Genomic DNA, 54,512 nt, shown 5'->3' on the forward strand with positions numbered 1-54,512 from the left:
TCGGCGAGGAGGAGTATGCCGCCCAGGTCCAGGGCGTGCGCGACGTGCTGTCCGGCCGCAGCGCCGAGGTCCAGGCGGACTTCGCCCGCCACATGCAGGACAGCTCCGACCGGCTGGAGTATGAGGACGCCGCCCGCTGGCGCGACCGCATCCGCGCGCTGACGGCGCTCCAGAGCCGCCAGGACATCAACCTGGAGGACACGCTGGGCGACGCCGACGTGCTGGCCCTGCACCGCGAGGGCGGGGCGGCCTGCGTCCAGGCCTTCTTCTTCCGCGGCGGGCGCAACCAGGGCACCCGCGCCTTCTTCCCCCGCATCGACGCCGAGGAGGAGCCGGGCGACATCCTGGCGGCCTTCGCCGCCCAGCTCTATGCCGACACCCCGCCGCCCGCCCTGCTGCTGCTGAGCCACCCGGTCGCCGCCCCGGACCTGCTGGCCGAGGCGCTGGGCCTGACCGCCGGCCGCCGCGTCGCGGTGGAAACCCCCAGGCGCGGCCCCAAGCGCCGCACCGTCGAGCATGCGCTGACCAACGCCCGCGACGCGCTGGGTCGGCGGCTGGCCGACCGCTCGACCCAGGCGGCGCTGCTGGAGGGGGTGGCGCGCGTCTTCGCCCTGCCCGCCCCGCCGCGCCGCATCGAGATCTACGACACCTCGCACATCCAGGGCGCCTTCCCGGTCGGCGCCATGGTGGTGGCGGGGCCGGAGGGGTTCCAGCGCAACGCCTACCGCCGCTTCCACATCCGCGATCCCGAGGCGGCCGGCGACGATTACGCCATGCTGCGCGAGACCTTCACCCGCCGCTTCGCCCGGGCGCGCACCGACGATCCAAGCCGCGACGAACAGGGCCGCAGCGCCGGCCTGTGGCCCGACCTGATCCTGATCGACGGCGGGCTGGGCCAGCTCAACGCGGTCCGCGACGAGCTGGCAATGCTGGGGATCACCGACATCCCGCTGGTCGCCATCGCCAAGGGGCCGGACCGCAATGCCGGGCGCGAGCGCTTCTTCCGACCCGGCCAGCCGCCGCTCAGCCTCGCCGCCAACGACCCGGTGCTGCATTTCCTGCAAAGGCTGCGCGACGAGGCCCACCGGACCGCCATCGACAGCCACCGCGCCCGCCGCATGAAGGCGATGTCGCACAGCCGCATCGACGGCATTCCCGGCATCGGCCCGACCCGCAGGAAGGCGCTGCTCCACCATTTCGGCAGCGCCACCGCCGTCGCGTCGGCCGGGCTGAAGGATCTGGAGGCCGCCCCCGGCATCAGCGCCGCCATCGCCCGCAAACTCTACGAGCATTTCCATGGGTAAAGCCGGGGGGAACGCTCCCCTACGGCACAAGCTTGCCGGTGAACGGGTTCCAGCCCAGCGCCGCCAGCGCCGCCCAGGCGGTGGCGCCCAGATGGGGACGGCGGTAATAGAGGAAATCGTCGGTCTTGCTGTCGGGGCCGATGGCCAGCCCGGTGGTCAGAACCTGCGGCCGGGTGGCGTAGAGATAGCCGCCGGGGCTGAACTCCTTGAGGATCTCGCCGAACAACCGGTCGGCATCGCCGCGCCGCCCGACCATGCGGTAGGCAAGCGCCGCCTGCGCCGTGCCCTCCACCCACATGCCGTCGCGGTCGTCGTTGAAGTCGAAGCCGCCGTCGGCGCCATGCGCGCGCTCGGCATAGGACAGCGCGGCCCGCCACGCGTCGGGCGCATCCGGCAGCAGCAGCGGCCAGAGCTGGGCGTCCAGCCCGGAGGTGGCGTTGCTGACCGTCACGCCGTCCGGCGCGGTGCCGATGGGGAAATGGCCGCCGCCGGCCGCCCACAGGGCGTCGAGGAAGCCGCGCGCCTCGCGCTCCGGCCCGGCGAAATCGCCGCCCAGCCAGCCGAACAGGGCGACGAGGTCGGTGTTGTGCTCGGTCGATTTCCACGGCAGCGGCTGCGGCGAATCGTCGAAGCCCTGGAGGCCGCCGTTGAAGCCGCCGGGGCCGCGCGGGTCGCGGGTGTGGTCGACGGTCCAGCGCGCCAGCTCCGCCGCGCCGTCGCGGAAGCGGGCCTCGCCGGTGCGGTCGGCAAGCGTCATCAGCGCCAGCCCGGCCCAGGCGACGTTGCCGGTGGCGGTGCCGACCTGATAGGGATCCTCGCCCCACTGGTTGCCGACCGCGTCCCACCAACCGTTGGGCGGGATCGGCCGCTGTTTCTGCGCGCCGCCGCGGTAGGCGTTGCGCAGCCGCCCCTTCCTGCCGGCGCGGTCGAGCGACACCGCGTCCAGCAGCGCCTCGCCGATGCGCAGCGCCCGGTCCTGCCGGCCGCAGGCGGTCAGCGCCATGATCGCCAGCGCGTTGTCGTAGGTGAAGGCGGCATTCGACAGCGCCGGTTCCGAGGTCGGGCCGGGGGCATAGGAATTGTCGTAGCTGCGCAGGAACAGCGGCCCGCGGCCCGACACCTCGTCGACGCGGGCCGTCAGCGTCGCGCAGGTCTTCTGCGCCAGTTCCTTCGCCGGGGCCGCCGGGGCCGCCGGAGCGGCGGCGGATGCGGGAGCGGACACGGTCATGGCGGCGGACAGCCCGAGCAGGACGGCCGCCAGCGCGGCGCGGCGGAACCGTGCCAGCCCTTGCCCGGACTCTCGCTTTTCGCTGACACGCTTGGACATATCGCTGACCGCCGGCCTGATCTGGAGGGCTCCCAGATATGGCCCCTTTCCCGGCCGGCGGCAACCGCAAGGCGGTCAGCGGCGCCCCGCAAGCCAGCCATCCACGCTGAACCGGCCGCCGCCCGCAGCGGCCAGCCCCAGGAAACCGCCGATGATGGCGAGGTTCTTCATGAACTGGATCTGCTGCATCTTCATCGCCTCCGGCGCGGCATCCCAATAGCGGTGGGCGATCAGTGTCGCGGCGACGGTGAAGGCGGCGACCAGCAGCGCCGCCAGCCGGGTCCAGGCGCCCAGCACCACCGCCAGCCCGCCGAACGCCTCGACCAGCGCGCCGACGGTGCCGAGCACCGCCGCCATCGGCACGCCCTGGCTTTCCAGCCCGCCGATGAAGCCGCCGAGCGCCATCAGCTTGCCGAAGCCGCTCTGCACGAAGATCGCCCCCAGCAGCACGCGCGCCGCCAGCAGCAGCGCATCCTGTCCGGCGGTCGTCACGCCGGCCATGCCGGCACCGGTCGAAGTGGTCGAACTGGTCATCATCGCCGTCATCCCCCTGCTGCGCGCCGGCCAGGCTTGCCGGGCGCTTCTCTCAGGAGATGGGACGGCGGCGGGCCGACGGTTATTCCGCCGATGGCAGAGGAAAGCAGGCAGAGGAAAACAGGGCCTTGCGCTCAGGCAGTCTTCCACAGCGTGATGATCAGGACGCCGGCCACCGTCAGGGCGGCACCGGCCAGTTGCAGCCAGCCCAGCGGCTCCGCCAGCACCAGATAGCCGAACAGCGCGGCGGCGACCGGACCGATGGCGCCGCTCAGCGCCACCATGTTGGCGCCGACCCGCCGCAGCGCCTCCGCCGTCATCAGGACGGGCAGCACGGTGCAGACCACCGCCATCGCCGCCGACAGCCCATAGACCGGCAGCGGCAGGTCGAGCGCCGACAGCGGCCGCAACACGGCGAACTGCGCGATGCAGCACAGCGAGGCCGCCGTCATCGCATAGGCGGTGAAGCGCATGGAGCCGATCCGCTGCACCACCCGGCTGCTGCCGACCAGATAGATCGAATAGAGGAAGGCCCCCATGAAGACCAGCCCGGCCCCGGTGAGGAAATCGGGATGGCCGGTGCCGATCTCCGACCACACCACCAGGGCGACGCCGGCATAGGAGACGACCAGCGCCACCACCTCGCGCAGGCCGATCCGCTTGCCGAGGAACAGTGCCGACAGCAGCACCACGATGGTCGGATAGAGGAACAGCAGCAGCCGCCCCATCCCGGCCGAGACATAGCGGAGCCCGAGGAAATCGCAGAAGCTGGCGGCGTAATAGCCGGTGATGCCGAGCCCGATGGTCAGCGCCAGATCGCGGCCGGAAACCGCAGCCCGCTCGCCCGGCTTCCCCGCCCCCCGCCGCCCCGACCACAAGGCCATGCCCAGGAAGAAGGGCAGCGCGAAGACCATGCGCAGCATGATCAGCGTCACCGGATCGACGTCGTAGCGGTAGGCCAGCTTGATGATGACCGGCCGCATCGAGAAGGCCACCACCCCCGCCACCGCCAGCCCCAGCCCGATGAGCAGATGGACCGGCGGAAGCAGGGAGGTCTCGACGGCGGGGCCGGACGGCAAGCTGGAAGACGGCAGACTGGAAGACGGCAGACTGGACTGGGACAAGGGGGGCACTCGGGATCGGGAGGGGGAGGCCATTCAAGCATCCCCGCGCCGGTTTGGCTCCCCCCAAGGCCGCGGGCGGCCATGCCCGCAGCCACACCCTGGAATGCACCGTCCGCGCTGCTGACGGTGAAGAGCCTCGACGATCAGCCGGCGGGAGCCGCGGCGACGGCGGTGCCGGTCATCGGCGCCAGGCCGGTGAAGCAGATGCGGGCCTCCTGCCCGATGGCGATGGAATGCACGCCGGTGAGGGCGCCGGTCGACACCCATTGCCCGGCCTTCAGCGGCCGGCCCAGCCGCGCGGCCATGCCCAGCGCCACCGCAACCGCGGCGGGGATGCCGCCCGGCAGCTTGGCGGCGCTGCCGACGCCGACGCTCTGCCCGTCGATCAGAACCTCGGCGCGCAGGACGTCGGCGCCCTCGACAGCGCCGACGATCTCCTCGCCGACGATCAGGCCGGTGTTGTTGCCGAACACCGCGGTCGAGGCGGTCGGCCCCAGATCGTTGACCGGGGCCAGCGGGCCGCCCGCCACCTCGATGGCGGCATGGACGGCGGCGATGAAGGCGGCGGCCTCCGCCGGGCTGTAGTCCAGCTTGTCGACGGGCGCGTCGGCGGCGATGCGCACCGCGAACTCGGCCTCCACCGCGCCGAAGCCGCCGGCGATCACCGGGAAGCTCAGCGGACCGTCTCCACCCTGCACCACCGTGCCGGCGAAGACCGGGCCGATGAAGCGGATGGCGCCCAGCGCCTCCTCCAGCGCCGGGGGCACGCGCGCCACCTTCCAGCCGGCCACCTCGTCGGGCCAGGACGCGGTCGCGGTGGCCTGGATGGCATAGGCGGTCGCCAGGTCGGCCGGCAGCGGGCCGGGGAACCCGGCAAGGCCGGTCGCGCCGCGGCGGGCGGCGACGAAGCGGGCGGCGGCCTCGGCGATCACCGGGTCGGCCAGGGTCGGGGCGCTCAGCCCGATGGGATGCGTGACGGTCATGACGGGGTCTCCACTGCCTTCTCCACTGTGGAGGGCGCGGCGACTGTAGCCGCCCGGCGCGCCGCGGGAAAGTGCGCTGCACAAACGAAGCCCCCGACAACGCGACGCCCGAAAGGCAGGGTGGACGGACCGTGGGGATGGCGCGACACTGGACCGGAGCTTGCCAGGGGAGAGGCCATGCAATCCGCCGCCAATCCACGCGCTACCGACCCGCTGTTCCGCCGGATCGAGGCGCGGCGTGACGATCTCGTCGCGCTGACGCAGGCGCTGATCCGCATCCCGACCGTCAATCCGCCCGGCGACGCCTACACCGCCTGTGCCGAACTGATCGGCCGGCGGCTGGCGGCGCGCGGCTTCGCGGTCGAGTATGTGCGGGCGGAGGGGGCGGCCGGCGACAGCGACCGCTATCCGCGCACCAACGTCATCGCCCGCATCGAAGCCCCGCGGCCGGGGCCCTGCGTCCATTTCAACGGCCATATCGACGTGGTGCCGGCCGGAGAGGGCTGGACCGTCGACCCCTTCGCCGGGGTGGTGAAGGACGGCCGGGTCTATGGCCGCGGCGCCTGCGACATGAAGGGCGGCATCGCCGCGTCCATCGTCGCGGTGGAGTCGCTGCTGGACGAAGGGCTGCTGACCGCGGGGGCCCTGGAGATCTCCGGCACGGTGGACGAGGAATCCGGCGGCTATGGCGGGGTCGGCCATCTGGCGAAGCTCGGCTATTTCTCACGGCCCAGGGTCGACCACGTCATCATCCCGGAGCCGCTGAACGTCGACCGCGTGTGCGTCGGCCACCGCGGCGTCTGGTGGGCGGAGATCGAGACCAAGGGCCGCGTCGCCCACGGCTCCATGCCCTTCCTCGGCAACTGCGCGGTGCGCCACATGGGCGCGGTGCTGCACCGGATCGAGACCGAACTGCTCCCCCGCCTCGCCGCCAAGCGCACCGACATGCCGGTGGTGCCGGAGGGCGCGCGCCAGTCCACCATCAACATCAACGCCATCCATGGCGGCCAGCGCGACGACCATGACGGGCTGCCCAGCCCGATGGTGCCCGACCGCTGCCGCATGGTGATCGACCGCCGCTACCTGATCGAGGAGGATCCGGCGGCGGTGCGCGGCGAGATCGTCGCCATCCTGGAGGATCTGCGCCGCAGCCGCCCCGGCTTCGACTACGAACTGCGCGAGGTGCTGGCCTTCCTGCCGACGATGACCGACGCCGACGCCCCCGTCGTCCGGGCGGTGGCCGCCGCCATCGAGACGGTGCTCGGCCGCCCGGCGCAGCGCGTGGTGTCGCCCGGCACCTACGACCAGAAGCATGTCGTGCGCATCGGCAATCTGAAGGACTGCATCGCCTATGGCCCCGGCGTGCTCGACCTCGCCCACCAGCCCGACGAATGGGTCGGCATCGACGACATGGTGCATGCGGCGCAGGTGATGGCGCTGGCGACGCTGGGGCTGTTGGCGCCGGGCGGCGCAGGGCCGGACTTGCCCTTCTGAAAGGCCGTCCGCGACCGGCGGAGGCGCCGCGCGCGGATCAGCGCAGTTTGCGCGCGTGGACTTCGATCAGGCAGTCACGGAAGGCCTTGGCCACCCGCGACAGCACGCTCTGCGGCAGATGGGCGACGCACAGCGCGATCTTGAAGCTCAGGAGATCGGGGCGCAATGCCCGCATCTCCCCGCCATCGACCCAGCGCTGGGCATAGTGGCGCGGCAGGAAGCTGACGAACCGGCCGCTCAGGACCAGATGCGCCTGCCCCTCCATGTTGTAGGCGGTGGCGCTGGGCGCATGCTTGAACAGCGTGTTGAAGCCAGTCGCCACGGCATAGCCGCGGCGGGCATAGGCCTGTTCGGCGATGCGTTCCAGCGACACCCGCGCGGCGTCCGCCGCGTACAAAGGATGGCGGGCGCCGCAGAACAGGTTCTGCTCCTCGTGGAACAGCTGCTGCAGCTGAACCGCGCCGTTCATCGGCTGGTTCGGCACGATGGCGATCTCCATCTGCCGGCTGAGCAGCTCGGTCTCGATCTGGTTGGGCGAGACGATCATCAGCGTCAGATGGACGTCCGGAACCCGTTCGTTGAAGGCGGCGACCGCCCGGTCCAGGGCGCAGGCTGGATTTTCGACCACGGCATCGACGACGCCGATCCGCAGCTCCCCGACCAGCCGGCCGCGCATCGCGCCCACCTCGGTGCGGAAATTGTCCATCGCCGCGAAGAACTTGATGGTTTCCGCGTAGATCTTCTGCCCATGTTCGGTCAGCGAGAATCCCGACCGCCCGCGCCGGCACAGCGTCAGCCCGAGGCGGGTTTCGAGCGCGGCCATCTGCGCGCTGATGGTGGAGCGCGAGATGCCGAGCTCGCCCTGCGCCTGGGTGAAGCCGTTGTTCTCCACCACGGTCCGGAAGATCCGGAGCTGGCGCAGGTCGACGTCGCTCAGCGGCGGCAGGCTGGGCTGCATGATAGGTTGGCTTTGTCGGACGTGAAGGTTTGAACTTCGATATTATTGGACGTTTCATCCTATGGCAACGTTGCGGTCATCGACCCCCGTGGAGACCGCGATGCCCCTGAAATCCGACGGCGGACAGCCTCTGCCGGATGCCGCGCCGATGCCTGCGCCGCCTTCTGCGCCGACATCCTTCCAACCCGTGTCGGCATTCGACCTGCCGCGCTATGCCGGACTGCCCAGCTTCATGCGCCTGCCCTATCTCGGGCTGGACGACGCGGCCACCGCGGAGGTGGACATCGCCATCGTCGGCGTGCCGTGGGACGGCGGCACCACCAACCGGCCCGGAACGCGCCATGGCCCGCGGCAGCTGCGCGACCTCTCCACCATGATCCGGCCGGTCCATCCGGTGAGCGGCGTCAACCCGTTCACCCTGCGCAACGTCGCCGACCTGGGCGACTCACCGGTCAATCCGGCCGACGTCGCCGACGCGCTCGACCGCATCGCCGGCTTCTACGGCAAGCTCACGAGCCGCGGCATCACGCCGCTCAGCGCCGGCGGCGACCATCTGGTCTCCTACCCCATCCTGAAGGCGCTGGGTGCCGACGCGCCGCTCGCGATGATCCATTTCGACGCGCACACCGACCTGTTCGACAGCTATTTCGGCGGATTCAAATACACCCACGGCACGCCGTTCCGCCGCGCCATCGAGGACGGCTATCTCGACCCCCGCCGCGTCGTCCAGATCGGCATCCGGGGAACGATGTATGACGGTGCCGACGTCGCCTGGGGCCTGGAACAGGGGGTGCGGATCATCCGCATCGAGGAGGTCGAGGATCGCGGCATCGACTCCGTCATGGCGGAGGCGCGCTCCATCGTCGGCGACCATCCCACATATCTCAGCTTCGACATCGACGCCATCGATCCGGCCTTCGCGCCGGGCACCGGAACCCCGGAAGTCGGCGGCCTGACCACGCGCGAGGCGCAGCGGATGGTACGGCTGCTGTCGGGCCTGAACCTCGTCGGCGCCGACCTCGTCGAGGTCTCGCCGCCCTTCGACCCGTCTGGCGGCACCGCCTGGGTCGGCATCTCGATGATGTTCGAGCTGCTGTGCCTGCTCGCCACCTCGCCCGCCACGCTGCGCCGCAAGGCCTGATCCGCAGGCTCCGCCCCGCCCGGCCATTGCGGCCGCGGGATCGCGGCCTCCCTTATCGCCCCCTCAAAAACCAGAGAGCCCGAAGCATGAAGCAGTTTCTTTCGCGTCTTCGCGCACCGGCCCTTGCCTTCCTCGCCGCCCTGGGCGGCTTTGCGACCGGCGCCGCGGCCGACCCGCTGACCGTCGCCCTTTCGACCTGGGTCGGCTACGGCCCGCTCTACATCGCCAAGGAGAAGGGGTTCTTCAAGGACGAGGGCCTGGACGTCAAGCTGGTGCTGATGGAGGACGTCAAGACCCGCATGCCGGCCCTGACTGCCGGGCGCATCGACGTGGCGGTGACCACGGTGGACGCGGTGCTCGCCTTCACCTCGGCCGACCGCCCGCTGACCTATCTGTTCGCGGTCGACGACAGCCGCGGCGGCGACGGCATCGTCGCGAACAAGGCGATCAAGGACGTCGCCGGCCTGAAGGGCAAGAAGATCGCCTTCACCGAAGGGTCGGTGTCGCAGTTCTTCCTCGGCGTGCTGCTGAAGGATGCCGGGCTGACGGTCAAGGACGTCGAGGCCCTCAACATGACGGCCGGCGATGCCGGCGCCGCCTTCGTCGCCGGCAAGGTCGACGCCGCCGTGACGTGGGAGCCCTGGCTGAGCCGCGGCAAGGCCACGCCGCACGGCGCGCTGCTGGTGGACAGCTCCGCCAAGCCGGGGCTGATCACCGACGTGATGGTGACGACCAAGGCCAAGCTGGAGGCCCGCCGGCCGGAGATGACGGCGCTCTACCGGGCCTGGAGCAAGGCGGTCGACTGGCAGAAGACCCACGCCGACGAAGCGGACGCCATCATGGCGAAGGGCGTCGGCGGCTGGCTGGAGGATCCGAAGGTGTTCGCCGAGACCCGGGCCGGCATCGTCTTCTACGATTCCGCGATGAACGCGACCTTCATGGACCCGGCCAAGCCCGACGGGATCGTCGCCACCATCGCCAACGCCAAGGCGCTCGGCGAGGCCGCGGGCCTGTTCAAGCTCGACGCCGACCCGGCCGGCATGGTCGCCGCCGGCATCGTGAAGTGACGTGACGGAGCAGGCACCATGTCGACCCGTTCCCTTTTCGCACCGAAAGTCGATATCCCGCGCGGCGCCGCGCTGGCGCTCGGCGCCGGCTCCGTCGGCACATTGCTCGGCATCTGGTGCCTGCTCACCTACGGCGGCTTCACGCCCCCCGACTTCCTGGCCGCGCCCGACCGGGTGCTGGCCGCCGGGATCAAGCGGATCGGCGACCTGTCGCTGTTCCGCCATATCGGGTCCAGCCTGACCGTCATCCTGTCCGGCTTCCTGCTGGCGTCGATCCCGGCGGTGCCGCTCGGCATCCTGATGGGCAGCTTCCGGGCGGTCCAGGCGGCGGTCGAGCCGATCACCGGCTTCATGCGCTACATCCCCGTCTCCGCGCTCATCCCGCTGCTGATCCTGTGGGTCGGCATCGGCATCGAACAGAAGATCATGGTGATCTTCCTCGGCACCTTCTTCCAGCAGCTGATCCTGATCTCCGACGTGTCGGCACGGGTGTCCAAGGATCTGATCGACTGCGCCTACACGCTGGGCGCCAGCCGCCGGCAGGTGGTGCAGCGCATCCTGTTTCCCGCCTGCCTGCCGGGCGTGATGGACAATCTGCGCGTCACCATGGGATGGGCCTGGACCTATCTGGTGGTGGCGGAGCTGGTCGCCGCCGACAGCGGCCTCGGCTACATGATCCTCAACGCGATGCGCGGCCTGTTCACCGACGTGATCCTGCTCGGCGTCTTCACCATCGGCTTCCTTGGGCTGGTCACCGATTCCCTCTTCAAACTGCTGCGCCAGCGCCTGCTGTCCTGGTCCGCCGATCTGTAAGGAACGCCCGATGAGCCTGCTCGCCCTCGACGACGTCACCGTACGCTTCAAGCCCAAGGGCAAGCCCACGGTGACCGCGCTCGACACCGTTTCGCTGCGCGTCGCCCACGACACCTTCGCGGTGATCGTCGGGCCCTCCGGATGCGGCAAATCCACCCTGCTCCGGCTCGTCGCCGGGCTGGAGACGCCGACGTCCGGCAGCATGACGCTCGACGGCAAGCCGATTTCCGGTCCCTCGGCCGACCGCGGCATGGTGTTCCAGAGCTACACCCTGTTCCCCTGGCTGACGGTGCGCGACAATGTGATGTTCGGCCCGAAGCTGAAGAAGCTGCCGAAGGCGGAGTGCGAGGACATCGCCGACGACCTGATCCGCGCAGTCGGCCTCGCCGGTTTCGAGCGCTCCTTCCCCAAGGAACTGTCGGGCGGCATGCGCCAGCGCGTGGCGCTGGCACGCGCGCTGGCCAACGACCCGCGGATCCTGCTGATGGACGAGCCGTTCGGCGCGCTCGACAGCCAGACCAGGCAGCTGATGCAGGAACTGCTTCTCGACGTCTGGCAGGCGCGGCGCAAGACGGTCCTGTTCATCACCCACGACATCGACGAGGCGATCTTCCTCGGCGATGCCGTGCATGTGATGACCGCGCGTCCCGGACGGATAAAACGCTCGCTGACCATCGACATTCCCCGCCCGCGCGACCTCGACGCCCTGACCTCGCCGGACTTCATGCGCTACAAGAAGGAGGTGCTGCATCTCATGCATGACGAGGCGGTGCTCGCCGCCCGGGTCTGACCGCAATGCGGAGCACCGCCGCCATCCTAGCCGACCGGCACCGCATCCCGCGCATCCAGCCGGCCCAGCAGCCGTTCCACCTCCTCCACCGGGATCGGGCGGCTGAACAGATAGCCCTGGTAGCTTTCGCAGGACAGATCGCGCAAAAGTTGCAGCTGCTCCTGAGTTTCCACCCCTTCGGCGATGACCGACAGGCCCAGGCTGCGGCCGAGCCCGACGATGGCGCGCGGCACCGACGTGTTGCCGGCGCCGGTCGACAGGTCATGGATGAAGGAGCGGTCGATCTTAAGCTTGTCGATCGGCAGCCGGTGCAGATAGCTCAGGCTGGAATAGCCGGTGCCGAAATCGTCCAGCGCGATCAGCACGCCGCGCCGCTTCAGCGCCGCCAGCGTCGCAGCCGCCGCTTCGACATCGTCGATCAGGCTGCTTTCGGTCACCTCGATCTCCAGTTCCGGTCCGCCCAGCCCGTTGGCGTCGAGCGCGCGGGCGACCTTCGCCGGCAGATGGCCGTCGCGGAACTGCGCGCCGGAGACGTTGACCGCCACCGGCACCGACAGGTTGAAGCGCGTCCGCCAGCGCCGGATCTGGGCGCAGGCCTCGAACAGCACCCAGTCGCCCATCGCCAGCACCAGCCCGGTTTCCTCCGCCACCGGCAGGAAACGGCCGGGCAGGACCGTCCCCTCTTCCGGATGGCGCCAGCGGACCAGCGCCTCCAGCCCGACGATGCGGCCGGTCAGGGTGTCGACCTGCGGCTGATAGACCAGGAACAGCTCGTTCTCGCGGATGGCGCGGCGCAGGCTGGCTTCCAGGTCCATGCGCTCGCGCGACCTGGCCCCCATCTCCCTGGTGACGAAACGGAAGCCGTTCCGGCCCTGCTCCTTGGCATTGTACATGGCGATGTCGGCGCAGCGGATCAGCCCTTCCGGGTCGTCGGCATCGTCGGGATAGAGGCTGATGCCGATGCTCGGCGTCACCACGAAATTCTGGCCGCCGACCGTGAAGGGGCTGGCGAGATGGGCCACCACCTTTTCCGCCACGCGGGCCGCACTGCCCGGCTCCGTCACCCGGCGGGCGACGATCAGGAACTCGTCGCCGCCCAACCGCCCGACCGTGTCGGATTCGCGCAGGCCGGCCTGCAGCCGCCGCGCCACCGACCGCAGCACCTCGTCGCCGAAGCTGTGGCCCAGGCTGTCGTTGATCACCTTGAAGCGGTCGAGATCGATGAACAGGACCGCCACCTTGCTGCCGTCGCGCCGCGCCTCGCGCAGGGCCTGGGCGATGCGGTCGTACAGCAGCACCCGGTTGGGCAGGCCGGTCAACGCGTCGAAATGGGCGAGATACTGGATGTGCTGCTCGGCCCGGCGCTTCTCGCCGATGTCCTCGGCGAAGGCGACGACGAATTTCAGCTCGCCGTCGGCGGTGACCGGCTGGAAATGCAGGCTGAAATGGCTGCGCCGCCCGCCAAGCAGCAGCGGCTGGTCGGATTCCAGCTTGCCGCTCTCGCCCTGCAGCGCCGCCTCCAGCGCGAAGACGGCCGCCTGGTCGCCGAAGCGCAGCCGGACGTCGGTGCCGACCAGCGCCTCCCGCGGCAGCCCGGAGGCGGCGGCGAAGGACGGGTTGCAGTCCGCCACCAGACCGTCGGGGCCGACCAGCGCGATCCCCAGCGGCGCCTGGGTGAACAGCTGCCGCCGTTCCGCCTCCTGCAGGCGCAGCGAGGCGGTCATCTTCCCCGCCAGCTCCAGCGCGCGGGAGTGGGTCGCCAGCATCATGCGCAGGATCAGCGACAGCGCGACGCTGAGCGCGATGCCGCCCGCCAGCAGCGCTCCCGGCACCCAGTCATGCGCGGTCAGCAGCGTATCGGGAAGGCTGTGGTAGCGCACGGTCCAGGCCCGGCCGCCGACCGGCAGCTCCCGCGTCACGCTCAGCGTGCCGTCTCCCGGGCCATCTCCCTGGCCGTCATCCCCCTGGGCCGGGCGGTGGTTGCGATAGAGCGGCACCTCGGCCTCCGCCAGCGGCGCGTCGAAGATCTCGATGCCGGCATCGGGCCGCAACGCGTCGGTCAACCCGTCCACCAGCGGACCGATCCGCACCGGCGTCAGCACCACGCCGGTGAAGGCGGCGCGCCGGGCCTCCGGCGAGGGCGGCAGCGGATCGCCGCGGTAGGTCGCCTGATAGAGGATGAAGGCCGGCTTCGCTCCGGACGCCTCGTCGATCTTCAGCGTGATCGCCCGGGTCGCGGCGGGCTGTCCGCTGTCGCGCGCCCGTTCGATGGCCGACCGCCGCACCGCCTCCGACATCATGTCGAAGCCGAGGGCACGGGCATTCGCCTCGTCGGCCGGGGCGGCGAAGACGTTGACCACCCGCTCCGCCCCCGCGGTCTCCGGCCAGATGCGGAAACCCGACAGGCCGGCCGCGCGCATCGACGCCACAAGGTCGCCGGCCTGCGCGGCGGCCACGGCACGGGCATAGGCGATGGAGATGATGCCGGGATAGCGCCGCGGGACGTCCAGCGCCTCCACGAAACGGTTCCACTCGGTCCAGCGCAGGTCGGGAAAGGTCATCGCCAGCGACGCCGCGGCCTGGGCGACCTGTTCGTACACCCGTATCCGGTCGGCCAGCTTGCTGTGCAGTTCCTCCACCCGCAGGGCGAAGCGATGCTCCTCCTCGTTGCGCAGCAGGCGGTCCGATTGGACCAGGGCCAGCACCGACACGCCGACGCCGGCAATCAAAGCCAGAACAGGGACGGTGGCCGATAATGGCAGGCTGCGGAGAAGGCGGCGAAGAACCGGTTCCGGGCAAGGGTCCGGATGTGGGGCCGGCGGGCTGTCGATGATGGGATCGGCTGCCGGCTCCGCCATCAGAACTCCTCTAGGATCTTGGGGCTGGTCAGGAGGAGCTGTTCGATCATGCCCAGGATCTGCTCGATCTTGGTGCGGGTGGCGTCGAGTTCGTCGGCGGTCTTGTCGTCGATGCCGGCTTCCATCAGCATCGTGTCGAAGGTGTGCAGTGTCTCGTTGAAGGCCTTCTGTTCGGCCACCAGCACGTCGAAGGCGCCGAGCGAGGCGGTCAGCGCCAGCGGCGGATCGCTGACGAAGGAATGGCTGATGTCGGTGAAGATCGCGATGGCGCTCAGCTTCTGCCGCAGCACCCATTGCGGGAAGTTGGACGGCAACTCCCTGCCCGCCGCCTCCAGCCTTTCCTGGATCGAGAAGATCAGCCCCTGGATGTCCAGGTAGGCGGCGCGGATTTCGCGGAACCGGGGGAAGGTCCTGGGCTTTCCCGCGGCGCGCAGCCTGCCCAGTGCGGCGATGTCCTCGGTCAGCTTGCGGGCCATCCGCAGCACGACGTCCGTCACCTTCGACATCATACGCCTCCGCTCAACGCCCGCCCCCGCCTCTCTCCCATGCCGGCCATCGTCTCAAGAACGGTTTCACGGACGGCCGGCATATGTCGGCGAGCCTACATCAGAATCCACCCCGATCGTTAGTATTACAAATCGGCGTGCGGCGCGGCGATGTGCCGCCCGCCGGCACTGCCCCGTCGAGCTCGTCGAGCAGCGCGATCTCCAGATGACGCGATCGACCTTGGCGGTCCTGATGATCTTGCCGGGAATGTCCTGCTCGAACAGCAGCGACCGCTGGTTGCCAAGCATGCTCTCGACGCCGCATGTCGCCTGGACGCTGCGCAGGATCGAAGCGCTGCCGGCCGCGCTGCTCTCGGCGATGCGGGCGGTGCCGGATTGCTGCGCCAACAGGCGCCGATTCCTTGCGAACCCACCGCTTGCGTCCTTAAAAAGCCCAAAGGGACCGGATGGCGTCGGCGATCAGGCCGCTCAGCGGCATGGCGTTGGACGGATGCGGCACGCCGTCACAGGACAGGGGACGGTCCAGCCCTTCCGCGGCGAACCGCCCGGCGACGGTTTCGCCGTACAGCGCATGGACGCCATAGACCCGCAGCGTGTCCGCCCCCAGCATCCGCGCCGCCCGCGCACAGGAGAAGATCGTCTCGCCGGAACTGATGACGTCGTCGACGATCACCACCGGGCGGCCATGGATGGGAGCGTCCGGCGGCAGCGCCACCGTCACGTCCCGGTCGCCGCGCCGCTCCTTGCGCCCGACGATGCCGGTCAGCCCCAGCGGCCCGGCCACCGCCTCGACCAGCGGGGCGGATTCCTCGTCCGGCCCGACGACGATGGTTCCGGGCGCCACGCCCGTTGCCCGCAGATGCGCGGCGATGGGCGCCGCCCCGCTCAACGCGACGGAGGGGCGGCCGACGAAGACCTCGTCCAGCGTATGGGTGCGGTGCAGATGCGGCTCGACGCAGACGAAGCTGTCGAAGCAGCGGCCGAGCCATTCGCCGACCACCGCCTGGCTGACCGGTTCGCCCGGCCTGAAGATCGCATCCTGGCGCATATAGGCCATGTAGGGCGCCACCAGGCAGAGGTCGGCCACGCCCTGGCGCCGCAGCACCGAGGCGGCAAGGGTCAACTCCACCAGCTTGTCGTTCGGCCGGTCGAGCGACCGGTAGACGATGGCCCGTTCCACCGGTTCGTTCGGGGCCGGTTCGGGCAGGCGGACCAGGCTCTCGCCGTCGGGGAAGCGGTGCAGGTCGGCGATGTGGCAGGGTATCGCCAATGCCTGGGCCAGCCGGCGCGCCGCGTCGGCCGAGTCCGGGAAGCCGTAGACGGCCGTATGGCCATCGGTGCGATTGCCCGTATTGCGGGCCATGCCCCATCTCCTCCTGCCACTTTCGACGGCGGCAAGCTTGGCGCAGGCGGCACGCGCGGGTCAATGATGGCAAAAGGCCGACGTCCCGCGGGCGGCGGCCCGCCGGGACGGCCTATGCCCCGCGGTTGCGTTCGCCGTTCTCCGGCTTGCCGCTCCCCCGCTTGTCGTCCTCCGCCTCGTCGTCGTCGGAGGCCTGCGGATCGACATGGATGCTCTCGGCCTTGCGGGCCAGCCACTGGAAGACGCCGAGCCCGACCACCAGCAGCGTGACCACGCCGAGCAGCATGGTGGGATAGACCATGGCGGAGATCTCGCTGGTCCGCGCCTCGAACACCAGAACCAGCCCTTCCAGGCTGGTGGCGATGATGATGGTGGTCAGGAACTTGGTCAGGGTGCGGCGGGCCTCGTCGGCGCGGCGCAGTTCGCGCTCGCGGACGATCTCCTCCTCGTAGAGGTATTTGGCGATCTCGAACACGGCGATGGCCAGCACGATCATGCCCACACCGTCCAGCATGGCCGAGGTCAGCGCCGCGCCGTCGAGCGACGCCACCCCTTCCGCCACCGTAACGGCCGACAGGCCGATGAACAGCAGGGCGAACAGCGACAGTGTCACCGTCGCCAGCAGGTACATGCCGCGTGCCGCCGACTGGAACATCGTCCTCTCCCTTCCTGTATCGCAGCGTATCCTTGGCAGTGACAACGCACGGGCGCCCGGAACCGCCCGGCCGGTGCCGTCGGATTCGTCGACGCTGCCGGGGAACCTCTTTAGAGTGCCGCCTCGCCACCGTCTCCCGCCGGGTTTTCCATCCATGTCCCTGCCACCGTCTTCCGATTCCGCAACGCCCCGCCATGCCGTGATCGCGAGCGCCGCCTATTGCGACGGCCGGCGCATCGCCGACGTCCCGATCGCGGAGGCGGGAGCCTGGGCGGCGAAGGAGGGCCACTTCGTCTGGATCGGGCTGTGGGAGCCTGACGAGGCGCTGCTGATGGAGGTGAAGCACCAGTTCGGCCTGCACGAGCTGGCGGTGGAGGACGCGCTGCACGCCCACCAGCGCCCGAAGGTCGAGGTCTATGGCGACGGCCTGTTCATGGTCCTGCGCACCGCCAAGCTGGAAAAGGGCGGGCTGGTCATGGGTGAAACCCATCTCTTCGCCGGGCGCGGCTATGTCGTCACCGTGCGCCACGGCGCCTCGACCAGCTATTCGCCGGTGCGGGCGCGTGCCGAAAGCGCGCCGCAATTGCTGAAGCATGGCGAGGATTTCGTCGTCTACACCGTGATGGACTATGTGGTCGACTGCTATGTCCCGATTCTCGACCAGATGGCCGGAATGGTCGACGAGCTGGACGCCCAGCTGATCGCCCGCCCGCCCGGCATGGCGGAGATCGAGCGCATCCACCAGCTGCGCCGCGACCTGGAGCGGCTGCGCCGCAACGCCTCGCCGCTGCTGGAGGTCTGCTCGCGGCTGGAGCGCTTCGACCTGCCGATGATCGATCCGGCGATCCGCCCCTATTACCGCGACGTCCAGGACCATGTGATCCGGATCAACGAACAGATCGGCTCGCTGCGCGAGGTTCTATCCTTCGCCTTTGAAACCAGTATGATCCTGGCCACGGCGCGGCAGAACGACGTGACGCGCAAGCTGGCCGCCTGGGCCGCCATCCTCGCCGTGCCGACGGCCGTCGCCGGCCTCTACGGCATGAACTTCGAGCATATGCCGGAGCTTCACTGGCGGTACGGCTATCCGGCGGTGCTCGCGGTCATCGCCGTCGTCTGCGCCGGGCTGTATATCCGCTTCCGGCGGACGGGATGGCTGTGACGGCGGCCCGCCGCAGGTTCGGGCAGGATCGAAGGGCAGGATTGAAGGACGGGACATGACCGACGCGAAGACCACGCTGCACGCCCTGCTGGACGCCTATCTGCGCTGCCCGGCGGAGACCGCCCGCAGCGAGCTGGAGCAGGCGTTGCGCAGCTACCAGACCGATTGGATCCGTGCCCGCGCCGGGGACGACGCCCCGCCGCTGCCGGCCCCGGCCGCAGCACCGGCTCCGGCCGCTCCGGCGGCAAGGCCGGCGGTGCCCAGGCCGCGCTTCCCCATCGCGTCCGCCGACCTGGAGGTGCTGAAGCGCCTGGCCGACGGCTGGCCCGGCACCACGGCCGAGGTGGCGCGCTGGGCCTGGTTCGAGAACCGGGAACTGGTCACCCTCGTCCCAGGCGCACACGGCGAAGGACCGGAGCGGCTGCAGCTGACCCCGCTCGGCTGGGCGGCGCTCGGCCGCCTGCCGCCGGACTGACCACCCCCGGACCGCACGGGATCGACCCCAACGAAGTGACGCTCATGACCGGCATTCCCATCGTCGAGGCCGCACCGGCCAAGCTGAACCTGTACCTGCATGTCACCGGCCGGCGAGACGACGGCTATCACGAGCTGGACAGCCTCGTCGCCTTCGCCGCGATCGGCGACACCGTCGCACTGGCGCCGGGCGCGGCGCGGGTGACGCTGCGCGGGGCGGACCTGCCGCCGGCCGGGCCGCGGCTGGCCATCGCCGGGCCCTACGGTCCGGCGCTGATGGGCGGGAGGCCGGCGGACAATCTGGTGATGCGCGCCGCCCACGCGCTGGCCGCCCGGCTGGGACGCGAGGCCGACGTCATGATCGCGCTGACCAAGCTGCTGCCGGTCGCATCCGGCATCGGCGGCGGGTCGGCCGACGCGGCGGCCTGCCTGCGGGCGCTGGCCCGGCTGTGGGGGCTGCCGCCCGGCGATCCGGTGCTGTTCGCGGTGGCCGCCGGGCTTGGCGCCGACGTGCCGGTCTGCGTCGCCGGGCGCAGCTGCCATTTCGGCGGCATCGGCAACCTGCTGGACGAAGCACCGGACTTGCCGGAAACCCATGTCGTGCTGGCCAACCCGAACGTCCCGGTGCCGACCCCGGCGGTGTTCAAGGCGCTGGCCAAGGTGCGGGCGCAAGCCGGCGCAGGACTGTGCGGCTCCGGCTTCTCCGCCCCCGCCCGCCTCACCCGCCGGCCGGCCGACGCAGACGACCTCGCGGCGATGCTGCGCGAGCGCACCAACGACCTGACCGCCCCGGCCCTGACCGTCGCACCGGAGATCGCCGACGTGCTGGCGGCGCTGGAGCGCAGCCCCGGCTGCCTGCTGTCCCGCCTGTCGGGCAGCGGCGCGACCTGCTTCGGCCTCTACGCCACGGCGGCGGCGGCGGAAGAGGCGGCGGCGGCCATCGCCGCCGACGAACCCGGATGGTGGGTCAGGCCGACCCGCCTGCTGCCCACCCCGCCCGGCGCCCAGGCCCTGCCGCGCGGCATCGTCGCCGATGCAGCCGCCGCGGTCCCGCCGCCGGCTGCGGCCTTCCCCGACACCGGCGGATGGGGGGTCGGGTGATGCCTCAGGCCCGCATGTAGCCCCAGCCCTCGGCCTGGGCCTCGGCGATGTCGAGGACGCCGGCCGGGACGACGGTCAGTCCGCCGGCGCCGCGGCCGGTCCGGGCGAGCGTGTTGCCGCAGACGCGCAGCAGCCGGTCGGTCTCCGCGTCCGGGCCGTCGAGCGCCGCCGCCACCGCGCCGGCATTGACGACGATGCGGACCTGCGCGTCGGGCCGGGCCGCCAGCAGGTTGCGGGCGTTGTTGCGCGCCCGCTCCAGCGCGGCCGGGGTGGGGGCGTGGATGACCAGCCGCAGGGAAGGCGTCTCGGGCGGGGCCATGGCCGTCACCTGCCCGTCGCGGCGTCGTGGAAGGAGAAATCGAACAGCGCCTCGACATCGACCGGTTCGGTGATCTGGCCCAGGGTCTGCTGGAAAGCCTGCATCTGCCTGGTCGAGTCCAGGATGACGCGCGGGTCGTCGACGAAGGTCGTCGCGTCGGAAGTCAGCGCCGCCCGCATCACCTCGCGTTCGACCAGCCCCTTGCCGATGATCTCGGTCACCAGTTCCGCCGTACGGTCGGGCCTGGACTTGGCGAAGGCGGTGGCGCGGATGTGCAGCTTGACCAGCTCGGCAACGGCCGCACGGTTGTTGGCGATGGCGTCCTCGGTCACCGCCAGAACCGCACCGGGCTGCTTGGGGAACATGGTGCCGGCCTTGGCGACGATGGCGGCGTCGGGCAGGCGGGACTGCACCAGCGTCAGGATCGGTTCCAGGATCGAGGCGCCGTCGATGGCCCCGGTCAGCAGCGCCTGCTGCAAGGGCTGCTCGCCCATGCCGACGATCTCGACATCGTCGGCACCGATGCGGGCGACCTCCGCCATCCAATAGCGCAGCACGGTGTCCGGCACCGACCCGGCCGGCAGCGAGCCGATCTTGGCCGGCCGGCCGTTGGCGGCACGGAAGGCCCTGAACCCCTCGGCCGGGCTGGCGGCTCCGGCGATCGCCTTGGCCAGCGGACCGCGGCCGATCAGCGCCACCTGGTCGATGACGTTGGCGGCGACGACCTTCAGCTTCACGCCCTTCGACCGGGCGATCATCGCCGGGCCGATGCCGACATAGGCGACGTCCAGCGTGCCCGACGCCAGCGCCTGGATCATCGCCGGCCCCGACTGGAAGCTGGTGGTCTGCAAGGCCAGCCCGGCATCCTTCGCCCACCCCTCGCCCGTCAGGACATAGAGCTGGGTCATCGGGATGATCGGGATGTAGCCGACCCGCAAGTCGGTCGCGGCGAAGGCCGGCAGCGGCAGGGACGCGGACACGGCGAGGCTGCCGAGCGCGGCGGCACCGGCCAGCAGATGGCGGCGGCGGACAGGGCTGGACATGTCGGAACGATCCTTCGGCACCATGGCGGGTCTCCTTTGGCGCGCAAGCCTAGTGCGCCCCAAAGGGAAACTCAATTCACATCGGCCGACATCCCCACCATCCGGAAAACAACAACCACGGATCGCGTTATTGTCCCGGCGGAAGACGGCGAAGCAGGTTAAACGTCCGCCGCAAGACGGCGAAGCAGGTTAAACGTCCGCCGCAAGACGGCGGACAGGCCGGATCAGCCACAGGTTGAGCGCCAGGCTGACCAGCGCCGCGCCGCCGATCACCGCGGCCATCGGGATGGCGGTGCCGTTGGCCATCAGCCCGACGCCCCAGCCCGACAGGGCGCCGATGCTGAATTGCAGCATGCCGGCGAGCGCCGACGCGGTGCCGGCCATCTGCGGAAAGGCCTGAAGCGCGCCCGCCATGGAGTTGGCGAAGCAGAAGCCGGTCAACGACATGAACAGGAACAGGCAGCCGACCAGCCCCCACAGCCCGCCCCAGCCGTTGGCGACGCAGACGACCAGCAGAATCCCGCTCGCCGCCGACAGCCAGACGCCGATCCTGAGCATTCTGTCCGACCCGAAACGCATCACCGCCCGGCTGTTCAGCGTGTTGACGATGATCATGCCGACGATGTTCAACCCGAACAGGAAGCCGTAATTCTCCGGCTGCACGCCGAACAGCTCGATATAGACGAAGGGCGAACCGGAGATGAAGGCGAACATCCCGGCATAGATGAAGGAAGACCCCACCGCATAGCCGAGATAGCGGCGGTCGGTCAGCAGCCTGCGGTAGGACTCCGCCAGCACCATCGGCCGCAGGCTGGTGCGCCGCGTCGTCGGATGGGTCTCCGGCAAGGTGGCCAGCGCCAGCATCGCCACCGCGCCGAACAGCGCCTGGGCCCAGAAGATCCAGCGCCAGTTGGCCCAGACCAGGATCTGGCCGCCGATCAGCGGCGCGATGATCGGGGCGGCCCCCATCACCAGCATCATCATCGACAACACGCTGGCGGCGCGGTCGCGTGCGAACACGTCGCGGATCATGGCGCGGACCAGCACCGGCCCGGCGCAGGCCCCGACCGCCTGCACGAAGCGCCAGGCCGCCAGATGGGTGACGTCGGTGGTCAACGAACAGCCGACGCAGCCGACGGCATAGAGCAGGATGCCGGTCGCCACCGGCAGCCGCCGGCCGAACCGGTCGCTCAACGCCCCCCACAGCAGCTGCCCGACGCCGAACCCCAGGAAGAAGGCCGACAGCGTCCATTGCACCTGATCCTGCGGCGCGTGCAGGTCGCGGCCGATCTGCGGCATGCCGGGCAGATACATGTCGGTGCCCATCGGGCCGAACGACATCAGCACCCCGAGCGCCGCGATGAAGAAGGGGCTTTCGGCAGGCGAACGGGCACGGACGGCGGCAAGGCGCGCGAACATCAGCGAATCCGAATGATATTGGGAGGAGGGAAATCGGCCGGACAGGGTCCGCAGCCTGTAAGCTGATCCGTCCGCCGCCGGGCGCAAAGTCCTGTCTCGGCATGGCAGCCTTGACCGGTGCGCGACAGGCGGGACCCGCGACAATCCGGACCCGCCACCGGTTTTTGGATGGCGCCCCCGGCGGCGGCGGCGTCACCCTGGCCGCGACGCAACAAGATTCTGGTTCCAGCCGGAAAAGCATGCCTAAAATTGACTCTGCGTCACGGGGTTCACACAGCCGGAGGCCACGCCATGCCGCACCCCACCCGCCGGTCCGTCCTGCTGTTCGGCACTGCCGGAGCCGGAGTCGCCCTGACCGCGCTGCCGCGACACCCATCCGCCGCGCCTCCGTTCCGGCCCGGTCTCGTCTATGCGGCCGGGCAGAAGTTCGACAAGAGCTTCAACGAGGGGGCCTTCACCGGGGCGGAGCGGTTCACCGCGGCCACCGGCGTCCCGGTCATGGAGTATCTGCCGGCCAGCCCGGCGCAGTTCGAGCAGGGGGTCGCCGCCCTGCTGCGGCGCGGGGCGACCGATATCGCGGCCGTCGGTTTCTATTATGCCACCGCGCTGGCCCGGCTGGCGCCGGCGCATCCGGCGGTGCGCTTCACCCTGGTCGATGCGGTGGCCGAGGGGCCGAACATCCGCTGCGTCACCTTCAAGGAGCAGGAGGGCGCCTTCCTGGTCGGGGTGCTGGCGGCGCTGGCGTCGAAGACCGGGACGGTCGGCTTCGTCGGCGCGCTCGACATCCCGCTGATCCGCAAATTCATCGCCGGCTTCGAACAGGGCGCCCGCCATGCCCGCGGCGACATCCGCGTCCTGGTCAATTTCGTCGGCACCACGCCGGCCGCCTTCAACGACCCGACGGCCGGCGGCGAGGTGGCGCGCAGCCAGTTCCAGCGCGGGGCCGACGTGGTCTTCGCCGGGGCGGGCGTGTCGAACTTCGGCATCTTCGCCGCGGCACACGACGGCCGGCGGCTGGCCATCGGCGTCGACAGCAACCAGAACTACCTGTATCCCGGCACCATCCTGACCTCGATGCTGAAGCGGGTCGATCTGGCGGTGGACTCGGGCTTCCGGGCGGCGCAGCGCGGCAGCTGGGGCGCCGGGACGGTGGCCTTGGGCCTGGCCGACGGCGGGGTCGACTATGCGGTGGACGAGAACAACCGCGCGCTGCTGACCTCGGCGATGCTGGAGGCGGCGGAGGCCGCCCGCCGCGGCATCGTCGCCGGCAGCATCCCGGTGGCGGACGGCAGCTAAACCCGGAGTCCGCTCCCCGCGGAAGGGCCGGTCAAGCCGGCGCCTCGCAAGGCTGCCAGCCGCGGGCGGCGGACAGGTCGGCGCCCTTCAGCGTGGCGAAGCTGGTCTTGATCGCCGTCAGGTCGGTGCCGCGCAGCACCACCCCGGCAAGGCTGGCGTCGCGCAGGTCGGCCCCGGTCAACTGCGCCTTGGCGAAGCTGGTCGGCCACAGCCGGCTGCCGTCGCCGCTGATGTCGACCTTGCGGAACTTGGCCCGCCACAGCTTGGCCCCGGCCAGATTGGCGCCCTCCAGGTTGCAGCCGGACAGGTCGGCGCTGGTGAAGTCGGCATCGCGCAGGTCGCTGTAGGACAGGTCGGCCATCATCAGCTTGGCGCCGGAGAAATCGGCCCCGCGCAGCCCGCAGAAGCGCATGACTGCCCCGCACAGCAATTGGTTCGTGAAGTTGTAGCCGCGCAGGTCGACGCGCTGCAGCTCGATGCGCTCGCCGCCCTTGCCCAGCTTGTCGACCCAGATCTGATGGCCGGCGATCAGGTCGGTCATCCGCGCCGCGGTGGTGGTCAGGCCGGTGCCGTCGACGTCGACGCCGTGCCGCTCCAGCGCCGTGCGCAGCTCCTCGTTCAGGCGGGCGCCGCACATCAGCACGCCGTCCAGCGTCGCCTTGCGCATGATCGCCCCGGTGAGATCCGCGCCGATCAGGATGGCGCCGCTGAGGTCGCTGCCGCTGAGGTCGGCGCCGGACAGGTCGCTGCCGGAGAAGTCGCACTGCGACATGCGGCAATCGCTCAGCACCGCCTGGGACAGGCTGCAGCCGACGAAGGTGGTGGTGCCGTCGCTGTTGCCGGCCGCCCGCAGTTCGCCGGCCTCCAGCACCATGCCGCGGCGCAGGTCGGCGCCCTGGAAATTGGCGTTCACCAGCCGGGCGCCGTCGACCCGCGCGCCGCGCAGGTCGGCACCCTGCAGCTGGGCGCCGGTCAGGTCCGCCCGCGACAGGTCGGTGCCGTAGAGATCGGCCTTCGACAGCACGATGCCGGCCATCCGCGCCCGCGCCAGGCTGGCCCCGGTCAGCTTGGCGCCCGACAGGTTGACGCGGTTGAGGCCGAGCCCGGCCAGGTCGTAGAAGCTGAGATTGGCGCGCCGCCCCCTGCCCGTCGGGTCGCGCAGCAGCCATTGCTGATGCCGCATCAGCGCGTCGCGAACCGCCCGAAGGTAGCGTTCATCCATCATGCGGCGCGTCGTGCCCCGGCAGTGCCGCCCCGGACACGTCGTCCCGGACTGTTGGCTTCCTCGATGTTACCGAAACCGCGGCGAATCCGGAAGGCATGACCCGTCGAACCTTCGCCGAATCCGCAAGATTCTTTTGTTACAGGGTCGCATTCTGTCCGTCATAGGCCCGCCCTACCGTCGCAGCCCCGGCCCGGCCCCATCACATCCGCGCGAGCGGCCCTTCCCCGGCTTGGGTTCCGGGCATGGCCGACCAATATGGTTGGCCTGGACATCGACGATCAGCAGGAGGAGACCGGCGGCATGCCCGAATCGGACAACAAACAGGCGGACGCCAGCGGGCGGGACTGGAAGCACGAGCTCTCGCCCAACCAGTACAAGGTCCTGCGCGAACACGCGACGGAATATCCCGGCACCAGCCCGCTCAACGGCGAGAAGCGGACCGGCACCTACCGTTGCGCCGGCTGCGGCCAGCCGCTCTATGCCAGTGCAACCAAGTACGAGAGCGGCTCGGGCTGGCCCAGCTTCTGGGAGCCGCTTCCGGGGGCGGTCGAGACCACGACCGACTACAAGCTGGCCTATCCGCGCACCGAGGTTCATTGCGCCGCCTGCAAGGGACATCTCGGCCATGTCTTCGACGACGGGCCGGAGCCGACGGGCAAGCGCTATTGCATGAACGGCATCGCCATGACCTTCGTCCCCGGCGAAAAGGCCGACTGAACCGGAGGGCTATGACCGGGCGCCGCCGTAAAGGCGTGCCCGGTCGATATGCCCTGCCAAATCCTCTTACAAAAGTCGGGTTTTCCCCAGGCCGGCTAAAAATTACAACCCTGGAACGGAGGCCGATGGTATGATCGGCCTAGCGCAGTGCCGTGCGGCGGCCATGCGGCGGGGTGTCGCGATGGCATCGCGCCCCGTCCCCGCCCGTGGCACGATGCGCCGGCGTTGTCGGCGCCACGTTGCGGCTGGGGGAGGGCGAATGGTCATTTCGGCCGAGTTCCTGGGGATGCTGCTACTGATCGCCAGCGCCGCCGCGCTCGGTCTGTCCATCGTGGTGGATGTCGGCCGCGTCAGCGCCGAGAAGACCCGCGAGGCGATGAACCAGCGCCAGTACGACAAGAAGCGTGCGGCTCTCGCCGAATGGCGGCAGAAGACCGAACGCAAGCGCGTCGACCTGACCACCCTGCAAGCCCGCCTGACCGAGTTCAACGGCCGCCGCCAGAAGGCGCTGACCGAGCTGAAGGCTTTGGAATATTCGAAGATCGAGCTGGTGCACGAGCTGGGCGACCAGGACACCGACGGCGAAGTCTTCTGGGCCCAGCTGGCGGTCGGCCCCAATTTCAACGAGCTGGACCGCAAGGACATCGTCTTTTCCCGCCAGATCTGGGAATACCGCAACGTCGCGCACATCACGGCGCCTTCGGCCGAACAGGCGCACGGCATGGTGCGGACCAGCTTTTCCCAGCGCAACGGCCTGATCTCCTCGCCGGTGGTGCCGCTGGCGCTCGCCCCCGATCCCGAGGCCGAGGCCGAGGCGTCCGCAGCATGACGGGTGCCGCATGACCGGGATGATGCTGTATTTCGCGCTGGGCCTGATGGTGCTGACCGTCCTGTCCAACAGATACTGGCGCCGCCAGCTGGCACTGACGCGCATCGCCATGTCCAAGCTGAAGGAAAAGGTCGACGACGTGACCAAGGAGGTCGCCGACGTCGCCTCCGACTATGCGCAGCTCGCCCACCACCATGCGGAGACGGAAAAGCGCGTGCAGAAGGCGGAGGTCGAACTGCAGGCCGCCATCCTGGAGCTGGACAGGAAGAAGGCCGCCGCGCTCGACCGCTATTTCGTCTTCGACCGCAACGAGCCGCGCCCCGGCCGCTTCTGGGAGGTCGCGGTGCGCTTCAACCCGGCCGGCGCCAGCTTCGCGGAGCAGCGCGGCTTTCGCGGCTGGACGGGGGTGCGCCGCTATCTGCTGATCGCCGACGGCGACCGCGAGGCGCGCGAACGGGTGGCCGCCCGCTATCCGCGCCGCGCCGGATTCGAGGTTGTGGAGGTCGCCGGCTGCCGGCTGAACGGGCTGACCGTCAACCGCATCTCCGAACTCAGCACCTTCCGCAAGCCCGGCAAGCCCGAGGAGGACGGCGCGCCTGCCCGTCCGCAGCGCCGCTCGACCTCCTCCGCGCAATCCTGACCGCCTCCGCCGACGGCGGAAGACCGGGCGCAAGGCCGACGGCGAAAAATGCCTCAGTCGACCGCCGCCTGGAACATGTAGCCCATGCCGTGGACGGTGACGATGCGGGTGGGGTCGGCCGGGTCATGCTCCACCACCCGGCGCAGGCGGCGGACCAGCCGGTCGATCGAGCGGTCGTAGGGCACCGAATCGCCGCGCAGGGTCAGGTCCAGCAGGTCGTCGCGGCTCAGCACCCGGCCGGGATTCTCGACGAAGGCGGCCAGCAGCTCGAACTCGGCGGAGGTCAGGCGGGCGTCCCCGCCGCCGGGATCGCGCAACCTGCGCTTGTCGAGATGCAGTTCCCAGCCGTCGAACCGCTTGATCCGGCCGCCGGCCGGCCGCGTCGGGCGGGCGATGCGGCGCAGCAGGCTGCGGGTGCGGGCCAGGATCTCGCGCGGCTCGAACGGCTTGGTGATATAGTCGTCGGCCCCCAGCTCCAGCCCGATCAGCCGGTCCATCCGGTCGGAGCGCCCGGTGATCAGGATGATGCCGATGTTGGAGACGGCCCGCAGTTCCCGCGTCACCGCCAGCCCGTCCTTGCCCGGCAGCCGGATGTCGAGCAGCAGCAGGTCGATCCGCCCGCGCGCCAGCAGTGCCGACAGCTGGTCGCCGTCACGCGCCAGCATCACCCGGTAGCCTTCGCCTTCCAGGTAGGCCTTCAGGGTTTCGCGGGTGATGGGATCGTCGTCGACAACCGCAATCGTATGCATCGTCCCCCGCGCAGGACCTCCAACGGGTGGCGGAATGCCGGCCACGCCAATGTTAAGGAAACTATCGGTTCCGCCGGCCGGTTACAATGGCGATGCGCCGGACCGCGCCCCATCCGTCCAGCCGCTCGATTGTATGGATGTCCCGCGGTTTCCAATGGGGACAATCGCGCCGAACTTGCCAGCAGGTCGGGACAATGCCACATTTGTCCCCATGACAAATTGGACCCCGATCCTGGAGGGCCGCCCCGGCCCGCTCTATCGCGTCATCGCCGACGCGCTGGCCGACGACATCGCCGACGGCGTGCTGCCGGTCGGCACGCGGCTGCCGACCCACCGCGACCTCGCCTTCCGCCTCGGCGTGACGGTGGGAACGGTGACCCGCGCCTATGCCGAGGCGGAAAAGCGCGGACTGATCGGCGGCGAGGTCGGGCGCGGCACCTTCGTCCAGGGCCAGCGCGCACCGGCGGCGCTCCCGCTGCCCGGCTGGCCCCCGGCGGTGCAGGCGGCGGCCGGTCCCGTCATCGTCAACATGACCACGGTCCATCCCGAACATGCGGTGGCGGCCCAGGCCCTGGGCCAGACGCTGACCGCCATCGGGGCTTCCGGCCATCTCGCGGCGCTGATCGGCTACGGCCCCCATGCCGGCTTGCCCGAGCATCGCGCCGCCGCCGCCGCCTGGCTGGAGCGCCAGCACCGGGTGAAGGCGGCGGCCGAGTCGCTCCTGCTGACCACCGGCGCGCAGAACGCGCTGGCGGTGGCGCTGGCCGCGATCGCCCGCCCCGGCGACGTCATCCTGGCGGAGCGGCTGACCAACATCGGCACCAAGGCGCTGGCCGCCACCCAGGGCTACCACCTGGAAGGGGTCGCCATCGACGAGCATGGGCTGGTGCCGGACGCCTTCGACAGCGCCTGCCGCCGGCTGGGTCCGAAGGCGGCCTACCTGGTGCCGACCCTGCAGAACCCGACCGCGGTGGTGATGCCCGAGGCGCGCCGCCACGAGATCGTCCGGATCGCCCGGCGCTATGGCGTGATCCTCATCGAGGATGACGTGTTCGGCTTCATGGTGCCAGACACCCGGCCGCTTCAGACCATCGCCCCCGACATCACCCTCTATGTGTCGAGCGTGTCGAAGAGCCTCGCCGCCGGCCTGCGGCTGGGCTTCGTCGTCGCCCCGCCGGAATTGCGCCCGCGCGTCGAAACCACCATCCGCGCCCTGCAATATTCCGCCCCCGCCCTGCCGGCGGAGGTCGTGACGCGCTGGATCCAGGACGGCACCGCCGACCGCATCGTCGCCACCCAGCGCGAGGAGGATCTGGCACGCCAGCGGCTCGCCCGCTCGATCCTGCCGGCCGAGACGGTGTGCGGCCACCCGGCGGCCCAGCATCTCTGGCTCGTGCTGCCCGAGCCGTGGCGGCGCGAGGATTTCGTCGGCGAGGCCCGGCGGCGCGGCGTGATCGTCATCGGCGCCGACGCCTTCGCCGTCGGCCGGGCCAGCGCCCCCCACGCCGTTCGCCTCGGCCTGAGCATGCCGCGCAGCCGCGACGAAGCCGCCCGCGGCCTGCGCGCGCTGGCCGACGCGCTGGATGCGCCGGCGGCGGCGATGCTGTCGATCGTGTGAGGCCATGCAAGGGGCGGGAGGGCCGGCAGCCTGTCCCTCTCCCGCCTCTTCTTGCCCCGCCTTCTTTCGCCGCCTTCATTTCCGGCCGCCATCATTGTTGAATTATTGAAACATTGCGAAAGAGTTCATTCGCGCACCGCCATTTTTGACTTTCTCGCCGCACTCCCTCGCGTATATGATTGCAGAGACCTGCATTTCATCAACCGGGGCTGTGCGGCGCAACGATGACCTCCTGTCCAGCGGATCGCGGCGTCCTGCCGGCCCTCGTCGCCGCTCGCGACCCCGACAGTGCCGCCTGGCTCGCGGCCCTGCTGGCCGTCCCACCCCTGCCCGGTACCCCCGCCTTCATGCGCGCCTTCGCCGCGGCCGGCCGCCGGCTGCGCGAAGCCCCGCCGCCGCGGGACGGCGAGGTGCCGGCCCTGATGGCGCTCGGCATCGCCGCGCCCGCTTTGTGGAGCGGTCCGCGGCTGCTGCGCGCCGCCCTGCTCGCCGGTACCGCCGAGGCCGCGGGCAGCGAGGCCCCGGCCCGGCTGACCGCTGCCTTCCGCACCTCCGACACCGAGGAGCGGGCGGCGATCCTCCAGGCGCTGATGCTGCTGCCCGATCCGGCGCGCTTCGCCGCCCTGGCCGCCGACGCCTGCCGGTCCAGCGTACAGCCGGTGTTCGAGGCGATCGCGGGAGACAACCGCTTCCCCGCCGCCCATCTGTCCGAACCGGTCTTCAACCAGATGGTGCTGAAGGCGGTGTTCACCGGCATGCCGCTCGCCCGCGTCGCCGGGCTGGCGGAGCGGACGACCCCCGCCCTGCGCCGCATGGCCGCCGATTTCCGCAGCGAACGCCGCGCCGCCGGCCGCATCGTGCCGGCCGATCTCGACCTCCTGCTCGACGCCGTCCCCGCCGACCATTCAGCTGCCTGTCCAACCGCCTCTCAGGCCGCCTGTCCAGCCAATGGGATCCCCACGCCATGAAGCTGTTCGACCCGCACATCCACATGACGTCGCGCACCACCGACGATTACGCCGCCATGCGCCGGGCCGGCATCGTCGCGGTGACCGAGCCGGCCTTCTGGCTGGGCCAGCCGCGCACCCATGCCGGCAGCTTCGAGGATTATTTCCTGTCGCTGGTCGGCTGGGAGCGGTTCCGCGCCAGCCAGTTCGGCATCCGCCATTTCTGCACGCTGGGCCTCAACCCGAAGGAGGCCAACAACCCCGACATCGTCGATCCGGTGCTGGACCTGGTCGACCTCTACCTGGAGAAGGACGGCGTCGTCGCCGTGGGCGAGATCGGCTATGACGACATGACCCCGGCGGAGGACGACATCCTCTCCCGGCAGGTCGAGATGGCGATGCGCCACCGCCTGCCGATCATGGTCCACACCCCCCACCGCGACAAGAAGGCCGGCACCCGCCGCACCATCGACCTGCTGCGCGAGGCCGGGGTGCCGCCGCACATGGTGCTGATCGACCACAACAACGAGGAAACGCTGCCGATCACGCTCGACAGCGGCTGCTGGGCCGGCCACACCATCTATCCCGGCAGCAAGATGGACGAGCCGCGCATGGTCGGGCTGGTCCAGACCTATGGCGCCGAGCGGATCATGGTCAACAGCTCGGCCGACTGGGGCATCAGCGACCCGCTGAAGGTGCCGAAGACGGTCGCGGCGATGGAGGAGGCCGGCATTTCCGCCGCGGCCATCGAGACCGTCGTCTGGCGCAACCCCATCGCCTTCTACGCCCAGAGCGGCCGCCTCGACCCGGCGGAGCTGGAAGTGACGCTGCCGGTCGACCAGCGCCTGCTGTTCGAGGGCAACACGGTGCTGCGCGGCCAGAAGCCGACGGTGGATCTGGCTGCCCTGCCTGCGGCCGCAGCCGGCCAGGTCGCCGAACCGGCATGACGGTCACGCGCCGGACCCTGGTCCTGAACGTAGTCGGCCTGACCGCCGACCTGTTGCCGCACGCCCCTGCCCTGTCGGCGCTCGCCACGCGCGGGGTCCGGTCGCTGGTGCCGCCGCTGCCGGCGGTGACCTGCACCGTGCAGGCCAGCATGCTGACCGGGCGGACGCCGTCGGGCCATGGCTGCGTCGCCAACGGCTGGTACGACCGCGACCTGTCGGAGATCCTGTTCTGGAAGCAGAGCAACCGGCTGGTGTCCGGCGAAACCCTGTGGGAGGAGGCGCGCCGCCGCGACCCGTCCTTCACCGGGGCCAAGCTGTTCTGGTGGTACAACATGTATTCGGGCGCGGACCTCAGCGTCACCCCGCGCCCGGTCTATTGCGCCGACGGCCGCAAGCTGCCCGACATCCACAGCCGGCCGGCCGGATTGCGCGACGAGCTGATCCAGCGGCTCGGCCCCTTCCCGCTGTTCCGCTTCTGGGGACCGGGGGCCGACATCGTCTCCAGCCGCTGGATCGCCGACTGCGCGGCGGAGGTGGAGCGGCGGATGCGCCCCAGCCTGTCGCTGGTCTATCTGCCGCACCTCGATTACGACCTGCAGCGCTTCGGTCCCGACGACCCGCGCATTCCGGCCCAGGTCGCGGCGGTGGACGGGCTGTGCGCCCCGCTGATCGAGCGGGCGGAGCGCGAGGGCATGCGGGTGATCGTGCTGTCGGAATACGGCATCACCAAAGTGACCGGCCCGGTCGCCATCAACCGCGCCCTGCGCGAGGCCGGGCTGATCGCGGTGCGCACCGAACAGGGCGGCGAGCTGCTCGACCCCGGCGCGTCGGAGGCCTTCGCGGTGGCCGACCACCAGATCGCCCATATCCATGTCGCCCGCCCCGAACGGGTGCCGGAGGTGCGGGATCTCGTCGCCGGGCTGGACGGGGTCGAGCGGGTGCTCGACCGCATCGACCAGCGCGCCGCCGGAATCGACCATCCGCGCTCCGGCGATCTGGTGGCGGTCAGCCGGGCCGACCGCTGGTTCAGCTACCCCTATTGGCTGGACGACGCCCGCGCCCCCGACTTCGCCCGCACGGTGGAGATCTTCCGCAAGCCCGGCTACGACCCGGCGGAGCTGTTCATCGATCCGGCGATCCGCTGGCCGAAGCTGGCCATCGGCTGGCGGCTGGCGCGCAAGGCGCTGGGCTTCCGCACCCTGATGGACCTGATCCCGCTGGACGGCGGCCTGGTCAAAGGCTCGCACGGCCGCCCCACCGACCGGGCGGAGGCCGGGCCGCTGCTGATCTCCTCCGAGCCGGCCCTGCTGCCGGACGGCCCGGTCCCGGCGGAGGCGGTGAAGGGGCTGATCCTGTCCCACCTGTTCGACTGACGGCAGGGGACACGGCGCCAGCCCCGCATGGCTGCCCGGCCGCAGGGGGACGGGCGGCCCTCCCGTAACAGGCGTCGTCGCCGGAAGATGCGGCGGGCGCTGTTGCAGGAGGCTTTGCGATACGATGAGTCCGGAAATTTGGCTAGCTTGCGCTGGGCGGGTTTGCCGCGCCGCGCTCGCGGCCGGGCTGGCGCTGCTACTGGCAGCGGCACCGGCCGGGGCGATGACCCTGCAGGAGGCGCTGTCGCGCGCCCAGGCGACGAATCCGACGTTGGCGGCGGAGCAGGCCCGCCTGCGCGCAGTGGACGAGCAGATCCCGCAGGCGATGTCCGGCTACCGGCCGACGGTCACCGCCACGCTGGGGCTCAGCCGCGACCTGACCGACACGCGCTATGAGGGCATCGGCAGCGAGCGGACGGAGACAAACGCCAAGAGCGCATCGGTCAGCGCCAGCCAACCGCTCTTCGATGCGACCGTAGCCCCGGCCGTGCGTAGGGCCGAGCGGCTGGTCGAGGCGGAACGCGCCACCCTGCTGGCGACCGAACAGACCGTGCTGCTGAACGCCGCGACCGCCTATCTCGACGTGGTGAAGAATCAGGAACTGGTGGCACTCAACGCCGCCAACGTGGCGCTGCTGCAACGGCAGTTGAAGGCGGCGCAGGACCGCGCCCGGGTCGGCGAATACACCCGCACCGACGTCGCCCAGGCCGAATCCCGGCTGGCCCAGGCGGTGGCGTCGCGGCAGACAGCGGACGGCACGCTGGAGACGGCGCGCGCCGGCTTCGTCCGCATCGTCGGCAGCCTGCCGGGAACGCTGGCGGCACCGAAGCCGGCCTTCCGCCTGCCAAAGACGCTGGAGGAGGCGTCGGCGCTGGCCCGCGCCAACAACCCGTCTGTCCTCAGCGCCGCCTATACGGAGGACGCCCAGCGCCACTATGTCGACCGGCAGTTCGGCCAGCTGCTGCCCTCCGCCACCCTGTCGGCCAGCGGCTCCCGGACCTGGGATCCCGGCCGCGACGACGGCATCGACTACACCCGCACCGACAGCCTGACCGCGCGCGTGCAGGTGACGGCCCCGCTCTATCAGGCCGGCCTGCCGGAGTCCCAGGTTCGCGAGGCGAAGCAGACGGCCGGGCAGTACCGCCTGCAGACCCGCGAGCAGGGCAACCAGAGCGTCGAGAGCGCCGTCACCGCCTGGGCGGCGCTGGAAACGGCGCGGGCCAACATCCACTCCTACCGCGACCAGATCAAGGCGGCCCAGACCGCGCTCGACGGCCTGCGGGAAGAGGCCAAGGTCGGCAGCCGCACCCTGCTGGACGTGCTGGACCAGGAACAGGAGCTGCTGACCAGCCGGGTCAATCTGGTCGGCGCCCAGCGCGACGAAACGGTCGCCGCCTTCCAGCTGCTCGCCGCCTGCGGACAGCTGTCGGCGGAGCGGCTGGGGCTGGAGAAGCGGACGCACTGAGGGGAACCGCGAGGGGGCGACCGGAACCGCACCGCCCCCTCCATCGTCCCTTCCCCCGGCTTACTTCACCGGAATGCCGCCCCAGGTGCCGGACACCGGCGCGACCGACTTGGCGGCCTCGGCTGCCGGAGCCGGCGACTGGAGGGCGGCCGCCGCCGGCGGATTCTCGGCCGGGCGGTTGAACAGCTCGCAGTTCGGGATCTCGCCGACACACATCTTACCGATCAGATCCCAGGTCTTCGCCGGATCCGGGCGGACCTGGGCGAAGTTGGCGAAGTTCTGGCTGACGATCGGCGCGTCGGGCAGCGGCGCCGCCTGCTTCGGCACGCCGGAGAAATAGAAGGACTGCGGCTTGCGGTAGGGCTCGGTCGAGGCGCCTTCCGACGGCACCGGCTTGCCGGGCTTGTCCGGGGCGACGTTCGGCGGATGGCGGTAGGGCTCGTCGGTCAGACCCTCGGTGTCCGGCACCGCCTTGGCGTTGAAGGCATAGCCGAACAGGATGCCGCCGTTGGCGGTCTGGTCCGGGGTGACGCCGGTCTGTGCCGGGCCGCCATTGGTGCCGACCCAGATCGAATAGCCCTGGATCCGGTAGTCCAGCCGGGCGCTGTCGCCGCTGCTGTAGGGCAGATGCTTGATGAAGTCGCGCCGCGGCGGGTGGTTCAGCGGCGAGAAGCTGCAGCAGGGCGGCATGCCCGCCGGCCGGTCCTGTTCATAGGTCAGGAAGAAGGCGCGGTCGCCGAGCGAAACGAAGGAACAGGTGAACTGGTTGCTGCCGGGGAAGATCGGCAGGCAGCGCTTCTCGTAATGCTCCATCATCGCGCCCTTGCCCATCGGGCCGGCGACGGTGCTGTCGTAATAGGTCGAGCCGTAGGAGACCTCGTAATCCTCGCCTTCCTTCAGCGGGGCCGGCGGCTTGCCGTCATAGGGCGGCGGCGCCTCGACATACTTGTTGAAGACCCGGTACATGGTCCAGTTGGTCGACCAGAAGGCCGGGAACAGCGGGTCGGACGGCTCGCCGGCATTGCGCGGGACGACGCAGCCCTTCCACGGGCAATTGCTGACCCAGGGCGGGTTGTGGACGCCGAAGGTGGCGTAGATGTTGCCGAAATCGCGGGCCTGGGCGGCCCCGGACAGGGCGGCCGGCCCCAGGACGGCCGCCCCCATGGCGATGGCACCGGCCGTGACGGTGCGGAGAAATCCGGTCATGTCGAATGATCCTTGGAGCAGTCGGAGCAGTCTTCAGGGGATGTATTGCCAGGTCGGCGCGGCACACTTGCCGGACCCGTCGTTCAGCGGCGTCTGCATCAGGCTCTTCGCCTGGATCTTCAGGTCGAACATCAGCGCGACAGCGTCGTTGATCTTGTCGGGATTGCCGTTGAAGGACTGGTGCAGCGCCTTCAGCAGGTTCGAGTAATAGGTGTTGAAGGATTGCGACTGGATCGCCGCCGCCGAACCGGGCGCATAATCCTCCTGCTTGGGATCGTCGGGAATGTCGGCGACGCCGGTTGGGTCGAAGGGGATGGTCTCGTCGGTGAAGACCCACTCGTTCCCTTGCTTGGCGATCTTGCGGCCCTTGTAGATCTCGTAATAGGTGTAGTAGTGGGCCATGTTGCCGGTGTCGTCCTCGGTCGGGGCGGTCGGCGAACCTTCGCCTTCGACGATGATCCGCTCGATGGCGGCCTGGGCGTCGGCGAGGCACAGGATCGGCTTGATGCCGAACATGCCGTAGACCTGCCCGTCCGGCTTGCCGGAGAATACCCCCTCGCCCAGATTGGCCAGCGCCTTGGCGATGTCCTCGTAGAACTCGCCGATGGTGCGGTAATTGTCCTTGATGTCGGAGGACGCCCGCAGCAGCCCGGCGTCCTGGATGTCGATCGGGTCGGCCGGCTCCTCGATCACCATGAAGCAAGTCTTGATCTGGTCCTTGGAGAAGGGACGCAGGTGCGCCTTGAATTCCCGCGTGCCGGGCTGGGTTCCGATCTCCTTCGGCAGGCCGCCGGGATATGTCGGAATGAATTTTGGGTTGTCGATCGCCGGGTGGCCGCCGACGGCGACCAGGATGTTGGCGGCCTGGCAGAAATGCTCCATCTCCTGCATCGCCACGCCGATGATCATGTTGGCGATGGCGCCGTTCTTCGCGTCGTCCAGCGAATAGGCGGCCTGGAGATAGACCGGCAGGGTGGCGTGTTCCAGCTCGACCGCGAGCTGGAGGTTGTAGCGCACATCCTCGATCGTGGTCGGCCGCTCGGCCGTCACGTACAGGGTGTTGGAGGCGGGCTTGGCGATGTCGGTCGCCTTGGTGCCGGCGGCCGGCACCGCGACGGCCTCCGCCTGGCTGGCGTCGGTGGTCATGGCATGAGCTCCATCGAGCGGATTCGGGCTGGGTCGGGCGGATTGCGGGAAGGGCCGGTCCGTCACTTGCGCAGGAAGGGCGGCCTGATCGGCTTGGTGGCCAGCCAGCTCAGCGCCTCCTGCACCTCCGGCGAGACCGCCGTCGACCGTGGCGGCTTGGGCGCAGTCACCTCGCCGCGGACCGGGTCGGCCGCCCATTTCAGGACCGCCTCGCGCTTGGCCGGCGACAGGTCGCGCACGACCGGCATGTAGTTGGGATCCTCGACCGGCAGCGACATGGCGACCTGAAGCGAATAGAGATGCTTGCGGACGCTGTCATAGTCGGACATGTCCAGCACCGGCAGCATCACCGGGTACAGGTTGGCGTACTGGAACAGGATCGGCTCGATGTCCTGTTCCCAGGTCGGCTTTTCCGGCACCGCATAGGGGCTCCACAGCAGGACGCTGATGAAGTCGAAGGGGTCGTAGTAGGACAGCGGCGTCGCGTCGGCGAAGGCCGGGCGGACGCCATAGACCTGCCCGTCGATGTCGTCGGCCTTGCGCGGCTCGCCGGGATCGCCGCCGGTCAGCACCAGCTCGGCCTTCCCGGCCGCGTCGGTGGTCAGCGTATCGGGGAAGGTCAGCGCCGCTTCCGGCATTCCGACAGCCGGCGAGCCGCCATAGCCGGACAGCCCGCTCGGATCGAGCGCCACCGCGATCTCGGCGCCCTCCAGCGGCTTGCCGAATTTGGTCGCCCACAGCGTGACCGGCGTGCTGTCGCCCGGGCTCATGCGGAAGACGAACTCGTCGGCCTTCACCACCCGGCCATCGGGCGACTCCTGGCCGAGGATCGTGTTCAGCGTCGGCGAATAGACCGCCAGCGGGCTGGTGCCGACGGCGGAGAGCTGGTCGCCGGTCAACGCGATGTCGACGATGCCGGCGGTGGTCTCGTACCAGTGGTTGCCCGGCGCCACGTCCGCCAGCTTGACGAAGCCCTGCGCGCCGCCGAAATAGCCGACCTGCAACGGCTGGTCGACCATCGCCCCGCGCCATTCGCGGAACGGAATGGAGTTGCCCAGGTCGACGCTCAGCCGGCTGGCCGCCTCGTCCACCGCGGCGGTGGCGTAGTAGAAGGGCACCGGGCTGCCGGCGTTGGCGTCGCTGGTAAGCGGCTGGATGCGGCGGCCGAGCGTGAAGAAGCGCGGCTCGTCCTTGCGGGCGACGCCGATGCTGCCGGTCAGCACGCCGGTGGTGAAGTCGGGCGGGTTGGGCAGATAGCGCTTGTGGTCCGGCGGGTTGACGCCGTACCCCGCATTGTAGCCGGTGACGTTGAACTTGATCGACAGAAGCCCGTCGGCAGCCGCCTCCTTCAGCGCGGTCAGGAAGGCGGAGGCGGACACGTCGCCCCAGGCCAGATCCCTCAGCACCGACTGGAAACTGGCGCCGAAATAGGCCGGCGGGTGCGGCGGGTGTTCGAAGGCCTTGCCGGGCGACCAGTTGCGCGCCCACAGGTCGGTGAAGGACGCGACGTCGAAATCGCCGCGCAGCAGCTCCAGCCCGTTGACGCCGGTCAGCCGCACCAGCAGCCCCCAGATCGCCGAGACCATCTGCTGGTCGGTGTCGAGGTCGACCATCTTGGCCGGCGGCCGGTCGTCGGCATCGGTCACCGCCAGCCCGATCACCGGGTCGTCCGCCACCGGCCGGCCGTCGGCGGCCACCGCGCCGGTGACCTTGCAGTCCGTCAGCCGCCACACGCCGGTGCCGTAGGGGTTCCAGTAGCCGATCTTCCAGCCGGCGTAATCCTCCGCCGTGTAGCGCTTGTCGTCCTTGTAGGCGTAATCGTGGTTGTTCACCGTCGAGACGTCGGCGATGAACTTGCCCGTAAAGGTCAGCCGAGGCCCGGTCAGATAGGACATGCGGACATTCCTCCATGCCGGCGCACAAGAGCGCCGCTCGTGAATCAATTCGTTACAGTGATTACAGGATAGAAACCGAGTATACATATCTGTTCGCTGTCACATTTCTCATGCAACATACGCAGATATTCATTCTTTCATTGCCACACGCCTGCGTCTTCCTGACGCCGCGTGAGCAATAGTCTGTATCAAAGACATCGTAACTTGAACAGATCTATTGCGACCGGAAGGATGCGTCGCTAGCTTCCGTCATCGCATAAAGCGTATTTCTGAATCGCACATCGCGAAGATGGACTGTACGCGCCCCCCACGGCAAGGCGGAGCAACACGCAGATGCCCATTCCGACCACGCACCCGGCGGACGCCGCCACCCGGACCGGCGACTTGCCCGACACCGTCCGGATCCACCGCCAGCGCTTCACCGTCGCCTTCGACTATGCCGTCGTCTTCACCCGCGGCGCCTTCGATCCGGCCAACGGCGCGCTTGCGACGGCAATGGGGGCTGCAATGGGGGCCGCCATCCAGGACGGCACGCCACGGCCGCGCTGCGTCGTCTTCGTCGATCTCGGGGTGCTGTCCGGCCATCCCGGCCTGCCCGCCGCGATCTCCGCCCATTTCGCCGGGCGTGGCGACCTGCCCGCGCTGGTGCGCGAGCCGGTGGTGCTGCCGGGAGGCGAGGCGGTGAAGAACGATCCGGCGCTGATCGGGCAGATGCACGACGTCATCCTCGGCGCCGGCATCGACCGCCATTCCTATGTGCTCGCGGTCGGCGGCGGCGCCTTCCTCGACGCGGTCGGGCTCGCCGCCTCGACCGCGCATCGCGGGGTGCGGCTGGTGCGGGTGCCGACGACGGTGCTGGCGCAGAACGATTCCGGCGTCGGGGTGAAGAGCGCGATCAACCGCAACGGCGCCAAGAACCAGATCGGCACCTTCGCGCCGCCCTGGGCGGTGGTCAACGATTCGGCCTTCCTGGATACGCTGCCGCCGCGCGACCGGCTGGCCGGCATGGCAGAGGCGGTCAAGGTGGCGCTGATCCGCGACGGCGCCTTCTTCGAATGGCTGGAACGCTCGGCCGACGCGCTCGCCCTGTTCGAAATCCCGGCGGTCGAGTATCTGATCCGCCGCTGCGCCGAGCTGCACATGCGCCAGATCGCCGAAGGCGGCGACCCGTTCGAGCAGGGCAGCGCCCGCCCGCTCGATTTCGGCCACTGGTCGGCCCACAAGCTCGAGGCCATCACCCGCAACCATCTGCGCCACGGCGAGGCGGTGGCGATCGGCATCGCGCTCGACACCCGCTATTCGGTGCTGGCCGGCCTGCTGCCGGAGGGCGAGGATCTGCGCGTCGCCGTGCTGCTGGAGCATCTGGGCTTCCGCCTTTGGCATCCGGCCCTGGCACGGCGCGGCGAGGACGGCCGGCCGCTGGTGCTGGCCGGGCTGGAGGAGTTCCGCGAGCATCTCGGCGGCCGGCTGACCATCACCCTGCTGGCCGGCATCGGCCGCGGCGTCGAGGTGAACGCGATGGACCCGGCGCTGGTCGAGCGGGCCATCGGCTGGCTCGCCCTGCGGGAGCAAAGCTGATGCGGGAACAGGGCTGATGCGGTTAGCGGACGGGCGCGGGACGCTCGGCTACTGCCTGAACGTCCACCCGACCCAGACGCTGGCGGAGGTGCGCGCCGCCCTGCTGGGGCCGGTGCGGACCATCGCGCGCCGGCTTTGCCCGGCGGAGCCCTTCGCGGTCGGGCTGCGCCTGTCGGCGGAGGCGGCGGCCCGGCCGGACGCCGCGACGGAGCTGGCGGCGATCTTCGCCGGCGAGGGCTTCGCCGCCTACACCATGAACGGCTTCCCCTATGGCCCCTTCCACGGCGTGCCGGTGAAGGAGGCGGTCTATGAACCGGACTGGACCACGCCGGACCGGCTGGCCTACACGCTGGACCTCGCCCGCATCATGGCGGCGCTGGTGCCGCCGAAGGAGACGGCGACCATCAGCACCGTGCCCGGCGGCTTCGCGCCGCGGACGCGCAGCCGGGAGGCAGCGGTGGCCGAGGGACTGCTGCGCGCCGCCGCCGGGCTGGTCCGGCTGGAGCGGGAAACCGGCCGCCGCGTCGCGCTGGCGCTGGAGCCGGAGCCCTTCTGCCTGCTGGAAACCACCGCCGAAGCCGTCGCCTTCTTCGGCGGCCATCTGTTCACCCCGTCGGCGGCGGAGCGGCTGGCCGAGCTGACCGGCCTCGGTCCGGACGACGCGGCGGCAGCCCTGCCGCGCCATCTCGGCCTCTGCCTCGACGCCTGCCACATGGCGGTGATGTTCGAGGAGCCGGAGGCGACGCTTTCCGCACTGGACTCCGCCGGCATCCCGATCCACAAGATGCAGATCAGCGCCGCCCTGCGCATCCCGCGGCTGGACGCCGATGCCCGGCGGCGGGCGGCGGCCTTCCATGACGGCGTGTATCTGCACCAGACCATGGCGCGGCGGGCCGGCGGCACGGTGCTGCGTGCACTCGACCTGCCGCAGGCGCTGGAGCGCGGCGCGGCGGCTGACGGCGAGGAGTGGCGCATCCATGTCCATGTCCCGCTGTTCGCCGAACCGGCCCCGCCGCTGGCCTCCACCGCCGATTCGCTGGAGCGGCTGCTGTCGCTCCATCGCAACCGGCCCTTCACCTCCCATTTGGAGGTGGAGACCTACACTTGGTCGGTCCTGCCGCCGGAGCTGGGCGGCATCGACGTCACCGCGGGAATCGAGAAGGAATTGCGATGGGTGCTTCAACGGCTTGGCTGATCCGGCCGCGGGCGGCGCTGGTGCTGGGACGGGTGTCCAACCTGCCGACGGTGGTCAGCGACGCGCTGGCCGGGCTGACGCTGGCGGGGGTCGGCATGTCGGGCGGGTCGCTGCTGGCGCCGCTGCTGGAAGCCTCCCTGGCGCTGGCGCTGTTCTATGTCGGCGGCATGTATCTGAACGACGCCTTCGACGCCGCCATCGATGCGCGGGAGCGGCCCAACCGGCCGATCCCGAACGGCGACGCCTCGCGCATCGCCGTGTTCGTCGCCGGCTTCCTGCTGCTGGCGCTCGGGCTTGTGCTGGCGGCGCGCAGCGGGGCGGCCGGCGCGCTGAACGGGGCGGCGCTGGCTGCGGCGATCCTGATCTACGACGTGGTGCACAAGCGGACGGCGCTGGCCCCGGCGATCATGGGGGCCTGCCGCTTCTTCGCTTATTCCACCGCGGCCGCCATCGCCGGCGCATCGGCCGGACTGGCGCTGGTGCTGGGGGCCGCCGGGCTGTTCGCCCATGTGGTCGGCCTGACCTATGCCGCCAAGCAGGAGGCGTACGACCGGCTGGACCGCGCCTGGCCGCTGGCGGTGCTCGCCCTGCCGCTGCTCGGCACGCTGGCCGCCACCTTGTGGCTGCGCGGCGGCGATCTGGCCGGGCTGCTGCTGTGGCTGGCGCTGCTGGGCGCCTTGGCGGTTGCGCTGTTCCGCCTGTTCCGCCGCTCGCCGGGCGATGTGCCCAAGGCGGTGGGGCTGCTGATCGCCGCCATCGCGCTCTATGACGCGGTGCTGGTCGCCGCGGCCGGCGGCGCCGGCTGGGCGGTGCTGCTCGCCGCCCTGTGCTTCCCGGCGACGCTCGCCCTGCAACGGGTGGTGCCGGGAACCTGACACCTTGCCCCGTCCCTTGCCACGTCCCTTGCCCCGTCCCTTGCCCCGTCGGGGCCATGATGGGAAATTCCTGCCGCCACCACCGGGAACCGCAGGGCCAAAGCTGCCGCCCGGCAAGTCTGCCCCGACTGCAAAGCCTTTATTCACCAAAGGGTTGCCTTTGGCCCACATCCTGCAATCCCCTCGATCGCCATTCCTTCCAGGGAAGCGCAACGAGGGGAACGCACCATGGTCAGCCTGTCCAGTTACGCCGATGTCGGCGGCATGGCCCAGAGCCTGCAGCAGTCGATCGACGCCGCGGTCAAGCGCGTGCAGCAGCAGGCGGCCGGCGGGGCCAGTGGCGGTGCGGCCGGCAAGGTCCAGGAATACGAGCAGTCGGTCAACAAGTCGGCGCTGAACGCCGCCCCCTTCGCGACCAACATCGGCACGCTGGTCAAGGACACCAGCCGGCTGAACGTCTTCAGCTCGCTGGCGGCCAACGACCCGGCCGACTTCTACAAATTCACGGTCACCAGCTCCGGCGCGGCGACGCTGGGAACCGTGGGCGACGCCGGGGTGCGGCTGCAGCTGATGGACCGCAGCGGCAAGGTGCTGGCCGACAGCAACAAGGATTCCGGCGCCACCTATGACGCCTTCCAGAAACTGAAATCCGGCCAGATGACGCTGGACAAGGGCGACTACACGCTGCGCATCGCCCGCGAGAAGGACGTCCCGGCCAAGGAGGCCAAGAGCTACGGCGTCCAGCTGCGCATGGGCAACTACAGCAAGGACTACGACACCATCGCCAAGCAGCCGGCCAAGGGCGACAACCCATTCGGCAACAATGCCAAGCTGCAGGGGCTGGCCTCGATCCTGGGCGCCGGCAGCAGCAGCTCCAACCCGGCCTCGATGCTGCTGGGCGCGTCGACCAGCGATTATTACGCCGGCCGCGGCTCGCTGCTGAACGCGCTGCTGTAAAAGGCGGAGGCGAGCCGCCTCACACCAGCCATCTCACGCCAGCCGGTCGCGCCCCGATTCCTTGACCAGCAGGACCGCCTGGGTGCGGCTGCCGACGCCCAGCGCCTTCAGCACGCCGGTGACATGGGTCTTCACCGTGGACAGATTCAGCCCCAGCCGCTCGCCGATCTCCTGGTTCGACAGGCCCTGGGCCAGCAGGTCCAGCACCTCCAGCTGACGGCGGGTCAGCCCGTCGAACAGGCCGGGCGCGCCGTTGCGCGCCGCCGTACCGGCCGCGGCCGGTGCACCCGGCATTCCCAGCACCGGCGGCACATAGGATCCGCCGGCCATCACCAGCCGCAGGATGTTCACCACCAGCACGTCGTCGGTCGATTTCGGGATGAAGGCGCGCACGCCGCGCGACAACACCGCGCGCATCTCGTCCGGCGAGTCGATCATCGAGAAGATGGCGACCGGCACCGGCGCCACGCGCCTGACCAGCGCCTCGACATCGTCCAGCCCGCCAAGCCCGGGCATCCGCAGATCCATGACGATCAGGTCGAACGCGGCCCCCTCGTCGAGAATGGCGTTCAATTGACCGAAGCTGGTGGCCGCCACCACCGTGGCCTGCTCGTCCAGTTCACCCACCAGATGCGTCAAGCCGCTGCGGACGATGGAATGATCGTCGGCGATCAGAACCTGCATGTACCGTCTCGAACCGAAGATGCGCGCTGCATCGTCATACGCTGACGCAACGGTCAACGCTACCTCCTTCGCACGCCGACGCGCGGCAATCGCGAGGAGGAGGGCCGGAAAGGATCGAAAGGGTGGGTGCCGGCCCTTCCCGACAGCCCCTTTCCGGGTCTGCGGCACGGTCGGGCCGGTCGGGACCATCGGCTGGTTCTCGCCCACCCCGTCGATCGAGATCATCCAGGCCGGTGTGCCGCGCGCGGCCAGCGCCTGGCGCACCGCCTCGGCCCGGCGCATCGGCAGGCGCTGGTTGTAGGACGGCGGGCCGGAAATGCCGGTATGGCCGATCGCCTGGATGCGGACGGCGCGCACCCGCCCGGCGGCGGCGGCGGCGCTCGAAAAGGCCAGGGAGGGAACGGCGCCGGCCAGTGCCGTGCCCAGCAGAATCCCACGCATCGCCATGGCCTCGTTTCCCATCGTTGATGGCGTTCAATGGCGTCGACGGATCGGCGGCGGACCGGACCTGCCATGGACTGCGGAGAAAGGCGTGGCAGACCGGGCTTCGGCTCCGACCGGGGAATCCGCCAACGGCGCTTCCAATCCCGGCCCCGCAAGGCCATCTTTTCCGTTGCAGAATTGCCGCAACGCACCAGCTTACGTTTCCCTTCACGATAACAATGGCTTGGACAGATCCCACGATGCCTTCTCCCCCGGACGATGCGACCGACTACCTCCCTTGCACCACCCCGGATCCCGGCCGCTGGCGGGAGGTGGCGCCCGGCGTGCTGTGGATCCGGCTGTCGCTGCCCTTCCAGCTCGACCACATCAATGTGTGGGCGCTCGACGGCGGGGCTGCCGGCTGGACGCTGGTCGATTGCGGGCTGGGCGATCCGCGCACGCGCGCCGCTTGGGAGCTTCTGTTGCACGATGCGCTGGGCGGACGTCCGGTGGAGCGGGTCGTCGTCACCCATTTCCACCCCGACCATATCGGCGCCGCCGGCTGGCTGGTGGAGCGGACCGGGGCGTCCTTCGCCGCCTCGCTGACCGAATGGCTGTTCGCCCGGACGCTGTCGGCGGGCAGCGACGCGGCCACCGACGCGGCGGTCGAGCGCTTCTACCGCCGCAGCGGGCTGGAGCCGGAGTCGCTGGCCGCCGTGCTCGGCCGCAAGGGGGCCTATGGCCGTGGCGTGCCGAGCGTCCCGGCGACGCTCACCCGGCTGCGGGCCGGAGACCGGCTGCCGGTGGGGGACCGGCTGTGGACGGTGGTCGGCGGCAGCGGCCACACGGCGGAGCCGGTCAGCCTCCACCGCCAAGCCGACGCGGCCGGCCCCGGCCTGCTGATTTCCGGCGATCAGATCCTGCCGCGCATCAGCCCCAACATCAGCGTCTGGCCGACCGAGCCGGACGCCGACCCGCTCGCCGATTATCTCGCCAGCCTTGCCGGCTGGTCCGCCCTGCCGGCGGAGACGCTGGTGCTGCCCTCCCATGGCCGGCCCTTCCGCGGCCTGCATGCCCGCGCCGGGGAACTGGCCCGCCACCATGCGGAGCGGCTGGCCGAGATCGAGGCTCTGTGCGCCACGCCGCAGACCGCGGCGGCGGTGACGCGGGCGTTGTTCCCGCGGCCGCTCGATACCCACCAGACGGTCTTCGCCCTGGGCGAAGCGGTGGCGCACCTCAACCATCTGATCGCCAAGGGGCGGCTGGAACGGCGGGCCGCCGGGCCGGACGTCGACCTCTACCGCCGGGTCGACGCCGCGGCGACCGTCACTGCTCGGTGACGATCTCGAACTGCTGCGGATCGAGCAGGGTCGACACCGACAGGGTCTTCAACGTCTTCGGGTCGTCGGTCCGCTTCATCTGGGCGTGCTGGGTGCCCATGCCGTCCTTGCGGATGGCGATCACCTCCCAATAGCCGCCGCTGGGGGACAGCTTGCGGTAAATCTGCCCCTCGACCACCTCGCGCTTCCTGCGCATTTTCCGTTCTCCAAAACCCGTCCCGAACCGGCGGCCGTCACGGCCGCCGCGAAGGGCGCCATTGAAGCACAAAACACCCCGGCCGTGGCGAGTGTCCGTTCGGTGACCCTTCGCGGACACCGCTGCGGCCCCGGAACCCATCGGATGCCGAATTGAAGCAGCCGATGGGTTCCAGTCTTTTGATTTTTCGTGCGATCCACGCTCCGGACGATTCCGTATGGACCGATCGCACTCTATCGCAGCGCAACACGACCGGGGCACTCCGCATGCGTCTTTGCTGCAGTGCGGTTTCGGGCTGGAACAAAGATCGCGGCTGTGGGTTCATAGAGGTCATGAACACCGATCTCGACGTGCTTGTCTTCGCGACCCGCCTGGTTGATGAACTGGGTGAAACCGCGATCCGCATGAGCCGCGTTCGTCTTGTCGAACTCACGGCTGCCAATCAAATCCGCGCTGCCGCCTTCTGGCGGGAGGTGATGCAGACGTCCCAACGGCTGCTGGACGAGCGGTCGGGCCGGCGGCTCTGCCCGGGAGGCGGCCCGGGCCTATCCCCGGCGACCCTTGCGGCGGCGCAACCGACAGTATCCCATGTTCCCCGGCCGATTCCCTGATCCGGCGACGCCGCGAAACCGGTGTCCGGCAGTCCGCGACGCAAAAGGGCCGGCACTTGGTGCCGGCCCCTTCCGCGCAACGCCGATGCGTGCCGCTTACTTCACTTCGGCATACTGGCCGTTGTGCCACTTGTACCAGACATAGGCCGGGCTGGTGACGTCGCCCTTGGCATCGAAACCGATCTTGCCGATGACGGTCTCGTAGCTGCCCTTGCGCAGAACCTCGGAAACCTTGGCGGCGTCCGTCGACTTCGCCTGCTTCACCGCCTCGGCCCAGATCTGGAGCGCGGCATAGGTGTACAGGGTGTAGCCTTCCGGCTCGTAGCCGGCCTTGCGGAACTTCTCCACCACGGCCTTGGCGTCCGGCTTCTCGCGCGGGTCCGGGCCGAAGGTCATCATGGTGTCCTCGCCGGCGTCGCCGGTGATGGCCCAGTACTCGTTGGTCACCAGCGCGTCGCCCGACACGATGGGGGCCTTCAGGCCCTGGTCCTTCATCTGGCGGGCCAGCAGGCCGGCCTCGGTGTGGTAGCCACCGACATAGACGGCGTCGACGTTCGCCTGCTTCAGCTTCGACACCAGGGCGGAATAGTCCTTCTCACCGGCCGTATAGGCTTCGTAGATGGCTTCCTTCTGGCCGCCGGCATTCAGCGCCTTCTGCGTCTCGTCGGCCAGACCCTTACCGTAGGCCGACTTGTCGTGCAGGATGGCGACGTTCTTGCCCTTGTACTTCTCAAGCAGATACTTGCCGGCGATCATGCCCTGCTGGTCGTCACGGCCGCAGACGCGGAAGACGTTCTTCAGGCCCTGCTCGGTCAGCTTCGGGTTGGTCGAGGCCGGGGAGATCTGCAGCATGCCTTCCTCGGCATAGACCTGGCTGGCCGGAATCGACGAGCCCGAGCAGAAGTGGCCGGCCACGAACTTCACACCGGCCTTGGCCAGCTGGTTGGCGACGGCGACGGCCTGCTTGGGATCGCAGGCGTCGTCGCCGACTTCCAGCTTCAGCTTCTGGCCCAGGACACCGCCGGCGGCATTGATGTCCGCGACAGCCTGCTCCATGCCCTTCTTCATCTGCTCGCCGAAGGTGGCGTACTGGCCGGTGATCGGGCCGGCGGTGGCCACCGCGATGTCGGCCTTGGCGGCCGTGGCGGAGAGCGCGGTCGCCGCGATGGCGGCGAGAAGGGACAGTTTGAATTTCATGGGTGTGCTTGCTCCCTGTTCTATGAGTGGTCCCTGTTGCAACATACCCCCGGCCCTTGCGGGCCTTGCCGCCGGGTCCCCTCCGGCGGTTTCCAGAATACCATACCCCAAGTGGCGCGGCGTGCGACAGTTTCGCGGGCACCAATCAGCCGTACGGTCTATTCCCAATGACTCAGTTGCCGGACTCCGCGCCCGTGCGTTCCCTCCAGGCGAAGGGTCCTGCGGGTTCGTACAACCATGGATACTGGTTGACCATGCGCCGTGCGATGGCGATGCGGTGTGCGGTGAGCGTGATCAGCCCGATCACCACGGTGTGGACGATGAAGCCCCACGGCGCCAGCAGCTGCTCGCCGAACAGGCCCCAGGCCAGGAAACGGTCGCCCGCCCCCAGCAGCAGCGAATAGGCCAGCACGTTCGACACCGGCTTCCAGCCCTCCGCCAGCGTCTGGCCGGTCAGCACGCCGCAGCCGCCGAACACCAGCACCGTCAGGAACACGAACACCGGAACCGACGAGCCCAGGATCGTCTCCATCTCAATGCCCCCCTTCCAGATAGGCGGCGCGCACCTCCGGATCGGCCAGCAGCTGCGCCCCCGTCCCCGTCATCGTGATCTTCCCCGTCACCATCACATAGGCCCGGTGCGCCAGCTTCAGCGCATGGAAGGCGTTCTGCTCCACCATGAACACCGTCATCTTCTGCTCCCGGTTGATCTCCTTGATCACCTGGAAGATCTGCTTCACGATCAGCGGCGCCAGCCCCAGGCTCGGCTCGTCCAGCAGCAGCAGCCGCGGCTGGCTCATCAGCGCCCGCCCGATCGCCAGCATCTGCTGCTCGCCGCCCGACATCGTGCCGGCCCGCTGGCCGATCCGCTCCTTCAGCCGCGGGAACAGCGTCAGAACCCGTTCCAGCTCGCGCTCGAAGCTGCCGGGCTGGGCCACGATCGAGCCCATCTGCAGGTTCTCCAGCACCGTCATCCGCGGGAAGATGCGCCGCCCCTCCGGGCTTTGCGCGATGCCGCGCCGCACGATCTCGTGGGTCGGCAGGTCGGTGATGTCCTCGCCCTCGAAGAACACCCGGCCCTGGCGTGCCCGCGGGCTGCCGCAGATCGTCATCAGCAGCGTCGACTTGCCGGCCCCGTTGGCCCCGATCAGCGACACGATCTCGCCGGAGCCGATCTCGATGTCGATCCCCTTCAGCGCCTCGATCGCGCCGTAGAAGGTGTGGACGCCCGATACCTTCAGCATGGCTCAGGCCCCCTTCTGCGCGCTGTGCCGGCCCGCGTCGGGCGGCAGGTGCAGGTCGGCCGCCACCTCCGGCGGCAACGCCTCGTCCTCGTCCTCGCCCAGATAGGCGCGGATCACCGCCGGGTCGTTCTTCACATGCTCCGGATCGCCGTCGGAAATCTTCCGGCCATAATCCAGAACCACAACATGGTCGGAAATCCGCATCACCACGCTCATGTCATGCTCGATCAGCAGAACGCCGGTCCGGTGCCCCTGCGGCGTCCGGACGTCGCGGATGAAGGTCAGGATCTCGGCAAGCTCGCCCGACTCGCGCGGGTTCAGGCCCGCCGCCGGCTCGTCCAGGCACAGCAGCACCGGCTCGGTGCACATGGCGCGCGCGATCTCCAGGCGCCGCTGGGCGCCATAAGGCAGGTTGCCGGCCTCCCAGTCGGCGAACTCGGTCAGCCGCACCCGCTCCAGCCAGTATTTCGCCAGCTCAACCGCCTCATGCTCGGCCCGGCGATAGGACGGCAGCCCGAGCAGCCCGCCGATGGCGAAGCTCGACGCCCGCATCAGCTTGTTGTGCTGGGCGACGATCAGGTTCTCCAGCACGCTCATCCCGCCGAACAGCCGGATGTTCTGGAAGGTGCGCGCCACGCCGGCCAGCTGGGCGATGCGGTAGCCCGGCATCCGCTCCAGCAGGAACTCCCTGCCCTCCGGATGGCGCAGCGTCAGCCGGCCCACGGTGGGGGTGTAGAAGCCGGTGACGCAGTTGAACAGCGTGGTCTTGCCGGCGCCGTTCGGGCCGATCAGCGCGGTGATCTCGCCCGCCCGCGCCTCGAACGACACGTCGTTGTTCGCCACCAGACCGCCGAAGCGCATGGTCAGGTGCTCGACCGTCAGCAGGGGGGCCGTCAACAGGGGCTTTTCAGTCATCGCGGCGCTCATTTCGCGGCTCCCGTCGCGGCGGGCGTCTTGCCGCCATGCAGGAGGATGGTCGGGTCGCGGTGGGCCAGCAGGCCGCGCGGACGCCACAGCATGATCACCACCATGCCGGCGCCGAACGCCAGCATGCGGTAGTCGGCCAGCTCGCGGAACGCCTCGGGCAGGCCGATCACCAGCAGCGTCGCCACGACGACGCCGATCTGGCTGCCCATGCCGCCCAGCACCACGATGGCCAGGATGATCGCCGACTCGATGAAGGTGAAGCTCTCCGGGCTGATGAAGCCCTGGCGGGTGGCGAAGAAGGAGCCGGCGAAGCCGCCGAACATCGCGGCGATGGCGAAGGCCGCCAGCTTCATGTTGGTGCGGTTGATGCCGAGCGACGCGCAGGCGATGTCGTCCTCGCGCAGCGCCTCCCACGCCCGGCCCAGCGGCAGCTTGCGCACCCGGAGCGTGAAGACGTTGACCACCAGCGCCAGCGCCAGGATCAGGTAATAGAGGAAGACGATGCGGTGCAGCGGCGAGAATTCCAGCCCGAACATCTCGTGGAAGGCGGCCATGCCGTCGGCCGGCGTGCGCGAGAACTCGGCGATGCCGAAGAAGCTCGGCCGCGGGATGCCGGAGATGCCGTTGGGGCCGCCGGTGAACTGGTACCAGTTGACCAGGATGATGCGGATGATCTCGCCGAAGCCCAGCGTGACGATGGCGAAGTAATCGCCGCGCAGCCGCAGGACGGGGAAGCCCAGCAGCACGCCCGAGAATGCGGCCAGCACGCCCGCCAGCGGCAGGCAGAGCCAGAAGCTCAGCCCGAAATAATGGGCCAGCAGGGCGTAGCTGTAGGCGCCGACGGCGTAGAAGGCGACATAGCCGAGGTCGAGCAGCCCGGCCAGGCCCACCACGATGTTCAGGCCCCAGCCCAGCATGATGTAGGTCAGCAGCAGGATGCCGATGTCCAGCAGCATGCGGTCGGCCAGCGGCGTCATCGGCAGCACGACGGCGATGGCGACGGCGACCGGGCCGATGTAGCGGCTGGCATGCTGCACCTTGGCGGCGACGCGGTCCATGCGGCGGTCGCGGTCGGCCTGGGACAGCTTGGAGCGGCCGGTGGCGACCGTCATGGCGGCGCGCAGCGCGATCACGCCGCCGCCCAGCACCAGCACCAGCCGCAGCACCTGGGTCGGCATCGGCAGCACCAGCCCGATGCCGGCGCAAAGGACCGCCAGGAGGAGCACCGGCAGCGCCATGCCCTGGCGGATCAGCCCGAGCCCGAGCCGGCCGAGGAAGACCAGGAGCAGCGAGGCGACGACCTCCTCCGGCCGGGCCTCGATGCCCAGCCCGGTCGGGCGGTCGACGGTGCGCAGCCCCACCAGCGGCACGGTGAGCAGAAGTGCGACGAAGGCGGCGAGCGCGGCGTCCTTGATCGTCGCCGCCCAGTCGACGCCGCGGGCAGATGCCCCGGCCTTGGACGGCGAGAGGGTGTTGGAGGGGGAGGTCATGGGCTTACACCTTCTCGATCTCGGGCCGGCCGAGCAGGCCGGTCGGGCGGAAGATCAGGACGAGGACGAGGATGGAGAAGGTGGCGACGTCCTTCCATTCGGAGCCGACATAGCCGGACCAGAAGGCTTCGATCAGGCCGATGACCACGCCGCCGAGCATGGCGCCGGGCAGCGAGCCGACCCCGCCGAGCACGGCTGCGGTGAAGCTCTTCACCCCGGCGAGGAAGCCGATGTAGAAGTCGATGACGCCGTAGATCAGCAGCACCATCATCCCGGCGACGGCGGCGAGCGCGGCGCCCATGACGAAGGTGAGCGAGATGACCCGGTCGACGTTGACGCCGAGCAGGCCCGCCATCTTCTTGTCCTGTTCGCAGGCCCTCTGGGCGCGGCCCAGCGAGGTGCGGTTGATCAGGATGGTGAAGCCGACCATCAGGACGAGCGTGATGACGATGGTGGCGAGCCGGACGTAGCTGACCGAGACGGCGCCGTCCATCAGGGTGAGGTTGCCGGGCAGGATGGGCTGCAGCGGCTTGGAGCGGGCGCCCTGGAGGATCTGGATGTAGTTCTGCAGGAAGATCGACATGCCGATGGCCGAGATCAGCGGCGCCAGCCGGGGCGAGGAGCGCAGCGGCCGGTAGGCGATGCGCTCCACCGTCCAGCCATAGACGCTGGTGAACAGCATCGAGGCCACAAGCATGACCAGCAGCGCCAGCGGAACCCAGGTGATCCCGAGCGCCCCGATCGCAAGGAAGGTGATCAGCGCCACGAAGGCGCCGATCATGTAGATCTCGCCATGGGCGAAGTTGATCATCCCGATGATGCCGTACACCATCGTGTACCCGATCGCGATCAGGCCGTAGATCGCCCCGAGCGACAGGCCGTTGATCAATTGCTGGAGAAAATAGTCCATGTCGTCATCCCACCTTCAGCGCGGCGCAAAGGCAGGGTGCGGCGGCACGGGCACACTCGGCACACCGGTCTCGCAACAGCAGCCCCCTGTCTGGTGCGGCCCGTCCATTCACCAAACGGAATGCCGTATCATCCGGAGTTCCGTCTATCGGTCTGACGGACCATGATTTTTCCTGTTCGGAGGCAGCGTTGCCGCACCGGCTTGGCCGTTCGGCGAGCGCCCCTTCCGACCTTTTCGGTAGTACCAGCCTGACGGATTTTTGCAAGACAGATTTGTGTTGTCCGCATGCGTGAAGCGTTCAGGCGGGTGCCGAAACGCGAAACGCCCCGCCCGGCGGCGGCCGGGCGGGGCGTTTGTTGCGGACGGGACGTCCCTAAAAACGGACGGGACGTCCGTGTCAGCGGACGGCGACGGACTGCTTGGCCGGGACGGCGGCGACCTTCTGCTTCGGCTTGGCCGGAGCGGCGGCCTTGGCCGGCTTCGCCTTGGCGGTCGCGGCCTTCGCCGGAGCCGGGGCCGCCGAGGCAACGGCGTAATTGGTGTCCGGGCCGCTGACCACCTTGACGTCGCAGAGCGGGCGGCTGGCCAGATGCATCAGGCCCGCGCTCTTCTCGTCCGAGGTCAGGGTGCGCAGATCGTCGGCCGTCAGATCCTTGGCGGCTGCCGAGCGGTCGACGAAGTTGGCGCAATATTGCGGAATGCCGATGGTGGCGGCACGGCGGCTGACCTCGTTCGCCAGTTCGGTGCGGAACATGTCGAACTGGCGGGTGGCGTTGCCGCCGCCCGACCGCTTGTAGAAGGCGATCAGCGACGCTTCCGAACTGGACAGCAGCGCCCGGTTCTTGACCGAGAAATCCTGGTAGAGGTCGAACGGCTTCTTGTCCGGCACCACCGTGCGGCAGGTCAGGCCGACCACCATCATCTCGGTGTGCAGGCGCATCAACTGCTCGGCCGCGTGCTCGCTGCGATTGTAGCAGGCGGGGGTGGCAGGGCCGCTGGCCGGCCGAGCCTTCGCGGCAGCCGTCTTCGCCGGCGGCTTCGCGGCCTCCTTGGCCGCGGCGGCGCTGGCGGGCGCAGGCAGGGCGAGCAGCGCGCCGAGGACGGCGGCGCCGGTCAGGGCTTTCAGGGACAGGCGAAGGGCAGCGCGCTGGCGACTCATCAGGGGCTCCGGTGGCGCGGTACGACAGGACGGGGTCGGGCGGGAAACGGCGCCGCCCGACCGTCGCGACCTTCTACCCGAACACCCGGGCCGGTCAATGGGATTTGCCGGCCACTTGCGATTTGTCCCCCGGCAGAGGCGGAGTCGCAACGCACCGGCAGGGCGGTGCCCCTGTCAAGCTGTTCGTCCGGGGAAGGAGGGGGACAGGGCATCCGGCGCGGCGGCTGGACGCGGCCGGGGCGCCGGCGCTATGGATGGGCGAACCGCCGTCAGACAGGTCACGCAGCATGGCACCCACCGGATCGGGATATGGGAGCGGACACCGCATCGGCATCGATCTGGGCGGCACCAAGACCGAGGGCATCCTGCTCGACCGCCAGGGAAACCAGCTGGCCCGGCATCGGGTTCCCACCCCCCGGGGAGATTACGGCGGCACCGTCGCGGCCATCCGCGACCTGGTGGCGAGGCTGGAGGGGGAGATCGGCAGCGGCGGCAGGGCCACAGTCGGGCTCGGCATCCCCGGCGCCATCTCCCCGGCGACGGGACTGGTGAAGAACGCCAACTCGACATGGCTGATCGGCCGGGACTTCACGGGCGACCTCGCGGCAGCGCTGGGCCGGCCGGTGCGGATCGAGAACGACGCCAACTGCCTGGCGGTGTCGGAGGCCACCGACGGAGCCGGAGCCGGCTGCGGCGTGGTGTTCGCGGCGATCCTCGGCACCGGCTGCGGCGCCGGCATCGTCGTCCATGGCCGGGTGCTGGGCGGACGCAACGCCATCGCCGGGGAGTGGGGGCACAATCCCCTGCCCTGGCCGACCGACGCCGAGCGGCCGGGCCCCGCCTGCTATTGCGGCAGGAATGGCTGCCTGGAAGGCTGGGTGTCCGGCCCCGCGGTGGCCGCCGACCATTTCGCCGCCACCGGCGAGCGGCTCGACGCCGCGGCGATCCTGGGCCGGGCCGGATCCGATCCCGCCTGCGCCGACCCTGCCTGCGCAGCGACTGCGGACCGGCTGGTCGGCCGGCTGGGACGCGGGCTGGCGGCGGTCGCCAATCTGCTCGACCCCGACGTGATCGTGCTGGGCGGCGGGCTGTCCAACGCGGAGTTCCTGTACGACCGGCTGCCGGCGGCGATGGCGCCCTGGGCCTTCACCGACCGGCTCGACACGCCGGTGCGGCGCGCCCGCCACGGCGATTCCAGCGGCGTGCGCGGGGCGGCGTGGCTGTGGCGCCCGGGCGAG

General features: G+C 69.9%; 52 protein-coding genes (2 of these 52 running past the window's edge). 25 read left to right on the forward strand and 27 right to left on the reverse strand.

The window, feature by feature from the left end:
* Positions 1-1,304, forward strand: the 3' portion of a protein-coding gene (uvrC, locus tag ABMY26_RS12885; protein ID WP_372396116.1) for an excinuclease ABC subunit UvrC. It extends 613 nt beyond the left edge of the window; the window shows 1,304 of its 1,917 coding nt (coding positions 614-1,917); its start codon lies off the left edge, out of view; it ends in the stop codon at positions 1,302-1,304.
* Positions 1,305-1,323: 19 nt separating this feature from the next.
* On the opposite strand, the gene ABMY26_RS12890 is transcribed toward uvrC, so the two are convergent.
* The 4 genes from ABMY26_RS12890 to ABMY26_RS12905 all read right to left on the reverse strand — a co-directional run bounded on the left by ABMY26_RS12890 (position 1,324) and on the right by ABMY26_RS12905 (position 5,272).
* Positions 1,324-2,631, reverse strand: coding sequence for a hypothetical protein (locus tag ABMY26_RS12890; protein ID WP_372396117.1), 1,308 nt, complete (start codon positions 2,629-2,631; stop codon positions 1,324-1,326).
* A gap of 75 nt (positions 2,632-2,706) precedes the next feature.
* Positions 2,707-3,168, reverse strand: coding sequence for a DoxX family protein (locus ABMY26_RS12895; RefSeq protein WP_372396118.1), 462 nt, complete (start codon positions 3,166-3,168; stop codon positions 2,707-2,709).
* Between the two features lie 131 nt (positions 3,169-3,299).
* Positions 3,300-4,289 (reverse strand): DMT family transporter, encoded by a 990-nt coding sequence (locus ABMY26_RS12900; protein ID WP_372396119.1) that lies wholly within the window; start codon positions 4,287-4,289, stop codon positions 3,300-3,302.
* Positions 4,290-4,432: 143 nt separating this feature from the next.
* A complete protein-coding gene (locus ABMY26_RS12905; protein ID WP_372396120.1) occupies positions 4,433-5,272 on the reverse strand; it encodes a 2-keto-4-pentenoate hydratase in 840 nt (279 codons plus the stop codon).
* A 177-nt stretch (positions 5,273-5,449) separates the two neighbouring features.
* Between ABMY26_RS12905 and ABMY26_RS12910 the strand changes: the two genes are divergently transcribed.
* Complete coding sequence (locus ABMY26_RS12910; RefSeq protein WP_372396121.1) at positions 5,450-6,766, forward strand: acetylornithine deacetylase/succinyl-diaminopimelate desuccinylase family protein; 1,317 nt, start codon at positions 5,450-5,452, stop codon at positions 6,764-6,766.
* A 37-nt stretch (positions 6,767-6,803) separates the two neighbouring features.
* Here the strand turns inward: ABMY26_RS12910 and ABMY26_RS12915 are convergent, their stop codons facing one another.
* A complete protein-coding gene (locus ABMY26_RS12915; RefSeq protein ID WP_372396122.1) occupies positions 6,804-7,724 on the reverse strand; it encodes a LysR family transcriptional regulator in 921 nt (306 codons plus the stop codon).
* Positions 7,725-7,824: 100 nt separating this feature from the next.
* Here ABMY26_RS12915 and speB point away from each other — a divergent pair, with 100 nt between their 5' ends.
* The 4 genes from speB to ABMY26_RS12935 all read left to right on the forward strand — a co-directional run bounded on the left by speB (position 7,825) and on the right by ABMY26_RS12935 (position 11,535).
* Positions 7,825-8,865: an agmatinase gene (gene speB / locus ABMY26_RS12920; RefSeq protein ID WP_372396123.1), complete on the forward strand. Its 1,041-nt coding sequence runs from the start codon at positions 7,825-7,827 to the stop codon at positions 8,863-8,865.
* 86 nt (positions 8,866-8,951) lie between these two features.
* On the forward strand, positions 8,952-9,932 hold the full coding sequence (locus tag ABMY26_RS12925) for an ABC transporter substrate-binding protein (protein ID WP_372396124.1): 981 nt from the start codon (positions 8,952-8,954) through the stop codon (positions 9,930-9,932).
* A gap of 18 nt (positions 9,933-9,950) precedes the next feature.
* Positions 9,951-10,745, forward strand: a complete 795-nt coding sequence (locus ABMY26_RS12930) for an ABC transporter permease (protein WP_372396125.1) — start codon at positions 9,951-9,953, stop codon at positions 10,743-10,745.
* A 10-nt stretch (positions 10,746-10,755) separates the two neighbouring features.
* Positions 10,756-11,535, forward strand: coding sequence for an ABC transporter ATP-binding protein (locus ABMY26_RS12935; protein ID WP_045584989.1), 780 nt, complete (start codon positions 10,756-10,758; stop codon positions 11,533-11,535).
* A gap of 26 nt (positions 11,536-11,561) precedes the next feature.
* Here the strand turns inward: ABMY26_RS12935 and ABMY26_RS12940 are convergent, their stop codons facing one another.
* The 5 genes from ABMY26_RS12940 to ABMY26_RS12960 form a co-directional block, all read right to left on the reverse strand.
* Complete coding sequence (locus ABMY26_RS12940; RefSeq protein WP_372396126.1) at positions 11,562-14,393, reverse strand: EAL domain-containing protein; 2,832 nt, start codon at positions 14,391-14,393, stop codon at positions 11,562-11,564.
* Positions 14,393-14,899, reverse strand: a complete 507-nt coding sequence (locus ABMY26_RS12945; RefSeq protein ID WP_045585281.1) for a hypothetical protein — start codon at positions 14,897-14,899, stop codon at positions 14,393-14,395. The genes ABMY26_RS12940 and ABMY26_RS12945 overlap by 1 nt, the downstream gene beginning before the upstream one ends.
* 66 nt (positions 14,900-14,965) lie before the next feature.
* The gene (locus ABMY26_RS12950; protein WP_372396127.1) at positions 14,966-15,286 is read right to left on the reverse strand and encodes a hypothetical protein; all 321 of its coding nucleotides are present in this window, start codon (positions 15,284-15,286) and stop codon (positions 14,966-14,968) included.
* Between the two features lie 37 nt (positions 15,287-15,323).
* The gene (prs, locus tag ABMY26_RS12955) at positions 15,324-16,262 is read right to left on the reverse strand and encodes a ribose-phosphate diphosphokinase (protein WP_372396128.1); all 939 of its coding nucleotides are present in this window, start codon (positions 16,260-16,262) and stop codon (positions 15,324-15,326) included.
* A 112-nt stretch (positions 16,263-16,374) separates the two neighbouring features.
* A complete protein-coding gene (locus tag ABMY26_RS12960) occupies positions 16,375-16,917 on the reverse strand; it encodes a hypothetical protein (protein WP_372396129.1) in 543 nt (180 codons plus the stop codon).
* A gap of 154 nt (positions 16,918-17,071) precedes the next feature.
* On the opposite strand from ABMY26_RS12960, the gene corA reads away from it, so the two are divergent.
* Genes corA through ABMY26_RS12975 form a run of 3 tightly spaced genes read left to right on the forward strand, consistent with a single transcriptional unit; the run spans position 17,072 to position 19,654 of the window.
* Entirely contained in the window at positions 17,072-18,079 is a 1,008-nt protein-coding gene (gene corA / locus ABMY26_RS12965) for a magnesium/cobalt transporter CorA (protein WP_372396130.1), read from the forward strand.
* 55 nt (positions 18,080-18,134) lie between these two features.
* Complete coding sequence (locus ABMY26_RS12970; RefSeq protein WP_372396131.1) at positions 18,135-18,554, forward strand: hypothetical protein; 420 nt, start codon at positions 18,135-18,137, stop codon at positions 18,552-18,554.
* 44 nt (positions 18,555-18,598) lie between these two features.
* Positions 18,599-19,654, forward strand: coding sequence for a 4-(cytidine 5'-diphospho)-2-C-methyl-D-erythritol kinase (locus ABMY26_RS12975; protein ID WP_372396132.1), 1,056 nt, complete (start codon positions 18,599-18,601; stop codon positions 19,652-19,654).
* A 4-nt stretch (positions 19,655-19,658) separates the two neighbouring features.
* On the opposite strand, the gene ABMY26_RS12980 is transcribed toward ABMY26_RS12975, so the two are convergent.
* From ABMY26_RS12980 to ABMY26_RS12990, 3 genes are all read right to left on the reverse strand, one after another.
* A complete protein-coding gene (locus ABMY26_RS12980) occupies positions 19,659-19,973 on the reverse strand; it encodes a hypothetical protein (protein WP_372396133.1) in 315 nt (104 codons plus the stop codon).
* A 5-nt stretch (positions 19,974-19,978) separates the two neighbouring features.
* Positions 19,979-21,016: an ABC transporter substrate-binding protein gene (locus tag ABMY26_RS12985; RefSeq protein WP_372396135.1), complete on the reverse strand. Its 1,038-nt coding sequence runs from the start codon at positions 21,014-21,016 to the stop codon at positions 19,979-19,981.
* A gap of 189 nt (positions 21,017-21,205) precedes the next feature.
* Entirely contained in the window at positions 21,206-22,435 is a 1,230-nt protein-coding gene (locus tag ABMY26_RS12990) for a Bcr/CflA family multidrug efflux MFS transporter (RefSeq protein WP_045585038.1), read from the reverse strand.
* 291 nt (positions 22,436-22,726) lie between these two features.
* On the opposite strand from ABMY26_RS12990, the gene ABMY26_RS12995 reads away from it, so the two are divergent.
* The gene (locus tag ABMY26_RS12995) at positions 22,727-23,731 is read left to right on the forward strand and encodes a BMP family protein (RefSeq protein WP_372396136.1); all 1,005 of its coding nucleotides are present in this window, start codon (positions 22,727-22,729) and stop codon (positions 23,729-23,731) included.
* A 31-nt stretch (positions 23,732-23,762) separates the two neighbouring features.
* Here the strand turns inward: ABMY26_RS12995 and ABMY26_RS13000 are convergent, their stop codons facing one another.
* Positions 23,763-24,956, reverse strand: coding sequence for a pentapeptide repeat-containing protein (locus tag ABMY26_RS13000; protein ID WP_045585040.1), 1,194 nt, complete (start codon positions 24,954-24,956; stop codon positions 23,763-23,765).
* Between the two features lie 300 nt (positions 24,957-25,256).
* On the opposite strand from ABMY26_RS13000, the gene msrB reads away from it, so the two are divergent.
* From msrB to ABMY26_RS13015, 3 genes are all read left to right on the forward strand, one after another.
* Positions 25,257-25,673, forward strand: a complete 417-nt coding sequence (msrB, locus tag ABMY26_RS13005; RefSeq protein WP_372396507.1) for a peptide-methionine (R)-S-oxide reductase MsrB — start codon at positions 25,257-25,259, stop codon at positions 25,671-25,673.
* A gap of 259 nt (positions 25,674-25,932) precedes the next feature.
* Positions 25,933-26,502 (forward strand): hypothetical protein, encoded by a 570-nt coding sequence (locus ABMY26_RS13010; RefSeq protein WP_372396137.1) that lies wholly within the window; start codon positions 25,933-25,935, stop codon positions 26,500-26,502.
* A gap of 10 nt (positions 26,503-26,512) precedes the next feature.
* The gene (locus ABMY26_RS13015; RefSeq protein ID WP_372396138.1) at positions 26,513-27,142 is read left to right on the forward strand and encodes a hypothetical protein; all 630 of its coding nucleotides are present in this window, start codon (positions 26,513-26,515) and stop codon (positions 27,140-27,142) included.
* A gap of 53 nt (positions 27,143-27,195) precedes the next feature.
* On the opposite strand, the gene ABMY26_RS13020 is transcribed toward ABMY26_RS13015, so the two are convergent.
* Positions 27,196-27,891 carry a response regulator gene (locus tag ABMY26_RS13020; protein WP_372396139.1) on the reverse strand — a complete coding sequence of 232 codons (696 nt, stop codon included), beginning with the start codon at positions 27,889-27,891 and terminating at the stop codon, positions 27,196-27,198.
* Between the two features lie 211 nt (positions 27,892-28,102).
* Between ABMY26_RS13020 and ABMY26_RS13025 the strand changes: the two genes are divergently transcribed.
* The 5 genes from ABMY26_RS13025 to ABMY26_RS13045 all read left to right on the forward strand — a co-directional run bounded on the left by ABMY26_RS13025 (position 28,103) and on the right by ABMY26_RS13045 (position 34,241).
* On the forward strand, positions 28,103-29,509 hold the full coding sequence (locus tag ABMY26_RS13025) for a PLP-dependent aminotransferase family protein (RefSeq protein ID WP_372396140.1): 1,407 nt from the start codon (positions 28,103-28,105) through the stop codon (positions 29,507-29,509).
* Positions 29,510-29,733: 224 nt separating this feature from the next.
* Positions 29,734-30,477: an EboA domain-containing protein gene (locus tag ABMY26_RS13030; RefSeq protein ID WP_372396141.1), complete on the forward strand. Its 744-nt coding sequence runs from the start codon at positions 29,734-29,736 to the stop codon at positions 30,475-30,477.
* Complete coding sequence (locus tag ABMY26_RS13035) at positions 30,474-31,403, forward strand: TatD family hydrolase (protein ID WP_372396142.1); 930 nt, start codon at positions 30,474-30,476, stop codon at positions 31,401-31,403. The genes ABMY26_RS13030 and ABMY26_RS13035 overlap by 4 nt, the downstream gene beginning before the upstream one ends.
* On the forward strand, positions 31,400-32,776 hold the full coding sequence (locus ABMY26_RS13040; protein ID WP_372396143.1) for an alkaline phosphatase family protein: 1,377 nt from the start codon (positions 31,400-31,402) through the stop codon (positions 32,774-32,776). The genes ABMY26_RS13035 and ABMY26_RS13040 overlap by 4 nt, the downstream gene beginning before the upstream one ends.
* Before the next feature lie 124 nt (positions 32,777-32,900).
* Complete coding sequence (locus ABMY26_RS13045; protein ID WP_372396144.1) at positions 32,901-34,241, forward strand: TolC family outer membrane protein; 1,341 nt, start codon at positions 32,901-32,903, stop codon at positions 34,239-34,241.
* A 60-nt stretch (positions 34,242-34,301) separates the two neighbouring features.
* Here the strand turns inward: ABMY26_RS13045 and ABMY26_RS13050 are convergent, their stop codons facing one another.
* The 3 genes from ABMY26_RS13050 to ABMY26_RS13060 form a co-directional block, all read right to left on the reverse strand.
* Complete coding sequence (locus ABMY26_RS13050; RefSeq protein ID WP_372396145.1) at positions 34,302-35,447, reverse strand: hypothetical protein; 1,146 nt, start codon at positions 35,445-35,447, stop codon at positions 34,302-34,304.
* Positions 35,448-35,480: 33 nt separating this feature from the next.
* Positions 35,481-36,593, reverse strand: coding sequence for a ferritin-like protein (locus ABMY26_RS13055; RefSeq protein ID WP_372396146.1), 1,113 nt, complete (start codon positions 36,591-36,593; stop codon positions 35,481-35,483).
* A gap of 62 nt (positions 36,594-36,655) precedes the next feature.
* Entirely contained in the window at positions 36,656-38,488 is a 1,833-nt protein-coding gene (locus ABMY26_RS13060) for a hypothetical protein (protein WP_372396147.1), read from the reverse strand.
* Positions 38,489-38,821: 333 nt separating this feature from the next.
* Between ABMY26_RS13060 and ABMY26_RS13065 the strand changes: the two genes are divergently transcribed.
* The 4 genes from ABMY26_RS13065 (at position 38,822) to ABMY26_RS13080 (ending at position 43,093) form a co-directional block, all read left to right on the forward strand.
* Positions 38,822-40,066 (forward strand): 3-dehydroquinate synthase, encoded by a 1,245-nt coding sequence (locus ABMY26_RS13065; protein WP_372396148.1) that lies wholly within the window; start codon positions 38,822-38,824, stop codon positions 40,064-40,066.
* 16 nt (positions 40,067-40,082) lie between these two features.
* Positions 40,083-41,261: a metabolite traffic protein EboE gene (gene eboE, locus ABMY26_RS13070; RefSeq protein ID WP_372396149.1), complete on the forward strand. Its 1,179-nt coding sequence runs from the start codon at positions 40,083-40,085 to the stop codon at positions 41,259-41,261.
* On the forward strand, positions 41,237-42,136 hold the full coding sequence (locus ABMY26_RS13075; RefSeq protein ID WP_372396150.1) for a UbiA family prenyltransferase: 900 nt from the start codon (positions 41,237-41,239) through the stop codon (positions 42,134-42,136). The genes eboE and ABMY26_RS13075 overlap by 25 nt, the downstream gene beginning before the upstream one ends.
* Positions 42,137-42,364: 228 nt before the next feature.
* On the forward strand, positions 42,365-43,093 hold the full coding sequence (locus tag ABMY26_RS13080; protein WP_372396151.1) for a hypothetical protein: 729 nt from the start codon (positions 42,365-42,367) through the stop codon (positions 43,091-43,093).
* Positions 43,094-43,126: 33 nt separating this feature from the next.
* On the opposite strand, the gene ABMY26_RS13085 is transcribed toward ABMY26_RS13080, so the two are convergent.
* Positions 43,127-44,218, reverse strand: a complete 1,092-nt coding sequence (locus ABMY26_RS13085) for a response regulator (RefSeq protein WP_372396152.1) — start codon at positions 44,216-44,218, stop codon at positions 43,127-43,129.
* A 242-nt stretch (positions 44,219-44,460) separates the two neighbouring features.
* Here ABMY26_RS13085 and ABMY26_RS13090 point away from each other — a divergent pair, with 242 nt between their 5' ends.
* Complete coding sequence (locus tag ABMY26_RS13090; protein WP_372396153.1) at positions 44,461-45,540, forward strand: MBL fold metallo-hydrolase; 1,080 nt, start codon at positions 44,461-44,463, stop codon at positions 45,538-45,540.
* Here the strand turns inward: ABMY26_RS13090 and ABMY26_RS13095 are convergent.
* Complete coding sequence (locus tag ABMY26_RS13095; RefSeq protein WP_045585056.1) at positions 45,527-45,736, reverse strand: hypothetical protein; 210 nt, start codon at positions 45,734-45,736, stop codon at positions 45,527-45,529. The two genes, ABMY26_RS13090 and ABMY26_RS13095, sit on opposite strands and share 14 nt — an antisense overlap.
* A 152-nt stretch (positions 45,737-45,888) precedes the next feature.
* Between ABMY26_RS13095 and ABMY26_RS13100 the strand changes: the two genes are divergently transcribed.
* On the forward strand, positions 45,889-46,347 hold the full coding sequence (locus tag ABMY26_RS13100; RefSeq protein WP_372396154.1) for a hypothetical protein: 459 nt from the start codon (positions 45,889-45,891) through the stop codon (positions 46,345-46,347).
* A gap of 96 nt (positions 46,348-46,443) precedes the next feature.
* Here the strand turns inward: ABMY26_RS13100 and ABMY26_RS13105 are convergent, their stop codons facing one another.
* The 7 genes from ABMY26_RS13105 to ABMY26_RS13135 all read right to left on the reverse strand — a co-directional run bounded on the left by ABMY26_RS13105 (position 46,444) and on the right by ABMY26_RS13135 (position 53,274).
* Positions 46,444-47,544, reverse strand: coding sequence for a branched-chain amino acid ABC transporter substrate-binding protein (locus tag ABMY26_RS13105; RefSeq protein ID WP_372396155.1), 1,101 nt, complete (start codon positions 47,542-47,544; stop codon positions 46,444-46,446).
* A 172-nt stretch (positions 47,545-47,716) separates the two neighbouring features.
* A complete protein-coding gene (locus ABMY26_RS13110; protein WP_372396156.1) occupies positions 47,717-48,076 on the reverse strand; it encodes a DUF6867 family protein in 360 nt (119 codons plus the stop codon).
* Between the two features lies 1 nt (position 48,077).
* On the reverse strand, positions 48,078-48,788 hold the full coding sequence (locus ABMY26_RS13115; RefSeq protein ID WP_372396157.1) for an ABC transporter ATP-binding protein: 711 nt from the start codon (positions 48,786-48,788) through the stop codon (positions 48,078-48,080).
* Positions 48,789-48,791: 3 nt separating this feature from the next.
* Positions 48,792-49,703: an ABC transporter ATP-binding protein gene (locus ABMY26_RS13120; protein ID WP_372396158.1), complete on the reverse strand. Its 912-nt coding sequence runs from the start codon at positions 49,701-49,703 to the stop codon at positions 48,792-48,794.
* A gap of 8 nt (positions 49,704-49,711) precedes the next feature.
* On the reverse strand, positions 49,712-51,205 hold the full coding sequence (livM, locus tag ABMY26_RS13125; protein ID WP_372396159.1) for a high-affinity branched-chain amino acid ABC transporter permease LivM: 1,494 nt from the start codon (positions 51,203-51,205) through the stop codon (positions 49,712-49,714).
* 4 nt (positions 51,206-51,209) lie between these two features.
* On the reverse strand, positions 51,210-52,115 hold the full coding sequence (locus tag ABMY26_RS13130; protein ID WP_372396160.1) for a branched-chain amino acid ABC transporter permease LivH: 906 nt from the start codon (positions 52,113-52,115) through the stop codon (positions 51,210-51,212).
* A 397-nt stretch (positions 52,116-52,512) separates the two neighbouring features.
* Positions 52,513-53,274, reverse strand: coding sequence for a hypothetical protein (locus tag ABMY26_RS13135; RefSeq protein WP_372396161.1), 762 nt, complete (start codon positions 53,272-53,274; stop codon positions 52,513-52,515).
* Positions 53,275-53,561: 287 nt separating this feature from the next.
* Here ABMY26_RS13135 and ABMY26_RS13140 point away from each other — a divergent pair, with 287 nt between their 5' ends.
* On the forward strand, positions 53,562-54,512 hold the 5' portion of the coding sequence (locus tag ABMY26_RS13140; protein WP_372396162.1) for an ROK family protein. It continues 18 nt past the right edge of the window; only the first 951 of its 969 coding nucleotides appear in the window; it begins with the start codon at positions 53,562-53,564; its stop codon lies off the right edge, out of view.

It is taken from the genome of Azospirillum sp. HJ39 (assembly GCF_041507355.1).
GTDB classification, from domain to species: Bacteria; Pseudomonadota; Alphaproteobacteria; order Azospirillales; family Azospirillaceae; genus Azospirillum; species Azospirillum thiophilum.

What these genes read in the sequence shown, in the direction of transcription:
- ABMY26_RS13110 (WP_372396156.1), bottom strand. Translation starts at nt 48,076, where the DNA reads ATGGAGACGATCCTGGGCTCGTCGGTTCCGGTGTTCGTGTTCCTGACG.
- ABMY26_RS12995 (WP_372396136.1), top strand. Translation starts at nt 22,727, where the DNA reads ATGCCGCACCCCACCCGCCGGTCCGTCCTGCTGTTCGGCACTGCCGGA.
- ABMY26_RS12940 (WP_372396126.1), bottom strand. Translation starts at nt 14,393, where the DNA reads ATGGCGGAGCCGGCAGCCGATCCCATCATCGACAGCCCGCCGGCCCCA.
- speB (WP_372396123.1), top strand. Translation starts at nt 7,825, where the DNA reads ATGCCCCTGAAATCCGACGGCGGACAGCCTCTGCCGGATGCCGCGCCG.
- ABMY26_RS13040 (WP_372396143.1), top strand. Translation starts at nt 31,400, where the DNA reads ATGACGGTCACGCGCCGGACCCTGGTCCTGAACGTAGTCGGCCTGACC.
- ABMY26_RS13080 (WP_372396151.1), top strand. Translation starts at nt 42,365, where the DNA reads ATGGTCAGCCTGTCCAGTTACGCCGATGTCGGCGGCATGGCCCAGAGC.
- ABMY26_RS12915 (WP_372396122.1), bottom strand. Translation starts at nt 7,724, where the DNA reads ATGCAGCCCAGCCTGCCGCCGCTGAGCGACGTCGACCTGCGCCAGCTC.
- ABMY26_RS12905 (WP_372396120.1), bottom strand. Translation starts at nt 5,272, where the DNA reads ATGACCGTCACGCATCCCATCGGGCTGAGCGCCCCGACCCTGGCCGAC.
- ABMY26_RS13130 (WP_372396160.1), bottom strand. Translation starts at nt 52,115, where the DNA reads ATGGACTATTTTCTCCAGCAATTGATCAACGGCCTGTCGCTCGGGGCG.
- ABMY26_RS13025 (WP_372396140.1), top strand. Translation starts at nt 28,103, where the DNA reads ATGACAAATTGGACCCCGATCCTGGAGGGCCGCCCCGGCCCGCTCTAT.
- ABMY26_RS12945 (WP_045585281.1), bottom strand. Translation starts at nt 14,899, where the DNA reads ATGTCGAAGGTGACGGACGTCGTGCTGCGGATGGCCCGCAAGCTGACC.
- msrB (WP_372396507.1), top strand. Translation starts at nt 25,257, where the DNA reads ATGCCCGAATCGGACAACAAACAGGCGGACGCCAGCGGGCGGGACTGG.
- ABMY26_RS12890 (WP_372396117.1), bottom strand. Translation starts at nt 2,631, where the DNA reads ATGTCCAAGCGTGTCAGCGAAAAGCGAGAGTCCGGGCAAGGGCTGGCA.
- ABMY26_RS13065 (WP_372396148.1), top strand. Translation starts at nt 38,822, where the DNA reads ATGCCCATTCCGACCACGCACCCGGCGGACGCCGCCACCCGGACCGGC.
- ABMY26_RS13035 (WP_372396142.1), top strand. Translation starts at nt 30,474, where the DNA reads ATGAAGCTGTTCGACCCGCACATCCACATGACGTCGCGCACCACCGAC.
- ABMY26_RS13045 (WP_372396144.1), top strand. Translation starts at nt 32,901, where the DNA reads ATGAGTCCGGAAATTTGGCTAGCTTGCGCTGGGCGGGTTTGCCGCGCC.
- ABMY26_RS13030 (WP_372396141.1), top strand. Translation starts at nt 29,734, where the DNA reads ATGACCTCCTGTCCAGCGGATCGCGGCGTCCTGCCGGCCCTCGTCGCC.
- ABMY26_RS12960 (WP_372396129.1), bottom strand. Translation starts at nt 16,917, where the DNA reads ATGTTCCAGTCGGCGGCACGCGGCATGTACCTGCTGGCGACGGTGACA.
- ABMY26_RS12925 (WP_372396124.1), top strand. Translation starts at nt 8,952, where the DNA reads ATGAAGCAGTTTCTTTCGCGTCTTCGCGCACCGGCCCTTGCCTTCCTC.
- ABMY26_RS12990 (WP_045585038.1), bottom strand. Translation starts at nt 22,435, where the DNA reads ATGTTCGCGCGCCTTGCCGCCGTCCGTGCCCGTTCGCCTGCCGAAAGC.
- ABMY26_RS13135 (WP_372396161.1), bottom strand. Translation starts at nt 53,274, where the DNA reads ATGAGTCGCCAGCGCGCTGCCCTTCGCCTGTCCCTGAAAGCCCTGACC.
- ABMY26_RS13015 (WP_372396138.1), top strand. Translation starts at nt 26,513, where the DNA reads ATGACCGGGATGATGCTGTATTTCGCGCTGGGCCTGATGGTGCTGACC.
- ABMY26_RS13120 (WP_372396158.1), bottom strand. Translation starts at nt 49,703, where the DNA reads ATGACTGAAAAGCCCCTGTTGACGGCCCCCCTGCTGACGGTCGAGCAC.
- ABMY26_RS12910 (WP_372396121.1), top strand. Translation starts at nt 5,450, where the DNA reads ATGCAATCCGCCGCCAATCCACGCGCTACCGACCCGCTGTTCCGCCGG.
- ABMY26_RS13020 (WP_372396139.1), bottom strand. Translation starts at nt 27,891, where the DNA reads ATGCATACGATTGCGGTTGTCGACGACGATCCCATCACCCGCGAAACC.
- ABMY26_RS13075 (WP_372396150.1), top strand. Translation starts at nt 41,237, where the DNA reads ATGGGTGCTTCAACGGCTTGGCTGATCCGGCCGCGGGCGGCGCTGGTG.
- prs (WP_372396128.1), bottom strand. Translation starts at nt 16,262, where the DNA reads ATGGCCCGCAATACGGGCAATCGCACCGATGGCCATACGGCCGTCTAC.
- ABMY26_RS12935 (WP_045584989.1), top strand. Translation starts at nt 10,756, where the DNA reads ATGAGCCTGCTCGCCCTCGACGACGTCACCGTACGCTTCAAGCCCAAG.
- ABMY26_RS13060 (WP_372396147.1), bottom strand. Translation starts at nt 38,488, where the DNA reads ATGTCCTATCTGACCGGGCCTCGGCTGACCTTTACGGGCAAGTTCATC.
- ABMY26_RS12975 (WP_372396132.1), top strand. Translation starts at nt 18,599, where the DNA reads ATGACCGGCATTCCCATCGTCGAGGCCGCACCGGCCAAGCTGAACCTG.
- ABMY26_RS12970 (WP_372396131.1), top strand. Translation starts at nt 18,135, where the DNA reads ATGACCGACGCGAAGACCACGCTGCACGCCCTGCTGGACGCCTATCTG.
- ABMY26_RS13085 (WP_372396152.1), bottom strand. Translation starts at nt 44,218, where the DNA reads ATGCGTGGGATTCTGCTGGGCACGGCACTGGCCGGCGCCGTTCCCTCC.
- ABMY26_RS13115 (WP_372396157.1), bottom strand. Translation starts at nt 48,788, where the DNA reads ATGCTGAAGGTATCGGGCGTCCACACCTTCTACGGCGCGATCGAGGCG.
- ABMY26_RS12985 (WP_372396135.1), bottom strand. Translation starts at nt 21,016, where the DNA reads ATGTCCAGCCCTGTCCGCCGCCGCCATCTGCTGGCCGGTGCCGCCGCG.
- ABMY26_RS13050 (WP_372396145.1), bottom strand. Translation starts at nt 35,447, where the DNA reads ATGACCGGATTTCTCCGCACCGTCACGGCCGGTGCCATCGCCATGGGG.
- eboE (WP_372396149.1), top strand. Translation starts at nt 40,083, where the DNA reads ATGCGGTTAGCGGACGGGCGCGGGACGCTCGGCTACTGCCTGAACGTC.
- livM (WP_372396159.1), bottom strand. Translation starts at nt 51,205, where the DNA reads ATGACCTCCCCCTCCAACACCCTCTCGCCGTCCAAGGCCGGGGCATCT.
- ABMY26_RS12980 (WP_372396133.1), bottom strand. Translation starts at nt 19,973, where the DNA reads ATGGCCCCGCCCGAGACGCCTTCCCTGCGGCTGGTCATCCACGCCCCC.
- ABMY26_RS13055 (WP_372396146.1), bottom strand. Translation starts at nt 36,593, where the DNA reads ATGACCACCGACGCCAGCCAGGCGGAGGCCGTCGCGGTGCCGGCCGCC.
- ABMY26_RS12895 (WP_372396118.1), bottom strand. Translation starts at nt 3,168, where the DNA reads ATGATGACCAGTTCGACCACTTCGACCGGTGCCGGCATGGCCGGCGTG.
- ABMY26_RS13090 (WP_372396153.1), top strand. Translation starts at nt 44,461, where the DNA reads ATGCCTTCTCCCCCGGACGATGCGACCGACTACCTCCCTTGCACCACC.
- ABMY26_RS13000 (WP_045585040.1), bottom strand. Translation starts at nt 24,956, where the DNA reads ATGATGGATGAACGCTACCTTCGGGCGGTTCGCGACGCGCTGATGCGG.
- corA (WP_372396130.1), top strand. Translation starts at nt 17,072, where the DNA reads ATGTCCCTGCCACCGTCTTCCGATTCCGCAACGCCCCGCCATGCCGTG.
- ABMY26_RS13105 (WP_372396155.1), bottom strand. Translation starts at nt 47,544, where the DNA reads ATGAAATTCAAACTGTCCCTTCTCGCCGCCATCGCGGCGACCGCGCTC.
- ABMY26_RS13010 (WP_372396137.1), top strand. Translation starts at nt 25,933, where the DNA reads ATGGTCATTTCGGCCGAGTTCCTGGGGATGCTGCTACTGATCGCCAGC.
- ABMY26_RS12930 (WP_372396125.1), top strand. Translation starts at nt 9,951, where the DNA reads ATGTCGACCCGTTCCCTTTTCGCACCGAAAGTCGATATCCCGCGCGGC.
- ABMY26_RS13095 (WP_045585056.1), bottom strand. Translation starts at nt 45,736, where the DNA reads ATGCGCAGGAAGCGCGAGGTGGTCGAGGGGCAGATTTACCGCAAGCTG.